This window comes from Emticicia sp. CRIBPO, assembly GCF_009905725.1.
In the GTDB taxonomy this organism is placed as follows: Bacteria; Bacteroidota; Bacteroidia; order Cytophagales; family Spirosomataceae; genus Leadbetterella.
On the sequence record NZ_JAAAKV010000005.1, the window covers coordinates 230,687 to 288,357 of the forward strand.

General features: G+C 43.2%; 44 protein-coding genes and 1 tRNA gene (2 of these 45 running past the window's edge). 21 read left to right on the top strand and 24 right to left on the bottom strand.

The window, feature by feature from the left end:
- Both GVN16_RS12200 and GVN16_RS12205 read right to left on the bottom strand, forming a co-directional pair.
- Nucleotides 1-67: the beginning of a C13 family peptidase gene (locus GVN16_RS12200; protein WP_166564177.1), read on the bottom strand. The gene continues 1,319 nt to the left of window position 1, outside the view; 67 of the gene's 1,386 nt are visible here — the first part of the coding sequence; it begins with the start codon at nucleotides 65-67; its stop codon lies beyond the left edge, outside the window.
- A gap of 24 nt (nucleotides 68-91) precedes the next feature.
- Nucleotides 92-934 carry a hypothetical protein gene (locus GVN16_RS12205; RefSeq protein ID WP_166564178.1) on the bottom strand — a complete coding sequence of 281 codons (843 nt, stop codon included), beginning with the start codon at nucleotides 932-934 and terminating at the stop codon, nucleotides 92-94.
- Nucleotides 935-1,228: 294 nt separating this feature from the next.
- On the opposite strand from GVN16_RS12205, the gene GVN16_RS12210 reads away from it, so the two are divergent.
- Nucleotides 1,229-1,942 (top strand): LytTR family DNA-binding domain-containing protein, encoded by a 714-nt coding sequence (locus GVN16_RS12210; RefSeq protein WP_166564179.1) that lies wholly within the window; start codon nucleotides 1,229-1,231, stop codon nucleotides 1,940-1,942.
- Entirely contained in the window at nucleotides 1,939-3,960 is a 2,022-nt protein-coding gene (locus tag GVN16_RS12215) for a tetratricopeptide repeat-containing sensor histidine kinase (RefSeq protein WP_166564180.1), read from the top strand. Before GVN16_RS12210 ends, GVN16_RS12215 begins: the two co-directional genes overlap by 4 nt.
- A gap of 9 nt (nucleotides 3,961-3,969) precedes the next feature.
- Here GVN16_RS12215 and GVN16_RS12220 read toward each other — a convergent pair whose 3' ends face one another.
- The 12 genes from GVN16_RS12220 to GVN16_RS12275 all read right to left on the bottom strand — a co-directional run bounded on the left by GVN16_RS12220 (nucleotide 3,970) and on the right by GVN16_RS12275 (nucleotide 12,918).
- Nucleotides 3,970-4,224, bottom strand: a complete 255-nt coding sequence (locus tag GVN16_RS12220) for a hypothetical protein (protein WP_166564181.1) — start codon at nucleotides 4,222-4,224, stop codon at nucleotides 3,970-3,972.
- A 198-nt stretch (nucleotides 4,225-4,422) separates the two neighbouring features.
- The gene (locus tag GVN16_RS12225; RefSeq protein ID WP_166564182.1) at nucleotides 4,423-4,971 is read right to left on the bottom strand and encodes a Panacea domain-containing protein; all 549 of its coding nucleotides are present in this window, start codon (nucleotides 4,969-4,971) and stop codon (nucleotides 4,423-4,425) included.
- A 165-nt stretch (nucleotides 4,972-5,136) separates the two neighbouring features.
- Nucleotides 5,137-5,508, bottom strand: a complete 372-nt coding sequence (locus tag GVN16_RS12230; protein WP_166564183.1) for an iron chaperone — start codon at nucleotides 5,506-5,508, stop codon at nucleotides 5,137-5,139.
- Between the two features lie 3 nt (nucleotides 5,509-5,511).
- Nucleotides 5,512-6,240 (bottom strand): carbon-nitrogen hydrolase family protein, encoded by a 729-nt coding sequence (locus GVN16_RS12235; protein WP_166564184.1) that lies wholly within the window; start codon nucleotides 6,238-6,240, stop codon nucleotides 5,512-5,514.
- 9 nt (nucleotides 6,241-6,249) lie between these two features.
- A complete protein-coding gene (locus GVN16_RS26000; protein ID WP_205748847.1) occupies nucleotides 6,250-6,876 on the bottom strand; it encodes a hypothetical protein in 627 nt (208 codons plus the stop codon).
- Nucleotides 6,877-6,885: 9 nt separating this feature from the next.
- Nucleotides 6,886-7,722, bottom strand: a complete 837-nt coding sequence (locus tag GVN16_RS12245) for a hypothetical protein (protein WP_166564185.1) — start codon at nucleotides 7,720-7,722, stop codon at nucleotides 6,886-6,888.
- Between the two features lie 143 nt (nucleotides 7,723-7,865).
- Nucleotides 7,866-9,059, bottom strand: a complete 1,194-nt coding sequence (locus tag GVN16_RS12250) for a serine hydrolase (protein WP_166564186.1) — start codon at nucleotides 9,057-9,059, stop codon at nucleotides 7,866-7,868.
- A 186-nt stretch (nucleotides 9,060-9,245) separates the two neighbouring features.
- Complete coding sequence (locus tag GVN16_RS12255; protein WP_166564187.1) at nucleotides 9,246-10,910, bottom strand: S41 family peptidase; 1,665 nt, start codon at nucleotides 10,908-10,910, stop codon at nucleotides 9,246-9,248.
- Between the two features lie 25 nt (nucleotides 10,911-10,935).
- The gene (locus GVN16_RS12260) at nucleotides 10,936-11,358 is read right to left on the bottom strand and encodes a hypothetical protein (RefSeq protein WP_166564188.1); all 423 of its coding nucleotides are present in this window, start codon (nucleotides 11,356-11,358) and stop codon (nucleotides 10,936-10,938) included.
- Nucleotides 11,359-11,419: 61 nt separating this feature from the next.
- Nucleotides 11,420-11,860 carry a hypothetical protein gene (locus tag GVN16_RS12265; RefSeq protein ID WP_166564189.1) on the bottom strand — a complete coding sequence of 147 codons (441 nt, stop codon included), beginning with the start codon at nucleotides 11,858-11,860 and terminating at the stop codon, nucleotides 11,420-11,422.
- Entirely contained in the window at nucleotides 11,857-12,459 is a 603-nt protein-coding gene (locus GVN16_RS12270) for an RNA polymerase sigma factor (protein ID WP_166564190.1), read from the bottom strand. Before GVN16_RS12270 ends, GVN16_RS12265 begins: the two co-directional genes overlap by 4 nt.
- A 114-nt stretch (nucleotides 12,460-12,573) precedes the next feature.
- Nucleotides 12,574-12,918, bottom strand: coding sequence for a nuclear transport factor 2 family protein (locus GVN16_RS12275; protein WP_166564191.1), 345 nt, complete (start codon nucleotides 12,916-12,918; stop codon nucleotides 12,574-12,576).
- A 172-nt stretch (nucleotides 12,919-13,090) separates the two neighbouring features.
- Here GVN16_RS12275 and GVN16_RS12280 point away from each other — a divergent pair, with 172 nt between their 5' ends.
- On the top strand, nucleotides 13,091-14,002 hold the full coding sequence (locus GVN16_RS12280) for a PLP-dependent cysteine synthase family protein (RefSeq protein ID WP_166564192.1): 912 nt from the start codon (nucleotides 13,091-13,093) through the stop codon (nucleotides 14,000-14,002).
- Between the two features lie 310 nt (nucleotides 14,003-14,312).
- Here GVN16_RS12280 and GVN16_RS12285 read toward each other — a convergent pair whose 3' ends face one another.
- Complete coding sequence (locus GVN16_RS12285) at nucleotides 14,313-15,431, bottom strand: AraC family transcriptional regulator (protein ID WP_166564193.1); 1,119 nt, start codon at nucleotides 15,429-15,431, stop codon at nucleotides 14,313-14,315.
- Between the two features lie 537 nt (nucleotides 15,432-15,968).
- Here GVN16_RS12285 and GVN16_RS12290 point away from each other — a divergent pair.
- From GVN16_RS12290 to GVN16_RS12300, 3 genes are all read left to right on the top strand, one after another.
- Nucleotides 15,969-16,886, top strand: coding sequence for a hypothetical protein (locus GVN16_RS12290; protein ID WP_166564194.1), 918 nt, complete (start codon nucleotides 15,969-15,971; stop codon nucleotides 16,884-16,886).
- A 3-nt stretch (nucleotides 16,887-16,889) separates the two neighbouring features.
- Nucleotides 16,890-17,981, top strand: a complete 1,092-nt coding sequence (locus GVN16_RS12295; protein WP_166564195.1) for a PepSY domain-containing protein — start codon at nucleotides 16,890-16,892, stop codon at nucleotides 17,979-17,981.
- Between the two features lie 125 nt (nucleotides 17,982-18,106).
- Complete coding sequence (locus GVN16_RS12300) at nucleotides 18,107-18,532, top strand: hypothetical protein (RefSeq protein ID WP_166564196.1); 426 nt, start codon at nucleotides 18,107-18,109, stop codon at nucleotides 18,530-18,532.
- A 106-nt stretch (nucleotides 18,533-18,638) separates the two neighbouring features.
- Here GVN16_RS12300 and GVN16_RS12305 read toward each other — a convergent pair whose 3' ends face one another.
- The gene (locus GVN16_RS12305; RefSeq protein ID WP_166564197.1) at nucleotides 18,639-18,842 is read right to left on the bottom strand and encodes a hypothetical protein; all 204 of its coding nucleotides are present in this window, start codon (nucleotides 18,840-18,842) and stop codon (nucleotides 18,639-18,641) included.
- Between the two features lie 555 nt (nucleotides 18,843-19,397).
- Between GVN16_RS12305 and GVN16_RS12310 the strand changes: the two genes are divergently transcribed.
- The 8 genes from GVN16_RS12310 (at nucleotide 19,398) to GVN16_RS12345 (ending at nucleotide 33,273) form a co-directional block, all read left to right on the top strand.
- On the top strand, nucleotides 19,398-19,712 hold the full coding sequence (locus tag GVN16_RS12310) for a potassium transporter KefB (protein ID WP_229244143.1): 315 nt from the start codon (nucleotides 19,398-19,400) through the stop codon (nucleotides 19,710-19,712).
- Between the two features lie 48 nt (nucleotides 19,713-19,760).
- On the top strand, nucleotides 19,761-21,005 hold the full coding sequence (locus GVN16_RS12315) for a hypothetical protein (protein ID WP_166564199.1): 1,245 nt from the start codon (nucleotides 19,761-19,763) through the stop codon (nucleotides 21,003-21,005).
- A gap of 576 nt (nucleotides 21,006-21,581) precedes the next feature.
- Nucleotides 21,582-22,916 carry a sugar porter family MFS transporter gene (locus tag GVN16_RS12320; RefSeq protein WP_166564368.1) on the top strand — a complete coding sequence of 445 codons (1,335 nt, stop codon included), beginning with the start codon at nucleotides 21,582-21,584 and terminating at the stop codon, nucleotides 22,914-22,916.
- Nucleotides 22,917-22,926: 10 nt separating this feature from the next.
- Nucleotides 22,927-23,832, top strand: a complete 906-nt coding sequence (locus GVN16_RS12325; protein WP_166564200.1) for a carbohydrate kinase — start codon at nucleotides 22,927-22,929, stop codon at nucleotides 23,830-23,832.
- A gap of 31 nt (nucleotides 23,833-23,863) precedes the next feature.
- Nucleotides 23,864-27,019 (top strand): TonB-dependent receptor, encoded by a 3,156-nt coding sequence (locus GVN16_RS12330; protein WP_166564201.1) that lies wholly within the window; start codon nucleotides 23,864-23,866, stop codon nucleotides 27,017-27,019.
- Nucleotides 27,020-27,037: 18 nt separating this feature from the next.
- Complete coding sequence (locus GVN16_RS12335) at nucleotides 27,038-28,750, top strand: RagB/SusD family nutrient uptake outer membrane protein (RefSeq protein ID WP_166564202.1); 1,713 nt, start codon at nucleotides 27,038-27,040, stop codon at nucleotides 28,748-28,750.
- Nucleotides 28,751-28,818: 68 nt separating this feature from the next.
- Nucleotides 28,819-30,318 (top strand): glycoside hydrolase family 32 protein, encoded by a 1,500-nt coding sequence (locus GVN16_RS12340; RefSeq protein ID WP_166564203.1) that lies wholly within the window; start codon nucleotides 28,819-28,821, stop codon nucleotides 30,316-30,318.
- Nucleotides 30,319-30,522: 204 nt separating this feature from the next.
- On the top strand, nucleotides 30,523-33,273 hold the full coding sequence (locus tag GVN16_RS12345) for a substrate-binding domain-containing protein (protein ID WP_166564204.1): 2,751 nt from the start codon (nucleotides 30,523-30,525) through the stop codon (nucleotides 33,271-33,273).
- Between the two features lie 245 nt (nucleotides 33,274-33,518).
- Here the strand turns inward: GVN16_RS12345 and GVN16_RS12350 are convergent.
- Nucleotides 33,519-33,591, bottom strand: a tRNA-Met gene (locus GVN16_RS12350).
- 173 nt (nucleotides 33,592-33,764) lie between these two features.
- Between GVN16_RS12350 and era the strand changes: the two genes are divergently transcribed.
- The 7 genes from era (at nucleotide 33,765) to GVN16_RS12385 (ending at nucleotide 40,616) form a co-directional block, all read left to right on the top strand.
- Nucleotides 33,765-34,661, top strand: coding sequence for a GTPase Era (gene era, locus GVN16_RS12355; protein WP_409013168.1), 897 nt, complete (start codon nucleotides 33,765-33,767; stop codon nucleotides 34,659-34,661).
- Nucleotides 34,662-34,846: 185 nt separating this feature from the next.
- Entirely contained in the window at nucleotides 34,847-35,347 is a 501-nt protein-coding gene (locus tag GVN16_RS12360) for a thermonuclease family protein (RefSeq protein WP_166564205.1), read from the top strand.
- 57 nt (nucleotides 35,348-35,404) lie between these two features.
- Nucleotides 35,405-36,496, top strand: coding sequence for a glycoside hydrolase family 26 protein (locus GVN16_RS12365; protein ID WP_166564370.1), 1,092 nt, complete (start codon nucleotides 35,405-35,407; stop codon nucleotides 36,494-36,496).
- Between the two features lie 230 nt (nucleotides 36,497-36,726).
- Nucleotides 36,727-37,245, top strand: coding sequence for a gluconate 2-dehydrogenase subunit 3 family protein (locus GVN16_RS12370; protein ID WP_166564206.1), 519 nt, complete (start codon nucleotides 36,727-36,729; stop codon nucleotides 37,243-37,245).
- 3 nt (nucleotides 37,246-37,248) lie between these two features.
- Entirely contained in the window at nucleotides 37,249-38,952 is a 1,704-nt protein-coding gene (locus GVN16_RS12375; protein WP_166564207.1) for a GMC oxidoreductase, read from the top strand.
- Between the two features lie 25 nt (nucleotides 38,953-38,977).
- Nucleotides 38,978-39,838 carry a sugar phosphate isomerase/epimerase gene (locus GVN16_RS12380; protein WP_166564208.1) on the top strand — a complete coding sequence of 287 codons (861 nt, stop codon included), beginning with the start codon at nucleotides 38,978-38,980 and terminating at the stop codon, nucleotides 39,836-39,838.
- A gap of 34 nt (nucleotides 39,839-39,872) precedes the next feature.
- Entirely contained in the window at nucleotides 39,873-40,616 is a 744-nt protein-coding gene (locus GVN16_RS12385) for a CPBP family intramembrane glutamic endopeptidase (protein ID WP_166564209.1), read from the top strand.
- Between the two features lie 79 nt (nucleotides 40,617-40,695).
- Here the strand turns inward: GVN16_RS12385 and lpdA are convergent, their stop codons facing one another.
- The 7 genes from lpdA to GVN16_RS12420 form a co-directional block, all read right to left on the bottom strand.
- Nucleotides 40,696-42,096 (bottom strand): dihydrolipoyl dehydrogenase, encoded by a 1,401-nt coding sequence (lpdA, locus tag GVN16_RS12390; protein ID WP_166564210.1) that lies wholly within the window; start codon nucleotides 42,094-42,096, stop codon nucleotides 40,696-40,698.
- A 39-nt stretch (nucleotides 42,097-42,135) separates the two neighbouring features.
- Nucleotides 42,136-43,662 (bottom strand): 2-oxoglutarate dehydrogenase complex dihydrolipoyllysine-residue succinyltransferase, encoded by a 1,527-nt coding sequence (gene odhB, locus GVN16_RS12395; protein ID WP_166564211.1) that lies wholly within the window; start codon nucleotides 43,660-43,662, stop codon nucleotides 42,136-42,138.
- 10 nt (nucleotides 43,663-43,672) lie between these two features.
- Nucleotides 43,673-46,456, bottom strand: a complete 2,784-nt coding sequence (locus tag GVN16_RS12400) for a 2-oxoglutarate dehydrogenase E1 component (protein WP_166564212.1) — start codon at nucleotides 46,454-46,456, stop codon at nucleotides 43,673-43,675.
- A 194-nt stretch (nucleotides 46,457-46,650) separates the two neighbouring features.
- A complete protein-coding gene (locus tag GVN16_RS12405) occupies nucleotides 46,651-47,532 on the bottom strand; it encodes a type IX secretion system membrane protein PorP/SprF (RefSeq protein ID WP_166564213.1) in 882 nt (293 codons plus the stop codon).
- 71 nt (nucleotides 47,533-47,603) lie between these two features.
- Nucleotides 47,604-50,069, bottom strand: coding sequence for an OmpA family protein (locus tag GVN16_RS12410; protein WP_166564214.1), 2,466 nt, complete (start codon nucleotides 50,067-50,069; stop codon nucleotides 47,604-47,606).
- Nucleotides 50,070-50,121: 52 nt separating this feature from the next.
- Nucleotides 50,122-51,147 (bottom strand): type IX secretion system membrane protein PorP/SprF, encoded by a 1,026-nt coding sequence (locus GVN16_RS12415; RefSeq protein ID WP_310587431.1) that lies wholly within the window; start codon nucleotides 51,145-51,147, stop codon nucleotides 50,122-50,124.
- A 139-nt stretch (nucleotides 51,148-51,286) separates the two neighbouring features.
- Nucleotides 51,287-57,671 carry the 3' portion of an SdrD B-like domain-containing protein gene (locus GVN16_RS12420; protein WP_166564216.1) on the bottom strand. 2,222 nt of this gene lie beyond the right edge of the window, so only the last 6,385 of its 8,607 coding nucleotides appear in the window; its start codon lies beyond the right edge, outside the window; it ends in the stop codon at nucleotides 51,287-51,289.

Sequence of the window (57,671 nt, forward strand, 5' to 3'; positions counted from 1 at the left end):
CGTTTTCGGATGTCTGGCAAGAAAATACCATGACAGCCAGAAGAAAGGTGATCAATATATTTTTCATGGGGTTTTTCATTTTAGATTTTAGTTATTTACCGGCATTGTAAATGCTCATTAAGAAAGCTTTGCTGATCCTGGTTGCTGCTGCTTCACACAGATGACCCTGGCCCTCGGGGGCGTCAACACCCTGATTTTTACTCGGGCAGCTTGAAGTAGACCTGTTTTCGCTGCAGAGTGTCCATACACTACCTAATTTGCAGGCCCCGTTGTTGGATTCTATTTCTTCCAGTTCGAAAATCACGTCTTTATCCTTGAAATTGTCTTTCATCCATTGAGCCATCTTCATTTTGGCGGCATTGCCTTCGTCTTTGGTGACAATGGTGATCAGGGGAGGGGTGACGTGCACAAACCGGACTCCGGAAATCTGACTGCGGAGGTCGTCGATCATATTTTTGTAAGCAGTCTTGACCTGCTCAAGGTTTCCGTCATTGATGTCTGCATAACCGAATTTGAAAATGGCGATTTGCACGGCAGATTTGTGGGCCAGGGCGTTGTTTTTAAACTCCTGTATCTTTTCGATGGGATTGCCGTTGGAGGCACTGAAGACATTTCCGGATAAACCATTGGGTTTTTCGTTCATGTCAAAATACTCAAACCGGAAACCGTTGTTGGCAGAGCCGTCTTCAAGGTCACCGCCTACAGACTGGTGCATGAATATGGCATTCCAGCCTTTGATCTTGTTTTTCTCAGAGGACGATAAATTGTCCCAGGCACTGATTCCTGAGAGGCCGACCACGCCCGGCTGGCCTTTACCTAAAGCGGATGTTCCCGGTTCTTCGCCCGGATCGGTATCATCAGGGTCCGGGTCGTTTCCTGACGATGAGCAGGCAATGGAGCCGATGATTAATGCGATAAAAAGAAAATGTTTCATGAGTGCGTTTTTATTTATGAGAATCAAATCTATCTAATCACCCAAACCGGCGAAACGGTTAATCGACCAATGACATTTTAAATCGACAGGCAGCAGGTTTTGTGTTTCTGAAGTGTGGCGGAATACCGTTAAATAGAATATTTTCATTTTTTGAATCTGCTTCTTTGAAAAGAAGACCTGAATGTCTAACTTGTACAGAAAGCAGATTAAAAGCGAAAAAACACTGGTTTTAAGCTCTGTTTAAAAGCTATTTCTATTCAATGAAAAGCCACCTGGCAGACTCTGAAATCTGATATGACAACGCCATCCGGATATACCTGCATCATTGTTGATGACAATGAGATTGATCGCCTGACCGCCTTGGTGTTTGCCAAAAAATACCCGTTTTTAGATATTATAGGTGTGTTTTCTTCTGCCACCGAAGCCCTGGCTGCTCTTAAGGATGTTGAAGTGGATGTGCTGATCAGCGACATTGATATGCCTGAACTCAGCGGGTTGGAGTTCCGGTCCAGGATGATGAAAATCCCTGTTTGCATCTTTATTACGGCCTATGTTGATTATGCTGCCGATAGTTTTGACATGGAAGCCCTCGACTTCCTGGTGAAACCCTTTAAGGCGGAGCGGTTTGAGCAATGTATGAACCGTGTGCAGCACTATATGGAGTTAAGGCATAAAGCCCGGCTGTTTGAATACAGCCTGGGGAGTGACAATACGGTCTTTATCAAAGACGGACATGAAAAAATCAAACTCAACCTTCATGACATTGTTTACCTGGAAGCATTAAAGGATTATACCCGGATTATCACGACTTCAAAAAAATACAGCGTGTTGTCGTCTATCGGGCAGTTGCTGCATGAAACGGCGTTCAGTTCCTTTTTAAGGATTCACCGGAGTTATGCAGTGCAGCCTCATTTTATTGACAAGGTCACCTCTCAGCAGGTTTTTGTTCAGCATTATTCTCTTCCAGTGGGTCGCAGTTACAAAGACGCGGTTCTGAACTTGAAATGAAAAAGTTAAGCATCATATTTTTACTCCTCGGCTGCTGCTATCCTGTTTCGGGGCAGAAAGCAGGTCAGGCTTTGATCGACTCTCTCTTGTCTGAAATTCCCAGGGCAAAAAATGATACGGTTAAGGTCAGGCTGCATAAGCGTGTGGCAGATGAATATTTTTTTATAGATGTCAGCAAAGCGATGGAGTATAGCAAAACCGGGCTGAAACTGGCCACAGCCATGAAGTGGGAGAGGGGTATCGGCGTATTTATCACCTACATCGCCCAGGCATACAGTGGCATGGGAGTGTATGATTCCTGCATGCATTATTATAAAAAAGGCTATGTCATTCAGAAGAAGGCAGATGATAAGGCCAATATGACTTCGACATTAAACAACATGGGTGCTGCAGAGCAGAATCTTAATTCTAATTTTACAAAGGCAGTTGAATATTACCTTGCAGCCCTGAAAATGGCGGAGCAGACCGACGACAAATACATGATGGGAAATACCCTTGCCAATATTTCCAATGTATACATCGCACAGAAAAACCCGAAGAAATCCCTGGAGTATGCATTCCGGGCCCTGGCCATAAGGCGGAAACTGGTCAGTTCCGGAGCCGTTAATGCGGACAGGGAAGTGGGGCGGTCTATGAGTAATATCGGGAATATTTACGTAGACCTGAAGGATACGCTTAATGCCGGCAAATATTTCAGAAAGGCTCTGCCGTTATTGCTGAAAACAGAAGATAAGGACGCCCTCGCCAACTTATACACTTATATGTCGCTGATTTATCCCAGGGATTCACCACAGAAAATCAGTTATGCTCTGAAGGCCGAACAAATGTGGGACGAGGTGAATCCTATGCATTCTGATGCGATTAACAACCTGGGAAATATCGGGGTGATTTACCTCGACAAAGTAAGAGAGGGGTCGCCTTCGTTGGGAATATCTTTAAGAAATGAATACCTCAGCAAATCAGAAAAGTATTTAAGAAAGGCCATTTTTCTGAGTAATCAGAAAGGAGAAGTAGGAGCTGAATCTTATTTCAAGGGGCCTTTGGCCGAACTTCAGGCCATCAGGGGAGATTATAAAAATGCATATCTTAATTTCAGGGATTATCAGAATGTCCAGGACTCTTTGTATTCCCAGGAAAACAAAAATAACATTGCCGGGCTGGAGGGAAAGCGGGAAATAGAATTGCGGGATAAGCAGATTGAGATCAATCAACTTGAACTGGATGCCCAGAAACGGCAGCGGATTGGGCTACTGATTGGTTTGGGGCTGATTGTCGCCATTGTGGGTTTGCTGTACTGGCAAAACCAGACGAGAAAAAGGGCTAATATACAGTTGCTCCGTCTCAATTCAGAGCTGGATGAAGCCAATAAAATCAAGGCCCGTTTTTTTGCGATTTTAAGTCATGACCTGCGTAGCCCGGTGGCTAACCTGGTTAATTTCCTGCATTTACAAAAAGAAGCTCCGGACTTATTATCTGCCGAGGCCGTAGTTTCTCATCAGAAGAGAATCACTGAATCAGCTGAAAACCTGCTTGAAAACATGGAGTCGATGCTGCTCTGGAGCAAGAGCCAGATGCAACATTTTAAGCCGCAATCCCGGGAGATTGAAGTGGATAGCTTATTCGGGTACATTCAGAAGTTTTTTGTGAGCGAAACAAGGATAAGTTTCAGTTTTGAGAACCCCGGCTCTCTGAAAGTAGTAACCGACGAGGATTATCTGAAAACCATCATGCAAAACCTGACCAATAATGCGGTGAAAGCTTTAGCTGCCACGCCCGATCCGCAGATCCGCTGGGAAGCCACAAAGAAAGGGAGTCAGGTAATACTGGCCATCATTGATAACGGCCCCGGAACTTCTGCCGGGCAGCTGAACGCCCTGTTCAGTGAAGAGGCAGAAATCGGTATCAAATCAGGACTGGGGTTGCATGTAGTCCGTGACCTCGCCAAAGCCATTGCCTGTAAAATTTCTGTTCAGCCTAATTCTGGGAGAGGGATGGAATTTCGGTTGGTGTTTGGGTGAGGGGTTCTTTTAATCAAATCCTAACTCGCGAAGATGTATCTTACTGATATTGGGAGATCTTTTCATCATTTCCACCACGATATTGAAATCTTCCTGGGTTATCTGTCCTACAACAATAACAGGATTGTGCTTCACCTGATTCAGGACTTCGGAAAAACTATGCTGGTTTAGTTTTGAACAATCGACATAACTGTCGTAACTAAGAAAACTATAGTTGTTTTTCCTGATAAGATGCTGTAAATCGCTTAGTACGGGACTTCTCATTATTATCCCGTTTAAGTTGGAGTTAATATAAAACGAAGCGAGTAATATTCCTTCGTTTATTTTTCCAAGCACGATGTAATATTTTATTTTGGGTGGATTGGTGTCTTTTACAAACGCTTTAATAACACAACCAGGGATAAGCAATTTTTGAGCGAGTGACAGACTTTGATCCTCCGGGAGAAGGTCACCTAAGTTCATTTAAGCAAAGAGTATAGATTTATGTTCTAAATGATCAACAATATAATCGAGCATTTCCTGGTCAGCCCCTTCAGCCCTCGCCATATCGAGGATGTTGATTTCATCGTTTTCGTTGGCATTGTTCCAGGCCAGGTCGTGTGATTTATGAGAAAGCTGAGCAAAATTCAGACGATTATTCTCCCTGATGGAGATATCCAGGCACTCAATATCAGATTGAGTAAGGTAGTCAAGTTCAGCGTTATGTCTGGCCCTGATATTATGATTTCCTATTAATTCAAAAGCTGAAGCGAATCCCTTAGGTAGTTTCTGAAAGGTTTCGTCATCTCTGAAAGCCTTAAATATATCATAGATTTTTGAAGGTACCGGGCCATTTTTCATAGCAATATATCTTTCTTCAATAATCATGTTGCCGAAACGGGCAAGATGTTTTTTTTCGGCAAAGTATAAGATTTTGAATATTTTCAAAAAGCCAGACTCTCCTATACTATTGCTTATATAGAGAAGAGCGTTTTTCGCTTTGTCAAAATCAAAATGGTTATTCTCTGTCATAAATGGAAGGTAATTATTGGCTTGTCAAAAGACTGTAAGCAAGTGTTTATGGATTATTCATTACAAATATACTTCAAATACTACGTAAAAGTATCATAAATAGTTTTTGATCATATTGAAATTCCTGATTTGCTAAAATTATTAACAAGCCGCAATCATCCGGTTTTATTTAACTTTTTTCTCCAGGCTCTTCTTTATTCTGTACTTTACAATCCTTGTGATCAGGTCCAATGGCATAGGTTTGTTCAGCGGAAACTGGATGGCACCTTTTCCTGAAGTCTTGTAAGCCGCAAAATCCTGCTCGAATTCAGGCTCGTTATTAGGCACAGGGTAAACCCCGACATGCTTTTTATACCCCGCAAAATAAACGATGAAGCTTCCGCTGTATTTAAAAGCAGGCATAGCATAGCTGATTCCTTCCTCGATGGACGGGTCTGCTGATAACATGGTTTTTCTTACCAGATTAAGGATCTCCCTGGTTTCCTCAGGAAATCCGGATATGTATTCATCAATACTTTCAGGTTTATTCTCGGCCATAACTTATATTGTTTTTTGAATGAGTTCCTGCGTTTCTGTATCAAAGATAAGAAGACCTTCCTCTGCACTACTTAATTGTCCTGCCAATTCCCCGTTTTTGTGCCATACAGCTGATTTTCCTGCCCCGATGAAGTTGTCGGAAGGACCGATACTGTTTGACATCAGGGTGATCATAGAATAACTTTCAGCTATCTGAGATAAACTTTTTTCTGCTTTTTCGACACCGTCTGCTGTTTTGGCAACGCTGGTGAGGTACACATCAGCACCGTTTTTAAAGGCGTTTTCCGAATGTTCGGGCACCGATAATTCGTAACAGATGACCAGGGCAATTTTTGTATCCCTGATGTTCAGATGAACGGACTTTTCTCCGGGCACAAAATAGGGGAGTTCATCAGCATGTAAATACTGCTTCGCATAAACCAGTCTGTCTTGATCCGGCTGAAAAATAATCATCCCGATCCTGATACCTCCAGAACTTTTTACGGGCATACCAACGCAGACGGTGACCTGATTTTTATCACTTATTTCCTGGAAAACCCGCAGCCGGGCATCATCAACATCTGAGGCCAGTTTACCGGCTAGTTCAGGTTCATAACCCGTTAATGAGAGTTCAGGAAAAACGATAAGGTCGGCACGAAAAGCAATAGCCAACTCAATAAACCTAAGATGATTTTCAATATTTTTCAGAATATCACCTTTTAAAGACCTGGTTTGAGCTACACAAATTTTCATTTTTTTAGATCAGACTTCCGAATAATACAGCACTTCCAGGAATTTTTTGGAAGGGTCTGTTTCTCCTTCTTCGGTAAATATCTCTTTTATTACTCCGGCAGCTTTGATGGCTTTTTCAGGAAGTTTTTCCTCACTCCTGGAATGGGCTATCAGGAAAGCATCAGAACCCGCTTCATCCCGGATTTCGTAAATATCATATTCATCAGTGATGGGTACCGGCATCATTACAGGGACTTTGTTAACCAGAATTGAAATAAGTACAAAACCGGATAAGGCTGATCTGGCATCGGTCAGCCGGGGTATTCCCGTTATAATAGCATTCGAGGACATTCCGGCTCCGGCTACCGCCTCTGAAGGGGTAAACTTGCCTGATTTGTATTTTTGCCAGGCGGATTGCAGGGAGGAGTCCATTTTTTCCAGGATTACATCAATTTCCTTCTGACCCAGATCTGAAATGGAGAGGTCAAGGAAAAGAATGCTCTTCTGGCGGTCAACAACAACTCCGGCGACTTTACCTACTTCAGCAAGACTGATGACTTCATCATCTCCGCTGGTAAACAAATTATAAAATCTTCCGCCGTTGTCAAGGGCTTTCAAAGCTTCTGTGACACTTTTATAGGTCCCGGTTTTCTTCATAAATCTTTTCTATGGTAATTCTACGTCAGTTAATTTAAATGGCAGTTTTTTGACAGAACCGGGGGTTTCAACATTCAGCACCAGCTTAGAGCCCGGTGTCGGGGCCTCGTCAAAAATAAACGTAACCAGTTCATTGGACTGTGCCCTGCCGTTCCAGCTTATCCGTTTACCGCCGGCATCTTCAAAAAACAAATCCACCAGTTTTGAACGGTCTCCGTCAATATAAAAAGTCATCTGATTCGGGTCGTCAAACATGCTTGAGAGGCTCTCAAGTGCCCCCAGCAGACTTTCTGCCAATTTACGCGATACTTCCGGCATTTTTTTAAGTTCCTCCTCTTTTTTTAGTTTTTGCTCTTCCTGGTATTTCAGAAGCGACTCTTTAGTTAAATAAATCAGCTGAAAGCCTGAGATTCTGGGTGTCAGGTTAACGTTTGTTTTTTTCTCATAATTGGCGATTTTGATGACGGAACCGTCGGCTTCTGTCGGAGTATAAAAACTCAGCTCTCCTGCAATTTCCTTGATTACGGTGGCCTTTCTGGCAGGAATTTTCGTTTCGATCTTCACCTTCGCATCTTCATCTATGGCCTCGTATTTGAAATCATCTTTATCCGGTTTCAGCAGATTCAGGCCCTGGTCGTCCGTGACCTTGCTCAGTGCTGAGATCTTTGCAAACTTATGTTTTCTTACCTCATCACCTGAAATTTTCAGTTCAATTTCGCACCTGTTCATAAATGAGCCATCAGAAGTGGAGCGGGATTCGTCGATTTTGCTGATAGATACTTTCTGGGCAAAAACAGAAGTAAAAGCAAAAACAGACAGGGGCAGCAATAACAGTTTATTTTGCATAGCTATGGTAGTTTAAATGTTGCAGACCATTCAAATGTAGGCAAAATAAAAAGCACCAAAAAGCTGATTATGAATATTTTATATAACGGTCAAATGTCGGTTTATTCGGTTGTGTTACCAGGCTCTTAAAAACTGACTTCTCTCTAAAAAGCCTTCTGCAATTCCTTTACCAGACCATCCAAGGTCTTATAGTCAATCCATCTTATGACCATCACGATTTCATGCTCCGGATCGACATATATGATGTTGGCTCCGTTGCCGACATGCATAAAAGCTGTGGCAGGAGCGGAGGGTAATAATTTTTTATCTGTATTGAGAAACCAGTTCATAAATCCGTAATCAGGCTTGGCCGGAGTAGGGGTCAGGGCTTGTTTTACCCAGTTTTCACTGATAAGTTGTTTACCGTTCCATCTACCTCTGTGCAGGTTGAGTAAACCGAAACGGGCCATATCATAGGCATTGATCAACATACCTCCTCCCCAGTGACCACCCCCGCTGACACTCTGCACGGCTTGTCCGTCCAGCACGATCCAGGCATTGCGATAACCCGTCCATCTCCATGTGCCGGATGCTCCGATCGGGTCCATGATTTTTTGTTTGAGGACCTGTGGCAACGGTTTACGCCAGATATTGGTTGCAGCCAACGCCAGGGCATTGACCCGGACGTCGTTGTACTCATACACACTCCCGCTTTTTTTTCTTTCCCTCGTTTTCCAGTCGACTCTTGAGCTGTCCGGGCGATCGGCCCATTCAGGCTTTCCCCATAAGGTTCCTTCCCAGTCGCTGGTCTGGCGTAACAGGTCATTCCAGGTGATGGTTTTGTTATGGGGAGTGCCAAAGAGGTCGATGAGTTGTGACGGCCCTTTCCCTTCCTGCGGATCATACACTTCAGTAGCAGGAATGTAAGGATAAACTACGTCATGTACACTTTTGATAAGGCCGCTGTCTATCGCGACGCCCACCACCGTGCTGAGGAAACTCTTCGTTACGCTGTGGGTCATGTCGCACCTCAATGGCTCTCCCCAGCTCGATACAATATATCCTTTATGAATGATGATCCCCGTAGGCTCGCCTCTGTCAGGCATTGGGCCGACGATATGTCCGAAAGGTTCCCTGCCAAAACTAGTGGCCTGATCGTCTTTCAATATCCTGGAGTTTTTAGACTCATGAGCTATTGCATAAGCCCTGACTGCCTCAATGCCCTCAGATTTTAGCCCGAGTTCCCCCGGCGTTTTTTGTTGCCAGTTTGTTGGGGAGGGGAAATAACTTTTAGGTTTTGCTTTTTGAGCATATAGAAAAGAACAGCTCAGCAGAAAGAACAGTAAGGTGTTTTTCATGAATTGTTTTGATGAAATATGAAGCTAACCAGGCTTGTTTACCAGCTTTTGGCAAATTGGGAAAAGCTGCAAAGTTCATTATAAAAAGTAAGTCTCTTTATAATGAACCATATTGCAAATTACACCAAATTAATATTCAGGCTTCCGATTCTGTCAAAAACATTTTATTCAGAGAAAAGGGAGCGATTATTTCGTATTTGCCAGCTTCAAAGCGTAGTTTAACTGAACATCTTTGTTCAGAATGACGTCTTCAATGGATGGCAGAACTATATAGTCAGGAATGGTTCCCCGGTCCTTGTATTTTGCTTTTTTTACATCATTTACATATTTAAACTGAGGTATCGTGACCTCAATTTGACTATTGTTCAGGGTAATTGTGACGCTTTTTCCGGAGGTATTACCGTAATACCCCCCACCCGTTTCTTCACCGATAAATTTCCCGCGGTTCTGGCTTCTGGCTATTGAACAAAAATCAGCGGTGGTAGAAAAACTGACACCATTGATCAGGAACAGGATATTTCCTGTAAAGTTATTTTTTTGTGGTTGCTGAAAACCCAGAAGCGGATTTTCCTGAAGTGTTACGGCAGAAGTGACGGACGACTTGGAAGCGAAATATTTGAAAGGTTTACCGGTCAGATAAGAATAAAGCAAGGCTCCATAATCGTCAGCCCCTCCTCCGTTGTTTCTTACATCAATGATTAAAGTGCTGATTTTCCTGGTATTGATTTCTTTGAATGAGGTTTCAAGAAATTCTCTGAAATTTAACTGTGCTGCATTGATTCTGTTATCGTCAAAGGATTTCACCGTAAGCAGTGCCACATTATTCTGAAGAAAATCAAGCTGCAGAGGTTTTGTAACCGCCGGTTTATTCCTGAAATCACATTCAATATCTTTCACTGATTTACCTGCCAGATTAATAGTGCCCGTTTCACCATTTTTGTTTTTAAATTCAACCCGGAACGAATGCTTGTCACCGAAAATCCAGTGATACAATATTGGGAATGCTCCGTCATTAAGCTGACTCCTTTTTTTCGTTTCAATGGTCCCGTCTGAAGGCAGGTATCTGAAAAGCTCGCTTTGTATGTCTGCAACCGATTGGCCGTCAATAGTTAGAATTTCTGCCTGAGCGGGCAGTTCCTGCCCACAAAGCACATACGCCTTGTTTTCAATGAAATAAAGAAAAAGAGAGAACACTTTGATGTTGTCGCTGTAGTAACTTCCGAGGAGACGCGGAACATTGCTTCGGGTATGCCCGTCCTGCAGGGCACTGATCACAGATAAGACTGTTTTTCCAAACTCTATCGGAGACACCGGATGGTCCAAAGCCGCGAAATACCTGTCGAATATGGCGTCCATTTCTTTTTTGCTCTTATAGCGATACAATCCGGCATGCTCTTTTTCTAATGCCACTCGGAAGGTTGTAAAATCCTGCTTAAGTTTTTCAGGTGACAGGAGGTCGGTTAAAATAAGTTTTTTTTCAGGTTCTTTAACAGGTTTAATATTGGATATTCTGGTATAGCAGCTATCCCTGTTGTTCAATAAAATGATGAAGTCATAAGTAGCCTGAGGGGCCACTTTAACAGAAATGGAATCAATATCTGTATAAAAAACGATGGTTTTTTCGTGTCGCGGTTCTAAGGTCTGGTAAACATCCGGCCTGATTTCCGGAGAAATGTTCCAGATGCCTTTCTGATATACAGACCCGTCTTTAATGCTTACTTTATTTGAGTTTGCCCTTATTACTGCAAGCTTTTGCTGAGCCAGGATGACCTGACAAAAGAATAAGCTAACGAAGAAAAAAGCAATGAACTTCCTGCCCCATAAGGTGGTGGGGAATTGACCTGGTTTCATATTGATTGATGTTTTAAATCAGCGGTTACTTTTCTGATTGTTTGAGGAAAAAGAAGTAGCCTAAAAAACTGGCTGCTATCGAAAAAGCCATGATGGCCAGAGAATGGATGCCAATGGGAAGCGTGTAATTAATAATGGCGAGACCTGTGCCCAGACCCATCAGAATGGCAAACCATTTAATGTTTAAATTTCTGTCTTCTTTTGGGTTTGTTTTTAAAACAGAAGATACGATTTCATCAGGAACGCCTTTTTCAAGGATCTTGTCTTTGAGCTTATGGTCCATGGTACGCTTCATAATGGCCAGGATGAATATCATGACCAGGCCTAAAGTAAAAATGGAGGCACAGACATTAAAAATTTCCTTGGTGTATTCTGGGTACCTGTTGTCCTGTGCATTGACAAAAAGAGGGAATATCATTCCGGCAAGCAAACAAATGATCTTTTTCATTTTTTATCTTATTATTTATACGTGATTAGACAGGCTAATCTGTTTTATGTTGCAATGATTACTAAAAATTTAAAGCTTTTACCCTGGCCCGGTATTGCCTGCACATATCGGCGGATAAGAAGCCGAAAAGCCCGAGAACGGAAATAATGATCAGGCCGATGGACAGGGGTTTGATCGTAGTGAAAAGATTTAGCAGTTGATTTCCTCCGAAATACAGCAGGGCAGATACTGAAAAAATGACTGAGAAAACTAAAAACCGGGAAGCCGTTTTTTCACGAGCGACTTCAGACTGCGGCAGTTGTTCCATCACAATACCGGCAAGATCGAAATCAAAAACAGGCTTTTCCTGTTGGCTGAACTCTTTAAATAAAAAGGTGTAGTGTTCGGCTTGTGACCTGCATGTTTCACAGGAATGCATATGTGAGATCAGTCCTGAGTCACAATCTTCCTTTTGGAAAACATATTGTTGAATTTCAATATCATTAAGATGTTCTTTTCTCATAAAGCGTCTTTTTTATAAGTGAGCAACAAGTTATCCCTGAGTGTTTTCCTCGCCCGGAACAGATAACTTTTTACGGTTCCTTCCGGAAGTTGTGTTATTTCGGCAATCTCGGTGTAGTTCAGTTCTTCATGATGATAAAGGCTGATCAGGGTTTTATAGACAGGAGGAAGTTTATCTATTTCGGTCCCCAGTATGCCCGACAGCTCCTTTTTATAAAAGAGTATTTCTGTTTCATTATTAAAAATATCAGGTTGGCTGATCAGTTTCTCCAATATTTCTTCATGGGATTGGCCGCTACCCGGGTCCGGGAGCAGCAATTTTCTCTTTTCAAGGTAATTAAGACAGGTATGATAGGCTATTTGTGCAATCCAGGTAGAAAGTTTTGCCTGAAATCTGAAATTTCCAAGTTTTTGGAACACCTTCAGATAAATATCCTGTGCGATATCCTTCCTGTCTTCTTTATTGGCAATCATTTTGAAGACAATCTGTGCCACCAATCCTTCAGTGTTCTTCATGATTGATCTGAAAGCTTTGGTGTCACCACTCAAAACCTTATCAACCAGAAATCGGTCAGCCGGATTGTTTACTTTGTATTCCACTTCAGGATTAGACAGAACAAGCCAGAAAATGTTGCAAGAAAAATCAATCCCTGGCCTGAAGACTTATTCAGGTTCAGGAAAGTATCATAATTTTATCTGACCGGCAGATATTTTTCAGGTGTAATGAGCAAACATCCTGTTTACTTTGCCCTCTTCGTTAAAGAACATGACTTCTACAGATCTCTTGTCCATGACGGATTTATAATACAAGGCAACCGAGCCAACACCCTCTGTCACATCAAGTAACTCAAAATGAAGATCGGGTAACCTCTTCATGGCTTTTTTCCAGTAAGCGGCCACAGCCTCTTTGCCTTTTAATGTACTGGTTTCTCCGCCAGTTGCCATTTTAATCATTGGCGTAGTCACTTCGATGTCATCGGAGTAATGACTTAAGATGTCCTCCATATCATGGGAGTTCCAGGAGGCCACCCATTCTTCTGCAAATTTTTTAGCGTCCATATTTGTGGTTTTGTTTTTAGCAAATGTATTAAATTACTCTAGATACAGTGAGAGTTCCGCGGTTTTTTATAGCGGGGTTTAACCGTTGGATAAATTGTTGAGACAAGATAAAAAGAATTGGATTCTAAATCATTAAATTGAATCCGTTAATTAACCCCTGAAAACCAACCTGATGAAAGGCATAGGAAAAACTCCCTTGATAAAACTGGAACGTATGTCCGAACCTGGTTCGGCTGAGATTTACGTCAAATGTGAAAATGCTAACCGGACAGGCAGTATGAAGGACAGGATGGCTTTGTCGATGATACAGGGAGCTGAAGAGAGAGGGGAGCTGCAACCCGGCGGCACGGTGGTGGAATATACCGGAGGATCAACAGGAAGTTCATTAGCCATGATTTGTGCCATAAAAGGCTATAAAGCTCACTTCGTTTCTTCAGATGCGTTTTCAGAAGAAAAACTCAAGACCATGCGGGCGTTTGGTGCTGAACTCGAGATTTTGCCCGGCGATGGGGGAAAAATAACCGCAGAGCTGTTTACAAGAATGATCGGAAGAGCAAAAGAGCTGAGCTTTCAACCCAACACTTTCTGGACCGATCAGTTTAATAATATTGATAACCGTCAGGCCTATCATGCCATGGCCCGTGAAATCATGGACCTATTGGGTGATACCATTGATGAGTTTATTACAGGGGTAGGAACCGGGGCAAGTTTTTCGGGCAACGCCGAAGTGTTTAAACAGAAAATACCGGGTATCCGTTGTATAGCTGTCGAACCGCTTCATGTGCGTGCACTTTCGGGCGGAGATATTTCCGGGAAGCACAAGCTGGAAGGTATAGGTTCGGGGTTTGTTCCATCTATTTGCAGGATGGATCTGGCAGATGAGGTTATGGCTGTTTCTGATGAAGACGCCTATGAAACGGCGAGGAAACTGGCAAAACTCGAGGGTATTTTCGGAGGAGTGACTTCCGGGGCAAACGTCTGGGCGGCAATTCAAAGAGCGAGAGTTCTTGGGCCAGGCAAAAAAATCGTCACGATCATTGTGGATTCAGGACTCAAATACCTGAAAGGAGATTTATACCGTTGAGTTAAGAATCAGATACAAACGGTGACAAATCCATAAGCATTTGTCACCAGATTATACCCGCCAAATGGTTAAGGTGACGTCGTTGGCCTGTTCCACCATAACAATTCAGTTTTAAAAGCTGCGAGAATTTAGGGGTTGGTACTTTTATAGTATATTTCACTCAATAGCATAGTAAATCTTTCAAGATGTGTATCAGGCCGGTTTTCCATCAGGAAACGGCCCCTCATAACATTACCTGCAAAGATGATTATTGCAAATTTAGAATGGGTCTGAAATCATTTGGAATGAGTCCGGAAATACACTCTCAGATTCATTTTACATTTTCGGACTGTTTTTCGGAAGGCTCATCGCTTTTAAATGAGCCCGGAGATTTGCCCATGTGTTGTTTAAAAACAGCAAAGAAAGTTGCTTTTGAATTGAATCCGGCTTCAGTAGCGATACCCAGCATATTGAGATGGTCGTAGGCCGTGTCTTTCAGCAGCCTTTTGGCTTCCTCTACCCGGTAGGTATTGATAAAAACATTGAAATTCGTGTGAGCGTTTTTGTTTATGAGATTTGAGATTTCATTGCGTGTAAATCCCGTCTGTGCAGCCAGCGAATTCAGCGTGAGCTGCGGGTCTTTGTAAAGTTCTTTCTTTATGATTATTTCTGCCAGGTCGGAAAAACGGGTATCCTCCTGACTGTTTTTTGGGTCGTTTCCGGCCTCTTCAACGTTATCATCAAAGCTGATGTTGGCCTGCCCAAGTCCGGAAATCCCCACCCAATAGATAAAGATTACGTTTACGGACGAGAAAATGCCATGTAAATAATGGTTGCTGAATTTCTCAGCCGCCAATGCAGGGATCATGCAAAGCAGATGATAGAAGATAATGAAAAGGGCCACCCATTTTACCCACCTGAGCCGGCTTTGATGCAGGTTGGAAAAATTGCCCATTATCCTTTTCTGATGTCTGAATATCAGGCTAAGGGAGAGTGAGGCATAAAAGACAGAGAAAAAGATGGCCGTAAGATGATACATCCAGTAATATTTTTCATCATAGACAGACCAGTCCTGTAAAGAAGGATAAAAGAAGGACAGGATAAATAAAGTACTCCAGCCAAGAAATTCAAGGGTTGCGGGTATCAGGGTTTTCCATTCTTTTGATAAATGAAAGGGGCCGATCAGGCTTTTTACATAAAAATAGAAAACGACGGCATTCAGGGCGTAAAACCTGAACGGCAGGAAGTAGAGTGACGGGTAGTATTCATTAACCGAAATGTGTGAGAAAACGGAAAGAATAAGCTCGGCTGAATAAGTCAGCAGGAAAAGGCCTAAATAAACCGTGGGTCTGGATTTTTTGTTTTTCGCAATGAGGATAATTCCGAGTGTAGCACCTTGTACAAAAGCCAGGAAATCAATAAAACTGATCAGGTTATAGTTAATCTTCATGGGGATATTTTGGGTTTTAGAGTGGCGGGTATAGGAGAATAACCGGATGACAAACGTTGTCTCCTGACCGTTTTTTTAGTTAAATTTCACATCTTAATTATCGCTAAAAAAAACTGAATCTCAAATTATTTTTATTAAATATTAAGAAAATATAATTTCGAAATGTATTGCAACCGATTGTTATTAAGTATTTTACACAATGTAACCGGAGTTGATAAAATTTAGTAAGAACTTAAAATGATAAAATTCAGCACGAAGACTACTGTTTTGAGGCACTTATGAGGGGGCAGGTTGAAAATCGTGCCGGGTATTCAAAAGTCCATGCTTTGAATGCTGAGTATATCCACTTGTTTTGTATCTTTAATCAACGGATTGCCCGATGCATACAGCTTGGTTTAAATTTTGTAAAGGGAGTGATTAGAGGCGTTTTTCCGGTTTAGCGTGATATTTCCTGTGGGTTTAGAGTTGGAGATTTGCCATTTAAAGAAGGTCGTTTCAGTAAAAATTATAAAGTATTTTTAGATTTATTAATCAACCATGAGAATTCCCGGATTAAGCATTTTAAATACCAGTGTTCTGCTGACATTCCTGTTCAGTTCGGCCCACTCCGACCCGAAGGCGGTGCCGGGTTATCACTACACCGGAGCCTGGCAACCCAGCCGCATCAGTGCGGGGGAGGGGATAACTGAACTGGATGTCAAGATCGGCAAATTTCTCAATCTGCCGAAGGAGCAGCTGGCCCGTGTCATTTTTAATGTTAACAGTAAGTTTCCCGGTTCTGAACCCTGGGCTTTCTGGGCCGTAGGCGACATGACAGGTTTAACTCCGGCTCATCAGGGCTTGACAGACGAACAGCATGAAGCGTACCTGACTTTCATGGACAAGCAGGGTGTCAGGGTATTTCTTGAGATTTTTCCCTTTAAAGAAAAGAACACAGATGTGTTGAAGGAAATTGATCACTGGCTGGGTAAGTTCAGACACCATCCGTCTGTTGCCGGTTTCGGTATTGACCTGGAATACTACCGGAAAGCTTCTGACGCTGATGCCCAAGCTTGGGATGAAAGAATAAAATCACACAACTCCGGATATCGTATGTTCCTGAGGCATTACAATGCTGATTTTATGCCGCCGACCTATCGCGGAAAAGGAGATCTGATCTTTGTCGACTTTGCTTCAGAGGCTACTGTAGAAGACCTGAGTAAAGGGTTCGCTGCCTGGGCTAACCGCTTTGCTCCGGCAGCCTGTGCATTTCAGATCGGCTACCCGGCAGATGAAGACGGCATGAATGGCAGTAAAGAAATGGGCTGGTGGAAGCTGAAAGACCCTGTCAGGGACTGGGGCAATATGATCCTGTCTCAGATCAATAACCCCGGTCAGGAGCTTGGATTGATATGGGTGACGGCCAGGTCCGGGAAACCATATCATAAGAATTGGGACTTGACCAGGAAGTTTTAAGGTATGAAAAGGGTAGTCATATATCGTCGCTTGTTCAGTATCCACAAATGGCTTGGGTTGGTCACCGGCTTCTTCTTACTTCTGATCGGTTTGAGCGGCTCCGTGTTGGTCTTTAAAGAAGAACTGGAATCGGCTATTTACAGTGATTACACCAAGGTAAATCCCAAGGGAAAGATGATGTCTCTCGACAGCATTTATAAAATGATTACAGATAAATATCCTCACCTGGATGGTCTGGCCTGGGTAAACCCGGCGGCACCTCCCACCCATTCTTATCAGTTCAGGCTTTATCTCAATGACGAGCGGCTTTCTTCCTACGATCTCGGGACCATAAACATCGATCAGTACACAGGAAAGATCATTCGCTCAGGTCGCAGCGACGACCTGGAGGTGGGTTGGATCGAATGGATTTACCAGTTTCATTTTTCCCTTCATCTCGGCACTCCGGGAGCTGCACTGACGGCTGTTTTCGGCCTGGCGATGCTGACTTCTATCCTGACCGGGATCATGGTTTACCGGAAATTCATCTGGAAGGTTCTGTTATTTAAAGTACGGATCAGAACACATAACTGGCGGATATTTTCTTCGCAGCTTCACCGTGTGGTGGGGGTGTGGTCTTTGCTGTTTAACATCCTGATATTTTTTACGGGTTTCTGGATGAACTTATTTGCTTTTGAACCTGAGAGCTGGAAAAAGGAGACGTTACCAACCCCTCAGAATACACTTCTGAAAATTTCTCCGGAGCATATGTATCATGAAGCCCTGAGCAAGTTGCCCGGCCTTGTCCCGGCGTATGTTTATCTGCCTACGCAGCCAGACAAAAAATTCAGTGTAAGAGGCCGCTTCAAAGACCAGAATTCACTGTTCGCAGAAGGAAACAGTATTACGATGGACCCTCAAACCGGAGAAGTATCAGCAGTAACCCGTTTTGAAGACCTGCCGTTTTGGGATAAAGCGGAAGCCCTGGTATTCCCGCTTCATATCGGCAATTACGGAGGAGTGCCCGTGAGGATTCTTTATGTGATCATTGGTTTAACTCCCGGCCTGCTGGGCATTACGGGGTTTTTAATGTGGCGGCGTAGAAAAACCAGATGATTTTTCTTGATATTCAAGTGTAGTCTCTTGAATATCAATTATTTTTAATACAAGCTACCATGTATTGCATAGTAAATTGTAAATGCCTATATTTGTATATGTTCAACATAAAATAATCAATACAAATGAAAAAGCTTCATTTACTTTCAGCCATGTTATTAACTACGGCAATCAGTTATGGTCAATGTGACCAGGCTGTGGTTTTGAAATCTTCCAAAACAGAGTACCTCAATGGCAGCGGTGTTGTGGAACGCTCAGTGGATGAATACAGCACAGTTGAGATCACCAAAACACAGGTGTTTATCTCGCCAGGCAGCGGAGATGCGATGAACGGAACGATTAAATCTGTTTCCAGCTGTCAGTGGACTACACCCTACCAGGAAGGCAAATCAGTAATAAAGGCAGACTTTACTAACCCTGAGGGAGGAATCATGCATGCTACGATGACCATCGAAGGCATAGGTGGAAAGCTTGGATTTACCATGGAAGTTGAAGAAATCCCGAACATGAAAATCAGGATCAGCCTGGTGTCTTTTACGGAAAAGAAATAGCTTTGTACTGAGTCAATTAATATAGCACTGAAAAGCCATCTGAGAAGGTGGCTTTTTTTGAAGTCTTCAAAAATGTTTGAGTTTTTATAGAAACGAGCTACCTGAATTACTGCCCTAGTCTTTTTCCTATATGTCCTATCTGCTCTGCAGTTAAGTTGTCTGAGGTGATGTCACCGGTTTTGCTGTCAATATAAAAATCGGGCTCAATATCCGGATACATTTCTTTTGCAATCCCGTCGATTTTTTTAATCAGTAGTCCTTCTACCTTGGAATGGGGTTTCTTGGACATTTTCCCGATACATGACGTCATAGTTTGTGTTAGTTTAAAGGTGTTTCAATTTAAGGAAAAGATCGTATAATAATGAAAAGAAAATTAAAGAGCGGACTAGTTTTTAATGTCTGAATCTTTAAGTCTTCATTCAAATAGCTTACGTTATCAAATAGAAAAAGGTTGCTAAGCATGTTTTGTTTCCGGCCGGAGCAACGTAGGTTAGACTCAAATCTTTGATCAGGGTTTATTGGTAAAGAAAATAAGCGTCATTTTTTTACTGAAATTTTCTATAAATGGCTGATTATAGCCTGTTCATCTCTTCAAAATTAACATATAAAGAAAAAAATCACGCAATCGCTTTGAAATACAAAGTACTTTTATTTAACTTTGTTGTACAAAGTACTTTTAGTGAACCGGTTGAATATCACTGACTTACGGGTACTATGAAAAAGCTATTTTTTTATAACATTATGATATGGAAAGATCGGTGGGTTATAAGCCGGATGGTCGCTGATAAAAATCTTATTTGAAATATTTAAAAACAATTAATAACTTAAAAGTCAATTTATTATGTCACGAGGTAATCATTTAACAATGCAGTCCATTAATGCAGTTTCACTGACCAAAAATGTGCTGGTAGGAGCCGGAATTGCTCTGGCAGCCATAATTTTTTTTCTGCTTCAGGTTAAACACCCGAACCCGGAATGGGGGCAGTTCTGGATGGTCAGACCAATGATCATTGTTCCTCTGGCCGGAGCAACAGGCGGGGCGTGTTTTTATTTCCTTAATAATGCTTTCAGCGAAAAAGGCTGGAGAAAGACGCTGGCCTTCATTGTAAGTGTAATAGTATACGTGGTCGGTTTCTGGATGGGTTTTGTTTTAGGACTGGCCGGTACTTTGTGGAATTGACCATTTTAGTTATTTAAGAGGTTAAGTTAAAAAAAAATATAAAGACTCATGAAAGACGAAATATTGGCCCATCTGAATGACCCCGGGCAACTTGAAAAGATATACAGGACCAATAAGTTGGCCTTTAAACGGGAGTTCAGAACACTTTATCCGGAGCTTAAAGGTAAAGGAGTTGCTGATTTCTGGAATGAAAGACTCAGCTACGAAAGTGATGAGATCAGCTGGGGCACAGGCACAGACTTATGGTTGCTGGTGCTAGCTTCACTCCTGGCAGGTCTTATCGCAAAAGTGCCGGATATTTTTGGTATAGATCAAGAGTATTTTTATCCCAGGAACATCGGTTTTGTCGTTTTTCCGTTGTTGACGGCTTATTTTGCCTGGAAGAATAAATTATCAACCGGCAAAATTGCCTTTATAGTCGTGGCTACTCTGGCAGGTCTGATCTTTATCAATGTTCTTCCTGATAACAAGAAAAGCGACACCCTGGTTTTGTCCTGTATTCATCTGCCTTTATTTCTGTGGTCGGTCCTGGGTTTTGCTTTTGTCGGTAAGGTAAAGAACAGTGAAGAAAACCGGCTTGGTTTTTTAAAATATAATGGCGATCTCGTGGTCATGACCACCCTTATCCTGATAGCAGGGGGTATCATGACAGGCATAACCATTGGTTTGTTCTCCCTCATCGGGTTTAATATTGAAGAGTTTTATTTTGAGAATATCGGGATTTTCGGGCTCGCCGCAGCCCCTCTTGTGGGTACATATCTTACCCGGACCAATCCGCAGCTGGTAGGCAAGGTTTCTCCGGTCATTGCCAGGCTGTTCAGTCCCCTGGTGCTGGTGATGCTGGTCAGCTATCTTGTGGCAATAGCCTATTCAGGGAAAGACCCTTATAATGACCGGGAGTTCTTAATGCTTTTTAACGCTTTGCTGATCGGGGTTATGGCCATTATCTTCTTTTCTGTGGCCGAAGTTTCAAAAACCTCGAAAAATAGCCTGCAGATATGGGTGCTTTTCCTGTTGTCTGCCGTAACGATCGTTGTGAATAGTGTTGCACTTTCTGCTATCCTGTTCCGGGTTTCCGAATGGGGACTTACACCCAACAGGCTGGCAGTGCTGGGCGGAAACGTATTGTTTCTGATCAACCTCTTCCTGGTAACCTTCCAGTTGTTCCGGGTACTTTCAAAGAAAGCCGACATTACGCGTGTCTGGAAAGCCATTGCCTCTTACCTACCCGTTTATTTTATCTGGACGATCATCGTTGTTTTTATATTTCCGCTGATGTTTGGGTTTAAGTGAGAGGGGGGAATAGTGATACTGATGTACCAAAAAGAAAAAGCCACCTTTTCAGGTGGCTTTTTTACGTAGCGGGAGAAGTGCTACAACCTGCTTAATCTTATCCCTCTCCAAATCTTGTCAAAATGACGTCATCTGTGCAATTTTAATGCTATATCTGGTGATTTTGTACACCCTCACCATTAAGCTAAAGATAATAGGTCGTTTAAAACCTGGATGCAAGATTAAGTTTAACCTCTAAACTTTGTGCCCTTATTTCAACTCATCGAAAAACATGGACTGAAGCAATCTGATCGTACAGCTAATAAAAAATGATTTTGAATTATTTAATGTGTATGTAGTTTCAGTATGTTGTCTAAAATTGGTTTTTAATTTTCTGAAGATTCTTCATATGTAACATTTTTAAAAAAAACACCTCTTTTTTTTAAAAATACAAATTACACTGTAAGTGTAACTGGTTGATTATAAGTGTATTTGTGCTTGATTGAGATTGATCTGAAATTTAATTCTTTTGACACTATTTCGAAAAAAGAACAGTAAATACCGTGATAAGTTTGTTGAAAAATGATTCAATTATTTATGACAAACAAAAAGGTTTTTTTCTGGGCTTTTACTGTAGCTCTTGGTGGTTTTTTATTTGGATTTGATACCGCTGTCATATCCGGTGCTGAGAAATCCATTCAACAACTGTGGAGTTTGAATACCTTCGAGCACGGTCTTACCGTCTCCATTGCATTAATAGGTACAGTAGTAGGATCCTTAACTGGAGCAATACCATCCGATCGTTTTGGCCGAAAGGCCACCTTATTTGCTGTAGCTGTTCTTTATCTGGTTTCTTCAGTCGGTACAGCCATGGCCACTGACTGGGTTACTTTTCTGCTCTTCCGCTTTCTTGGCGGAATAGGAGTTGGTATTTCATCTGTTGCTGCCCCACTTTACATTTCAGAGATTTCCCCTGCCCGTTCAAGAGGGAGGTTAGTGGCCATGTTTCAGTTTAATGTAGTATTCGGGATACTGGTTGCTTATCTGTCCAACTATTTGTTGGTTGGATTTGGGGAGAATGATTGGCGTTGGATGCTTGGTGTTCAGGCATTTCCATCTGTAGTTTTCTTAGTGGCCATATTATTTGTTCCTGAAAGTCCAAGGTGGTTGATCACAAACAAGGGTGAATTTAAAGAAGCACAAAGAATATTGTCAGTAGCCAATGATGAGTCTGAAGCGAAGAAAATCCTGTCTGACATTCTTTTGTCCGCTGAATCTTCCTCAAAAGAAGGTGGAAAACCATCGATATTTTCTACACAATATAAACTTCCGGTCTTACTTGCCTTACTATTTGCATTTTTTAACCAGGTTTCAGGAATCAATGCGATCATTTATTACGCCCCAAGAATTTTTGAGATGGCCGGATTGGGTAAAAGCTCGGCATTGCTTTCTTCTGCAGGCATTGGCTTGATCAATTTCTGCTTCACTTTATTGGCCATTAACCTTATTGATCGTTTTGGTAGAAGAACGCTAATGTTTATCGGATCATTTGGATTAATTATTACTTTAGGTTTGGTGGCTTGGGCTTTTTACTCAGGTAACCTTGGCGGCTATTCTGTACCTATATACTTATTTGTGTATATAGCTTTCTTCGCACTCTCTCAAGGAGCAGTTATCTGGGTGTTCATCTCAGAGATATTTCCTAATCAGGTAAGGGCGGCAGGCCAGTCAATGGGAAGTTTCATGCACTGGTTACTGGCGGCCATTATTGCTTTCACTTTTCCTTACTTCACTGAAACACTCGGAGGGGGTAATACTTTTATGATTTTTTGCGGCATGATGATCCTTCAATTACTCTTCGTCTGGAAAATGATGCCTGAGACCAAGGGTACTTCACTTGAGCAAATTGAAAAAACATTGATTATACATTAAACACATAAAAATGGTAACTAAAATTACGGTTTTTGGAGAGGTCTTATGGGACGTTCTTCCTTCAAGCAAACTAGCGGGGGGAGCTCCCATGAATGTAGCAGCACATTTGAATCGCTATGGTCTGGATGTGGCATTCGTCAGCCGGGTTGGAAGTGATGATCTTGGACGTGATCTGATCGGATATATGGAAAATAATGGCCTTAGTACCCGGTGGGTTCAGATAGGACAAACACATCTTACGGGAGTGGCCAAGGCCAATATATCTGATAATCATGAAGTCACCTACAAAATACTTCATCCCGTTGCCTGGGATTACATCCAATTTGACAAGCACGCTTTAGCGGCTGTAAGCGGCAGTGACTTCTTCATTTATGGAACGCTTGCTTCCCGTGATGAAATGACTCGTAGCACCTTACTTCAATATTTGGCACAAGCTCGTCTGAAAATATTTGATGTCAATCTGAGGCCCCCTCATTACACTTCTGATGGTGTGATTGAACTGCTTAAATATGCCGATGTGGTCAAAATGAATGAAAGTGAGGTGAAAGAAATCTGTAGCTGGTTTGCCACATACCAGGATATACCTCATGCTATGGAATTCATAAAAGAGAGATTTGACCTTAAATCAGTCATAGTAACATGTGGAGGTGATGGAGCTATGGTACTTACTGAACATGGTCAACTGTTCAGGCATCCTGGATTTGAAGTGGAAGTGGAAGATACCATTGGTAGCGGAGATGCTTTCCTGGCTGCATTCCTTTATCGGATAAACCAGGGTGAACAGGTGAACTCTGCTCTTGAATTTGCTTGTGGTGCAGGAGCAATCGTTGCTTCAAAGGCTGGGGCATTGCCCGCCTTTTCGGAGGAAGATATCGCCCTTATGATTAGCTCCAGGAACATTAATGTTTTAAAATGATTAATTAGAATAACGCTAAAACGACTATCAGATGAAAAGAAAATTACTTTGGATAATGCTGATCTTCTCAGTTGTCCAATCCTTACAGGCACAGACCAAATCCGTGATTAACGGTACGGTCAAAGCTTCAGATGGCCAAATACTCCCAGGTGTGAGTATTTCAGAAAAGGGCACCTCTAACGGGGTAATCACCGGTGTATCCGGGACATATTCTATTTCAGTTTCGCCAAAAGCTATTTTGGTTTTTTCCTATATTGGAATGAAAACTGCTGAGGTAGAAACCGGTTCCTCAACGGTCATTAACATGACTTTGCAGGCAGATTCTAAAAGTCTGAATGAGATTGTGGTGGTAGGTTACACTTCTTCAAAGAAAGAGGATTTAACAGGGGCTATTGCTGTTGTGGATTTGGCCCCGGTTCGAAACATCAGTTCTGGTAATCCTATGCAATCTCTTCAGGGAAGAGTTCCGGGTCTGTATATAGAAAAGACCGGATCACCGAATGGTAATAATTCCAGGATATTGATTCGCGGAGCCAATACGCTTGGCAATACAGACCCTCTCTACATTATTGACGGAATGCCTACCAAACGTCCTGAAGTATTGCAGAGCCTTAATCCAAACTCCATTGAAACCATACAGGTTCTCAAAGACGCTTCTGCCTCTTCCATATATGGTTCAAGAGCTTCAAATGGAGTGGTTATCGTAACTACGAAGAATGGTGCTAATGGCAATGGAAAAATCAATGTAGACTTTAATACCAGTATATCCTCTCAATCAGAAAAGTACCAGCGATTTAAGATGCTCAACGCTGTTGACAGAGGAGGGGCTCTCTGGCAAGCGTCTATCAATGATGGGGTCAATCCAGAAGATGGTTATGGGGCACTATATGCTTTTGACTGGAATAAAGACTTTAAGAATCCCGTATTAAATAATGTTTCTGTGAAACCTTTTGTTGGGGGAAATCAGAATATGCCGGCGGGAGATACAGACTGGCAGAGTGTCATGTATAAAACAGGAGTTGTAACCAACAATGACCTGACAATCTCAGGAGGTTCAAAAACCTCATCCCTGCAAATTAATCTCGGGTACTATAAAAATACCGGAATGCTCAGATATTCCGGGTATGAGAAATTCAGTGGCCGGATCAACGCCTTAACAAGCACATTTAACGGTAAGTTAAAGATGGGAGCCAACATACAGTTAGCATCTTCTAATGAAACACTGGCGGCTTCAGATATTGGAGGAGCTCTCACTCCGGGTTTGGCTGTTACCCTTGCTCCAACCATTCCGGTTTATGCTGCTGACGGTAGTTGGGGAGGAGCTATAGGGTCGGGTTATTCAGATCGCAATAATCCGCTTCACATGCAATATATAAATAGATGGGATAATGCCAACAGGCTTACACTTTTCGGAAATGTTTTTGCAGAAGTCGAATTAGCAAAAGACTTAACTTTCAGATCAAGTGTCGGTGCTGATAATGCAGCATTTTACTTTAAAAATATAGAACAAGCATTTGAAGAAGGTTCATTCGGACGAACTAACAATAGTCTGACGATAGATCAGAATAAATTTTTAAGCCTTACCTGGTCGAATACTCTTACTTATGGTTTGACCTTGGGGAACCACCGCCTCAAGTTTTTAGGGGGTGTGGAAGCCATAAAAAATGATCTCCGATTTGAATTGGCAAAGAAAGAGGGCTTCGCTGTCCAAAATGAGGATTATTTTGTGCTAAGTTCAGGCACAGGTAATACCAATGTATCAGGAACGGGTTCAGGAAGCAGGCTTTTATCACAATTTGGAAGAGTCGACTACGGATTTTCAGACAAATACCTGCTTGCCCTGACCGTAAGAAGGGACGGTTCTTCGCGATTTGGATCAGAAAACAGGTTTGGGATTTTTCCGGCAGCATCGGCCGGTTGGAGAATAGACAAGGAAAACTTCTTCAAAAAGACCAAGCTGGTCAGTAACCTTAAAATAAGAGCTGGGGTCGGCCGGGTTGGAAACCAGGAAATAGGCGACCTCGCCCGTTTTGGTCTGTATGATACCAGGTATGGTGCAAGACAGTCCCAATATCCAAATGGGCATGATGGTTTTTTTGACCAGTTTTATAATATAGGAACAGCTTACGATCTGAATGGCGTTAATACAGGAATCTTACCTTCAGGATTTGTCTCAACGCAAGGTGAAAACCCTAATCTCAAATGGGAAACGACAGATGAGATAAATACCGGTGTTGATTTCGGCTTTTTCGATGGCATTATACAGGGAGCTTTTGATTTCTTTACCAGGAAAACAAGCGATATCCTCATCACCCCTCCTGTAGCTTCAGCAGTAGGCGAAGGTCAACTGAAAGTAGTGAATGGAGCTACAAAAACCAATAAAGGGTTTGAGTTCTCATTGGGATATTATTCCAAGCCCAAAGGAGATTTTACTTATAGCATCTTAACCGGAATAAGCCGTTTCAGGGATAAAATAACTGTTTTGCCTGAAGAAGTTCGTTCTGCTTATGCCGGCAATGCTATTACGACTATCATCGGTCATTCCCAGTTTGATATATTCGGTTACAAAACGTCCGGTCTTTTCCAAAGCCAGACAGAGGTAGATGCCGCTGCAGATCAGGTAGGTGCAGGTCCTGGCAGAATAAGGTATGTGGACACCAATGAGGATGGTAAAATTGACGCCCTGGATCAGGTATTTTTCGGAACTACTTTACCGGCATTTGAGTATAACCTGAGGATAGATGCGGGTTATAGAAATTTCGATCTGTCAGTTTTTGGGTCAGGCATTGCCGGTAGAAAAGGATTTGATATTTATACCTTCTACAATAATTTCATCAGGGGACGAGATAATGTCGGACCCGGAGTATTTGATGCCTGGTCGGCAAAGAATACCGGGTCGTCAATTCCTACTTTGTCACTTTCAGATGTAAATGGGGAAACCAGAACCTCTGATTATTTCATGGTAAATACCTCCTATTTTAAATTAAGGAATGTTCAGTTGGGTTATACGCTTAATCCGGACCTGGTGAAAAAAGCAGGATTAAAAAGACTCAGAGTTTACGCCATGGCAGAAAACCTGTTTCTGATTAAATCCCCGAGTTTCTCGGGCCCCGATCCGGAAAGAACAGATATTAATGCTATTCCAATACCAAGGACATTTACTGCCGGAGTTAATGTGTCATTCTAAATCTTAAAGCTAAAAAAAATGAAAAACAGATATATAAATATTGCTGCAATTGCCGGAGTTTTATTGATAACGTCGTCATGTAAAGATTTTCTGGAATATCAGCCCAAAGGGCTTTTATCCTCTGAAAGTATAAAGTCAGCTGCCGGAGCTGAAGCCTTATCTACTGCGGCCTATGCCGGGATAGGAAATGATGATATGATAGGCCCCATGACGAGTATGTGGGTATATGGCAGTGTACGTTCAGACGACAGCTACAAAGGAGGAGGTGGTGTTTCTGATGTAGCCGATATAGATTTTTATGAACACTATAACCTTACTCGCCCTGATCAGGGACTAATGCACCGTTTTACCTGGGAAAACTTTTACAAGGCCATTTCAAGAACTAATACGGCAATAAGAAGTCTGAATGCTCTCAATGACACTGAATTCCCGTTAAAAAAGACCCGTCTGGCAGAAATGAGGTTTTTGAGAGGACATTCCCATTTTATGCTGAAGATGCTATTTAAGAATATTCCGTACATTGACGAAACCCTTTCTTCTGAAGACATTCTCAAAGAGTCTAATGTGAAATACAAAACTGACGAATTGTGGAATGTAATTGCTAAGGACTTCCAATTTGCTATCGACAACCTGCCTGTTTCACAGCCACAAATCGGGCGTGCCAATAAATTATCAGCATCGGCTTATTTGGCAAAGTTGAGGTTATTTCAGGCTTATGAGCAAAATGAAAGCCATAAAGTGATCAATATCAATAAAGCCAGGTTGCAGGAAGTTGTCAACCTTACTCAGGAGGTCATTAAATCAGGAAAATATAAACTTCAGCCTGATTTTGCTGAAAACTTCATTGCTGAAACTGAAAACGGGCCTGAATCAGTTTTTGCCATTCAGTATTCCATCAACGACGGAACTTCGGTTGGACGCTTAAGTTATGTTACCGGCCTCAATTATCCGCACGGAGCACCGCAATACGGATGTTGTGGTTTTCATCAGCCAAGTCAGACCTTAGTAAATGCCTTCAAAACTGATAGTAATGGATTTCCTGCATTTAACAATTTCAATGATAAAAATGTAGATTTTAATGTTGATACAGTTGATCCAAGAGTTGACCATACTGTAGGGATTGATGGCCATGTTTATAAATATGATGCGTCAAAACCTTTCAGTAATAGTTGGGTACGTGACCCGGGGGTTTACGGCTTCTTTCACTCCATGAAAGAGCAGCAACTGGCCACCAGTTCTTCATATCACAAAGAAGGACCGTTCATTGGCTCATCAAAAAACATAGATATTATCAGGTATGATGATGTATTACTGATGCAGGCAGAAGCCTATATTGAATTAGGTCAACAGGAAATGGCCAGGCCCTTGATCAATCAGATAAGGAAACGAGCTGCAGAGAGTACGGGCAGGCTCAAGAAAACGGACGGCACATTTGCTTCTAAATATAACATTCGTGAATATGAAGCCACCGGATGGACACAAGAGTTCGCCAGGAAAGCCTTACAATGGGAAAGAAGGCTGGAGTTCGCGACCGAAAGCCCTCGTTTCTTCGATCTTGTGAGATGGGGTATCGCAGAACAAACCCTCAATCAATATCTCGAAAAGGAAAAAACAAGAAGGCCCTATCTTTCAACAGCCAAATTTAGTGCCGGAAGGGATGAGTATCTGCCGATTCCTCAACGTGAAATCAGTTTCACTAAAGGATTATATCAACAGAATCCAGGTTATTAATAATTGACTTCTGATCCCGGTAAGTTTTGTAACTCTACCGGGATCAAATACCATTTAATCTTAATATTATGAACAATAAACTATTTGCTCTCATCTTTTTGTCAGGAATTATCTTTTTCAATACAATAATGGCACAAGATAGGAACGAACAATACAGACCGGAGTTTCATTTTTCGCCAAAATCAAACTGGATGAATGATCCTAATGGGATGGTATATTTTAATGGTAAATATCACCTTTTTTTTCAACATAATCCCAATAGCTCAAAATGGGGACCCATGCATTGGGGGCATGCGATAAGTAAAGATCTTGTAAGCTGGGAAGAACAAAAAATTGCTTTAGCCCCGGACAGCCTTGGTGCTATTTTTTCAGGCAGTGCTGTAGTGGATAAAAATAATTCAGCCGGTTTTGGGGAAAATGCTCTGGTCGCCATTTTTACACACCATAACAGTGCAATTGAAAAAGAAGGAACCGGACTTCATCAGTATCAAAGCATTGCTTACAGTAATGATGAAGGGAAAACATGGACCAAGTATAAGGGAAACCCGGTGCTTCCCAATCCGGGAATTGAAGATTTCAGAGATCCCAAAGTAATGTGGCATGAGCCCTCTCAGCAATGGGTTATGACGCTCGCTACAAAACAGACGATTACTTTTTATGGCTCAACTAATTTGAAATCATGGAATAAGCTGAGTGAGTTTGGTGAAGGGTATGGAGCTCATGGCGGGGTTTGGGAATGTCCTGACCTGATTAGTTTTGATCATGACGGAGAAAAGTTTTGGGTACTTCTTGTAAGTATTAATCCGGGCGGGCCGAGTGGAGGATCAGCTACTCAATATTTTGTTGGGCATTTCGATGGAAAGACTTTCAAGCCATTAGAAAATAAAACCAAATGGGTTGACTATGGAGCGGATAATTATGCCGGGGTCACCTGGTCAAATACAGGTAATAAAAGATTGTTCATCGGTTGGATGAACAACTGGAACTATGCCAATATCATTCCCACTCAGAATTGGCGGGGTGCAGCAACCGTAGCCCGAGAACTTCAGCTTCAAAAAATTGACGGGGAATTTTTCCTCTCTTCAAACCCGGTCCCGGAATTCGAGAAATTAGTCTCCCCTCTTGCCACATTCAGCAATCATAAGTTGAAAGGGCAACTTGATTTATCAAAAAATATCCAAAAAACGGATGGAGTTTTTAAGCTTGAATTGGTTCTAAAGGAAACACGTGACTTTTCTATCGTACTGGCAAATGAAGCAGGCAATGAGCTTTTAGTCGGGTATGATAAGAAATCGGATAACTATTACATTGATAGGACAAAATCCGGCAAAGTAAATTTTGAGCCGGGATTTGCTGCACGCCATAGTGGGCCGAGAATAGCTAAGACCAGGGAGATTTCATTAACACTCCTGGTTGATGCCGGATCTGTCGAACTCTTTGCTGATGACGGACTCACTGTTATGACCGATCTGTTCTTTTCTGAAAAGAAAATGAATAAATTATATATCAGATCAGTGTCTGGTATAACGATAACCCAATTAAAGTACTCTGATGTGCAAAAGAAGTGAAATGAGTAAATAACCTTTTCTATCTATGAGCTCCTGGGTTAGATGATATTACTAATAATCAGTAGTTGACTTAAACCGACTTTAATTAGTGGGATAGCGAAAAAATGCAGGTACAATACCTGCTTTTTTTCCGTTTAAACTCAAAAATAGAATTATATTTATAATAAAAATAAAAAAGTTGATAAGGTTAGTGGCATGATGGATATGCGTAAATTTTACTACCTGCAAATTGAAAAAATTCTATCCGTTTTATGGATGGTAGTTTTGCTTTGTGGATGCTCTCAGAATAATAAAGAAAGATATACTATCGGATTTTCGCAATGTACTGGTGACGATGAGTGGAGGAAAGCCATGCTTGATGATATGAAACGAGAATTGGCATTCTATTCTGATACCAGGTTGATTTTTAAAGACGCAAACGCCAATAGCAATACGCAGATTAAGCAAATACGAGAATTGCTTAATAATGGTATAGATTTGCTTATCGTTTCACCTAATGAAGCTGAACCTGTTACACCAGTAATTGAGGAAGCATTCAAAAAAGGAATCCCGGTGGTAGTTGTTGACAGGCGAACTTCATCATCTTATTACACAGCCTATGTCGGAGGAGATAATTATCAGGTAGGAAAAGCTGCCGGTCAGTATATTGCTGCTTTGCTTAACAAAAAAGGAAAAATAATTGAAATAACCGGGCTTCCTAAATCTTCCCCGGCCAATGACCGTCACCGGGGTCTCAAAGAAGCTATTAAACCCTATCCTGAAATTACCTTGGTGGAAACCCTGAATGGTGAATGGGAGAAAAAACAAGCCAAGGAACAATTGTCAAAAGTAATTCATTTATACCCTGACCTTGATCTTATTTTTGCACAAAATGAGGTAATGGCTCTGGGAGCTCATGAGGTATGTATGCAGCAATTTCCCGGACGCCAGATTAAAATTGTTGGGGTTGACGGACTGCCCGGAGCGTTTGGGGACATCCAAATGGTTTATGATAAATTGATCACGGCAACAGCATTATATCCTACAGGTGGAGAAGAAGCTGTCCGGGTAGCCATGAACATTCTCAGGAAACAACCCTTTCAAAGAGAGAATTTGTTGCAAACTGCTATTATAGATTCTTCTAATGTCAGAATGATCAAAATGCAGACAGACAAGCTTCTGGACCAGCAAAAAGATATTGAAAGACAACAAAGCAGAATTGATGAACAGCTGAGGATTTACAAAACCCAGAAAGTTCTTCTCTATTTAATGACTGGCTTACTTGTGGCTGCAATCATTTTAGGGTCGATTGCTTTGTACTCACTTGTTGAGAACAAAAAGATAAACAAAGAATTGAAAGCCCAAAGTGATGAAATTCTAAGACAAAGGAATCAGATACAGGAGATTGCGGAAAAGGCACAAGAAGCTACAGAATCTAAGTTCAGGTTTTTTACCAATATCTCGCATGAATTCAGGACCCCTCTTACCCTTATTATTGGTCCGGTCGAAGACCTTCTGAATCAGAGGAAAGATGAAAATCAGGTTAGAAAAAACCTGGTCCTCATTCAACGAAATGCTCAAAGGCTCCTTAGGCTGGTCAATCAATTGATGGATTTCAGAAAAGTGGAAAGCGGAAAAATAAGAATCCAGGCCAGGTTGATAGATCTGAACAGTTTTTTGAAAGACATCATGGAGCCTTTTGAATTTACTGCTAAGAGGAGAAAGATAGATTTCAGGCTTATTTCCAGGTTTTCTGCTCTGGAGGTTTGGTTTGACGAAGATATGTTGGACAAAGTATTGTTTAATTTACTTTCCAATGCTTTTAAATATACAGAGGATCATGGAAGGATTTATTTGTTTCTGGAGCAAACACCTGGGTTTGTTTTGATTAAAGTGGAAGATAATGGCTCGGGAATGAGTGAAAGCGACGCCCTCAGAGCATTTGAGATGTTCTATCAAGGTGGTAATGCTGTAAGAGGTACAGGGCTTGGATTACCTTTGTCAAGGGAACTTGTAGAGCTGCATCAAGGAACCATTGATGTTAAAAGCAAGCTAAATGAGGGTACAATTTTCACCGTGAGCATTCCATCGGGTAAGGATCATTTAAATCCGGAAGATATCGTGATAGAAGATCGCGGATTAAGGCTTGGTTACATTAATAAACCCATCATTGATACAGAAGATAATGCAGGTGTGAGCTTCGGAAAGCTGGCTGGAGCTGAAGCTCCATCGGTTTTGATCATCGAAGATGACGATGATCTCAGAGGGTTCCTTTATGAGCTGTTGAAAGGGAAGTTTCAGATAATAATGGCATCAGATGGAAGATCGGGACTTGAGAAGTGTTTTGATACAGCTCCGGATCTTGTGGTATGTGACATTATGTTACCGGAAATGGATGGATTAAAAATCACCTCAACTTTGAAAGGTGATTTGAGAACCTCTCATATCCCAGTTATGCTTTTAACCGCCAAAAACAGTGTCGAGCAACAGGTGGAAGGTATGCACACAGGGGCAGATTTATATTTAACCAAGCCTTTCAGTTCGCAACTCCTGATAGAAAGTATTTCCAGCTTATTGATCAATCGTAAAATTCTCAGGTCCTGGAATGTGAGTAATGCCCCCTCCGAAACCCCCGGTAATTTATCGCGTCTGGATAAAAAATTTCTGAATGATTTAAAGGCAGCAATTCTTTCAGGTATTTCTGATCCTGATTTAAGTGTTGAGGCCTTAGGACGTGAATTAGGTCTGTCCAGGGTCCAGTTATTCAGAAAAGCAAAAGCATTATTAGGGTGTGGCATAAATGATATGATTCTTAATATGAGACTTGAAAAGGCGTGTGTCTTACTTAATGATTCAGAACTCTCTATTGCAGAAGTAGCTGATAGGGTTGGATTTGCTACCCAAAGCTATTTTTCCACGGTTTTCAAAGCAAAGTACGGGACATCCCCGAAAGATTTCAAAGGGTCTGTGCGTTAATTGCTTAAGACATTGGTTATGGGGGGAGTTATTAAATAATCTGTTAAGCCAGATGGTAAGAGTATTTTGATAAGTTCTGATTCTGCTGTCGATTTAATCCCTCGTTTTTCGCACAAGGAAATCAAATTTTTATGCGTCCCACAAGTTTTTGGCTTGATCCTCCTTGATCCCTTGTTGCAATGAATTTGTTGTACCAAACAAAAAAGCAGCTACGTTTTTTATTCGTAACTGCTTAATAATATGTGTAGCGGGAGCAGGACTCGAACCTGCGACCTTTGGGTTATGAGCCCAACGAGCTGCCAACTGCTCCATCCCGCGATATTGGACTGCAAAGGTAGTGCATTTTTTTTGAAAAACAAGTACCTTTGTAAAAAAAGATAGGATCGGCACTGTCAGAGATGTTTTAAATGATTGCAAATGAGAGATAAGTTGTTCATAGTCATTGGATTATATCTCGTGTTTGGTCTTGTCGGCATAAAAAAAATAAAATCGTGGAAATTACAGAAAATCATAAAGCGGGGTTCATCAGTATTGTGGGCAAGCCGAATGTAGGGAAATCGACCCTGATGAATGAACTCGTAGGAGAAAAACTTTCAATCATTACTTCCAAAGCACAGACCACCCGTCACCGGATCATGGGGATTGTGAACGGGGTGATGGAAGACGTGCCATTTCAGCTGGTGTACTCAGATACACCGGGTATCATCAAACCGATGTACGAATTGCACAACGCCATGATGGAGTTTGTGCACGGCTCGTTGGAGGATGGAGATGTGATCCTGTTTGTGACCGATATCTTTGAAAAGTATGACGAAGAAGATGCGATCGATCGTCTGAAAAAAACTGACTCTCCGATTATCCTGATCATCAACAAAACCGACCTGGCTACGCCGGAACAGATAGAGGAGAAAATTGCCCATTGGAAATCAGTATTCAACCCGGCGGAAATCAGGACCATTTCGGCCCTGAAAAAAGAAGGGGTAGAGGAGCTTTTGCCGCTGATAGTGAAGTACCTGCCGCAGCATCCGCCGTATTTTCCGAAAGATGAGCTGACCGATAAACCGGAGCGTTTTTTTGCAGCGGAGATCATCCGGGAACGTATCCTGATGAATTACAAAAAGGAGATTCCTTACAGCTGCGAAGTGGTGATTACGTCATTTAAGGAGAGTGATGATATAATACGAATATCCTCAGAAATTTATGTGGAAAGGGCTACACAAAGAGCCATTTTGCTGGGCCATAAAGGTGAAAGGATGAAGAAGGTCGGCACCGAGGCCAGGCTGGAAATGGAGAAGTTTTTTGCCAAGAAAATCTTCCTCGAACAATACATCAAAGTAGAACCCGACTGGCGTCAGAAAAAAGCCAAAGTGGAAGGATTCGGGTATTGATCAGTCAGTTAACTTAATAAGTAAAAAGACGGTAAAGGGTGGTTAACCTTTTGGGAAGATATTTCCTTTCACCGTCTTTGCATATATGAATACTTGTTATTGATCAAACCGATCTCTAAATCAATAATTCAGAAATCGCAAATACCATCTTGTGCCTTGAAAACGTGCTTATATCCTAAAAATTAATGAAGTCTGTCTATTCTTTTTTCTTCTTTTTTCTTTTTTCTTTTTTTTCGCATTCCATTTGCAGTCAGGGGGCTGTAAGCCGGATTACGTTCATTCCGAAAGTCCTGAAAGCCGAGGTGGTTGGAATTCAGGATGGAGATACCATTGAGCTGAAAGTGGTTTATGACGGTAAAGGAGCCAGAAATCGTCAGGGAAAAAACCTGAGGATCAGGTTGCTTCATGTCGATTGCCCCGAAAGAGGTTTTCCGCTTTGGAAACAGGCCAAGCAAACTACATCGGACCTTTGCTTCAGAAAAGTGGTGAAGGTGATGAATACCGGCTCGTTTGACCGCTACGGAAGATTGCTGGGAGAGGTACACTTGCCGGACGGCAAAGTACTGAACAAAGAACTGGTCAAAACCGGAATGGCCGTACATTTTAAGAAATATTCGGGCGACAGGGAATATGCGGCTTTGGAAGTCAAAGCGAGGCAGCAGAAGCTCGGTGTCTGGAAACTGTAATCATTTATTCAAAAATATAATTGTATGTCTAAGAAACTGATCCTCGTAACTGGTCTGATGTTAGGTGCATGGCATCTGGTATCGGCTCAAGAAAATGCCCCGGTTGATAAAAAAGCAACTGCAGAAACCAGGGCTCTCTACAAAAACCTGAAGAAACTTTCAGAAAAACATATCATTTTTGGGCATCAGCATGCTACCGAGTACGGGCATGGATGGTCCGGTGACCAGGACCGTTCTGATGTCAAATCGGTAACAGGATCTCATCCGGGTGTGATCGGGGTTGATCTCAGTGGTTTTTCGGGAATCAGCCCGGAGGCCATTGAAGCGAATAAGAAGAACCTCAGAAAAAATGTGGCCGATACTTATAACCGGGGAGGCATTACAACAGTGGCCTGGCACTTTTCCAATCCTGTTTCAAAAGGAGGTTTTTACTGGAAAGATTCGGTTTCTTTACCTGCTGTGAAATATCTTATTCCTGGTGGTGAGGCCCATGAAAAATACAAGGAAATATTGAAAGGAATAGGAGAGTGGGCTAAGTCGGTCAAAGGAGCGGATGGAAAACTCGTACCGATGATTTTCAGGCCCTATCATGAGTTCGATGGTGACTGGTTCTGGTGGGGCAAGTCGCATTGTACGAAGGAAGAATTTATATTGCTCTGGAAATTTACCGTTTCTTATCTCAGGGATGAACTGGGCGTTCACAATTTCATTTATGCCTTTTCACCGGACAATAAATTCAAAACAGAAGAGCAGTTTCTGGACAGATACCCTGGTGACGAATGGGTAGATATGGTCGGAATGGACAATTACGGAGACTTTGGCCGTGACAACCGCTATAACCTGGAAGCCGGTGTGTTGAAACTGAAGATCGTTTCAGATTATGCTAAAAAAGCAGGTAAGCTGGCTGCATTTACCGAAACAGGGCTGGAGTCTATTCCCAACAACACCTGGTGGACAGAAACCCTGCTCAAAACCCTTAAAAATAATGATCTTCAGCTGTCTTATGTACTGGTCTGGAGAAATGACGTTCGCAGCCCGACTCACTTTTATGCCCCCTATCCGGGCCACACGAGCGTGCCGGATTTCCTGAAGTTCTATGACGATGAGTTTACCTTGTTCGAAAAAGACCTTAAAAAGGTATACAAATAAGCAGCCCGGCTTTACATAAATAGAAGCCTTCAGGCCTATGCCCCTCATTAATCTGCCCTGGCCTTTAGGTCGGGGCTCATGGCATTTTTAATAGTACATTTTAATCTTCTTATTGATCTGACAGAACTTTCCGGCCTCAAAAGCCCCTTCTACTCTAAATTTATCGGACACAGACTATCATTATTCGTAGAATAAATTCTATTTTTACTTTTATTCAACCATAAAAAATCATGAACAGGCGAAATCTGTTAAAAAGCTTCCTTACTGCCTCGGGCGGTCTGGTAGTACTCCCTTCCTGGGCTAATCTGTGGGATCAGTCCGGAATACATGCCGATCTTTTTTCAACCGGCGAAAAAGAGCTTCTGAAGGCCATTGTCGAAACCATTATTCCTGATTCTCAGGACATCCCCGGAGCCAAGGCTTTGGGCGTGGATGTTTTCCTGGAGAAACAGATCCAGGATTGTTTCGAAAAAGAGGTGCAGGACTCAGTCACTTCAAATCTGAAGTCTCTCGAAAAGTATGCCCAGGCTGGCTACGGAAAGAGCTTCGTGGCCTGCAATGCATATCAGCGGGAAAATCTACTTGAAAAATTCGAAAAGTCGGCGGATAAATCAGAAGCTGAATTTTTCAAGCTGATCAAGGCAGAAACGATCAGAGGCTATACTACCTCTGAATATGTGATGGTTAATCATTTTAACTACAAAGTGGCTCCGGGACATTATCATGGTTGTGTATCTGTAAATGCTTAAGCGATGACCTATTTAAATACCAAAGCCGTCAAAGCCATGACCTATGATGCCATCGTTATAGGCTCAGGGATCAGCGGGGGCTGGTCAGCCAAAGAATTGTGCGACAGAGGCCTTAAAACCCTGGTGCTTGAGCGTGGCCGGGATGTCAACCACATTACGGATTATCCGACAGCCTCCAAGGCTCCCTGGGAGTTTGAATACCGGGGATCGGTACCGCTGGAGAAAAAGAAAGACTTCCAGTTTGCCCGGTTTATGAGAGAAGAAACCATGCACTGGTCAATAACGGATGACGAGCAGCCGATTGTCCAGGAAAAACCTTTCAGATGGGTGAGGGGATACCATACAGGTGGAAAATCGCTGTTGTGGGCAAGGCAAACCCAGCGTTGGAGTGATTTTGACTTTGAAGGCCCTGACCGTGACGGTTTTGCGGTCGACTGGCCGATAAGGTACAAAGACATTGCCCCATGGTACAGTCACGTGGAGAAATTTGCAGGAGTAGCCGGGAACAACGACGGCCTGGATGTTTTGCCGGACGGTGAGCATATGCCGGGATTTGAAATGAGTTGTATTGAAACCCATCTCAAAGAAAGCATGAAGCAACATTATAAAGACAGGCACCTGATCCAGGCCAGGTGTGCCCACCTGACAGACCCGCAGCAGATTCATCTGGACCAGGGCAGGACGCAGTGCCAGAATCAGAAGATGTGTAACAGAGGCTGTATTTACGGGGGTTACTTCAGCAGCAATGCTTCTACGCTGCCCTGGGCTAAAAAGACCGGCAAGATGACGCTCAGGCCTCATTCTGTTGTGCACTCGCTCATTTATGATGAGAAAAAGGGCAGGGCAACGGGGGTGATCGTCATTGATGCTATTACCAGACAGCAGTTGGAATTTCATGCGAAAGTCATTTTTGTGAACGGATCAGCCATGAATTCTGCAGCTATTTTATTGAATTCAACGTCGAACCGCTTTCAGAACGGACTGGGAAATGACAGCGGGATGATGGGAAAATTCATTTCATGGCATAATTACCGGGGTAAATTGTCGGCCCGTTATGAAGGCTTTAAAGACAAGAAAACTTCGGGCGGAAACCCCAGCAATGCCTATATTCCGAGATTCAGGAATGTGTATAAGCAAGAGATGGATTTTCTAAGGGGATATGCTACGGGTATTGGTGGAGGCCGTGGGCTGGCGACGGATACAAAGGGGATTGGTAACAGTCTCAAAGATCATCTTTTAAATCCAAAACTGGGCGACTGGTACATCAGCAGCTGGATGATGGGCGAATGTGTACCCAGGGAAGAAAACCATATCAGGCTTCACAAGGAACTGAAAGATAAATATGGGATTCCACAGCTGGTCTTTTCCTGTGACTGGGACAGCAATGACGACAAAATGGTGAAGGATTATCTCGAACAGATGACGGAGATGTTTACCCTGGCCGGGTTTGTGGATATCAACGGCTCTGATTCGCATTCGGCACCGGGTTCGGATATTCATGAAATGGGAGGGGTGAGAATGGGAAAAGATCCCAGGACTTCCTTGCTGAATGAGTGGAATCAGTTGCATCTTTGTAAAAATGTTTTTGTAACAGACGGAGCTTGTATGACTTCTACAAGCACCCAAAACCCGTCGCTGACTTATATGGCCCTGTCGGCCAGGGCGGCTAATTATGCTGCAGATGAGCTGAAGAAAAAGAATTTGTAAACTATTTTACCTTAATATAATGAATATGAAAAAAAATGTATGGTTCGTATTGATCACGCTTCTCTTTTCAATACAGATTTCAGAATTATCGGCACAAGCAAAGAAAGGATTGTATACCGCTGAGCTGGGTATACAGGCTTACACTTTCAGAAAGAGTTTTCCCCAGGGAGTGGAGGCTACACTGGATTCTATCAAAGCGATGGGTTTTAAAGAAGTAGAAGGAACGGGCGGAAAAGTGACTCCTGAAGAATTCAGAAAAATGTGTGACGCCAGGGGCCTTGTGATTCCATCTACCGGGGCGGGTTACGATGAACTGGTTAAAAATCCGATGGAAGTAGTCAGAAAAGCCAAGGTGCTGGGAGCTAAATATGTCATGTGTGCCTGGATACCTCACAAGAGCGGTGCTTTTAACCTGGATAATGCTAAAAAAGCCGTGGAGGATTTCAACACTGCCGGTAAAATACTGAAAGAAAACGGACTCACTTTTTGCTATCACATCCATGGATATGAATTCTGGCCGTATGAAGATGGTACTTTATTTGATTATATCGCCAAAAATACCAATCCTGAATATGTTTCTTTTGAACTGGACGTGCTTTGGGCCATTCATGGCGGGGCAGATCCCGTATCACTGATCAAAAAATACGGCAGCCGCTGGAAACTTGTTCACCTGAAAGACCTTAAAAAAGGCGTGAAAGGTGACAGAACAGGGAACACTCCCCAGGAAAATGACGTGATTTTAGGTACAGGTCAGGCGGATATTGCGGGTATCATCAGGGAAGGAAATAAAGTGGGCATCAAACACTTCTTTATTGAGGATGAAAGCAACCAGGTGAACTACCAGGTGCCAAGAAGCATTGCCTATATTAAAAGCCTGAAGAAATAATAGACAGGCCTTTTAAGGCTGATTTTACAAGGATATGGATAAGGAATTAAGACCTTTTTGGGGTAGGTTCTTTGGTTTTAACTGGAAATTCGGACTTTTTTTAATTCTTATCATTTGTGTTCCGCGGTTTTTCCTGGTGCTGAATGCCAATGCTTCGGGAAATTACGGATCGATAGGCCTGATCATGCTTATGTCGGCCATTACCCCTTTTATTTTTCTGAGCAGAGCCGGGCAAAAGAAGATAGGAATAACCAGACCAAAAAACTATAGCTGGCTTTTGATCGCATTTATATGTGGATTGATCGCCAGTGTTTTGCTCTATCTTACCGGGCACATACTGTATGGAAATTCGTATGAAAACTGGTATAGTTATATCGGGAAGTCATACAATATTCCGGCAGGGATCAATGAAGGGGATAAAAAGATACTGTTCGTGGTCATGGCTGTTACCGGTATGACCTTCAGCCCGGTTGGCGAAGAATTATTTTTCAGAGGAATTGTACATTCCGCTTTTGAAAAATCGCTGGGAAGGAAGAAGGCCTCGATTATTGACAGTTCGGCCTTTGCTTTGACCCATATCTCGCATTTCGGGCTGGTGTTTATCAACGGAATCTGGCGTTTTTTCTTTATGCCCGCCCTGATCTGGGTACTGAGTATGTTTTTAGTGAGTATCCTGTTTTTTGTTTTCAGAAAACACTCAGGCTCTATCCTGGGATCAATCCTTTGTCATTCGGCCTTTAACCTGGGAATGATCTATTGTATTTTTTATTTGATGTAACCGTGGTACGATGTTCATAAAAGAAAAGAGCGAAGCCTTACGACTTCGCTCTTTTTTATAAGTAATCCTGAGAAATATATCAGGAATGAATAGATCTGTTTTCTGTGGCTGCCAAAGCTGCTTCTTTCACGGCTTCCATATAAGTCGGGTGAGCATGTGAAATACGGGCAATGTCTTCTGCACTGGCTCTGAACTCCATGGCCGTTACAGCTTCTGCAATCATGTCAGCGGCTCTTGCACCGATGATATGAACTCCGAGTACTTCATCCGTGGCTTTGTCCGCCAGGATCTTCACCAGGCCGTCTACATCACCGCTGGCGGTAGCTCTTCCCAAAGCTTTGAACGGGAACGAACCTGTTTTGTAGGAAACACCAGCTGTTTTCAGTTCTTCTTCTGTTTTACCCACAGAAGCCACTTCAGGCCAGGTGTACACCACACCCGGAATCAGGTTATAATTGATATGCGGCTTCTGACCTACGATGGTCTCAGCTACAAATACACCTTCTTCTTCCGCTTTGTGGGCTAACATCGCACCCCTGATCACGTCACCGATGGCATAAATACCCGGCACGTTGGTTTGCAGAGTATGTTCATCTACCAGTACCTTACCTCTTTCGGTGCTTACGCCAACCGCTTCGAGGTTAAGGTTATCAGTATAAGGTCTTCTTCCTATAGATACAAGGCAATAATCTCCTTTTATTTCAACAGGCTTGCCGTCTTTGTCTTCAGCTGTCACCAATACTTCTTTGCCCAGGTTTTCAATTTTGGTCACTTTCGTGTTGAAATGGAATTCAGCACCCAGTTTTTTAACTGATTTCTGAAGCTCCTTACCCATGGTTTTATCCATGGTTGCAATCATGCTGTCCGCAAATTCCACAAAAGTTACTTTGGCTCCGAGTCTTGCATAAACAGAACCGAGCTCAGCTCCGATCACACCGGCACCGATGACGATCAGGTGTTTCGGAACTTCCTGAAGGTTAAGGGCTTCTGTTGAAGTGATGATACGGGTTCTGTCATAATTCATGAACGGAAGAATGACAGGCTTCGAACCGGTAGCAATGATGATATTTTTAGAAGTCAGTTGTTGTTCAGAACCGTCTTCCTTGGCTACTTTGACCGTGTTTTTGTCTATGAAGGAACCGAAACCATTCACGACGGTGATCTTGTTTTTCTTCATCAGAAAATTCACACCGTTGTTCATTTTTTTAACGACTTCGCTTTTCCTTTCGATCATTTTCTTGATATCGGCTTTCACTTTACCTACGGTGATGCCGTGTTCTTCAAAATGATTCACAGCATTGTAGTAATGCTCTGTAGAATCAAGAAGGGCTTTTGAAGGAATACAGCCTACATTCAGACATGTACCTCCAAGAGCATTGTATTTTTCAATAATGGCTGTTTTTAAACCCAGTTGAGCACTGCGTATCGCAGCTACATATCCTCCGGGGCCTGAACCTATTACAATAACGTCGTATTCCATTTCAAAAGATTTAAAAAGCGTTGGCTTTTAAATTAAAAATTAAACCTGAAGCAACATTCTCATCGGATCTTCAAGCAGTTGTTTTACCCTCACCAGGAAGCTTACCGAATCTTTACCGTCGATCGTTCTGTGGTCATAAGACAAGGCAATGTACATGATCGGTCTTATCTCCACCTGACCGTTGATGGCCACTGGCCTTTCCACGATATTGTGCATACCCAGAATCGCAGATTGAGGGGCATTGATGATCGGAGTAGAAAGCATCGATCCGAAAATACCACCATTGGTGATGGTGAAGGTACCTCCGGTCATTTCTTCCAGGGTCAGTTTATTATCTCTTGCTTTGGTAGCCAGTTTAACTACCTCGGCTTCAATTTCAGCGAATGACATTTTTTCGGCATTTCTGATCACAGGAACGACAAGTCCTCTTGGTGCAGAAACAGCGATGGAGATATCAGCGAAGTCGTTGAAAACCACTTCGTCTCCATCGATATAGGCATTTACCACAGGGAATTCCTTCAGGGCTACTGCACAGGCTTTGGTGAAGAATGACATAAAGCCAAGTCCGACACCATGTATATCTTTGAATTTGTCTTTGTACTGCTTACGAAGATCCATGATAGGTTTCATATCCACCTCATTGAAAGTCGTCAGCATGGCTGTTTCGTTTTTAACCGCTACCAGTCTTCTGGCGATGGTTTTACGAAGCGAAGACATTTTTTCTCTTCTCGAACCTCTCGGGCCTGCAGCTACAGTAGCGGCCGGAGCAGAGGCAGCAGCCGGAGCGGCTTTTTCTGCAGGTTTTTCAGCTTTGATGGCATCTTCTTTAGTGATTCTTCCACCTACGCCTGTTCCGCTTACTGCGGTTACTTCGATGCCTTTTTCTGCCAGCACTTTAGAAGCGGCAGGAGAAGGGTGGCCGGTTGCGTAACTTCCGTCTTTTGAAGGAGCTGCGGTCTGGGCCGGGGCAGAAGGAGCTGCAACAGGAGCCGCTGATGCTACTGCACCACCCACTTCTATTTTAGCGATGACTCCGCCGATAGGTATAGTTGATCCTTCAGGAGCTACGATCTTCAATACACCGGCTTGCGGAGAAGGAAGTTCAAAAGTAGCCTTGTCAGATTCGAGTTCACAGATAATTTCGTCCATGGCCACAGCATCTCCGTCTTTTTTAGACCATGAAGCTATGGTAACTTCAGTGATTGATTCACCTACAGTAGGCACTGTTACATCAATGATGCTGGTTGCAGCGGCAGGTTTGCTTTCAGCGGCCGGTGCGGCAGCGGGTGCAGCAGCTTCTGCAGCTTTAGGGGCTTCAGGTGCGGCAGCTCCGCCGGTCTCTATGGTGCAAATCGGAGCTCCTATTGCAAGGGTTTCTCCTTCTTTTGCTAAAATTCTAAGAATACCGTCTCCTTCAGCAGGTAGTTCGAAGGTAGCTTTATCGGACTCAAGTTCACAAATAACTTCATCCATTTTTACGAAATCGCCATCTTTTTTTACCCACGAGGCTATCGTTACTTCGGTTACTGACTCACCTACCGAGGGTACTTTCATTTCTATTGCCATGATCTACAATTTAATTCAATTCAAATGCTTTTTCTAATATTGCTTCCTGTATTTCGTTATGGTTCTTGGTATAACCGGTCGCAGGAGAGGCACTTAATTTCCTTGCAATGACATCTTCATGTCCCAGTTCAGGGAATTCTCTATGCACAAATGACCAGGCTCCCATGTTCAGAGGCTCTTCCTGTACCCAGATCACCTCAGCGTTTTTGTATTTGCTAAGATGGTCAATCACCTGATTTTTAGGGAACGGATGCAATTGCTCTAATCTGATGATTGCAATGTCCTTTCTTTCTGTTTCCTGTTGTCTCTTAAGAAGGTCCCAGTACACTTTACCAGAGCAAAGTAATACCCTTTTCACTTTTTTAGGATCTGAGTAATCATCACCGATAGTTTCTTTGAATGAATTATTCTCAAGGAATTCTTCAATTGGTGAAACAGCTCCGGGATGTCTCAACATAGACTTCGGAGACATGTGAATACAAGGCTTACGGAATGGCAAAGTCAGTTGTCTTCTCAGCATATGGAAGAAGTTGGCCGGCGTAGTACAGTTGCAAACGAACATGTTATATTCAGCAGACAACTGCAGGAATCTTTCAGGACGGGCGTTAGAGTGCTCAGGCCCTTGTCCTTCATAACCGTGAGGTAAAAGAAGTACCAGACCGTTCATGGTATTCCATTTCGATTCAGTAGCTGAAATGAACTGGTCAATCATGATCTGTGCACCGTTGGCAAAGTCACCGAACTGTGCTTCCCAGATGACGAGGGCATTAGGGTTAGCCATGGCGTAGCCATATTCATAACCCATTACCGCGTATTCTGAAAGGAATGAATTATAGATCTCAAATTTACCCTGACCTTCTCTGATAGCCGTCAGGTTGTTGAAAATCTGGTTGTTATTGATATCGTGCAAAACAGCATGACGGTGAGAGAAGGTACCTCTCTGCACATCCTGCCCGGTCATTCTTACCCATTTGCCGTCGTTCAGGATAGAACCATAAGCCAGAAGCTCTGCAGCAGCCCAGTTAAGCGGCTTATTCCCTGCAAAAATCTCTTTACGTTCTTCCAGAACTTTTTCGATCTGCTTGATAGGCTTGAATCCTTCAGGAATAGAATAAAGGGCTTTCCCGATCAGGTCAATGTCTTTTTTAGAGATACCGGTTTTAGGAGAATATTCAAAATCCGTAGGATCAGATCTTCTCAACAGACCCCATTCTTTTTCAAGCTTAGGTAACTGATAAGGCAGCTGATTTTGTTTCACTTTGGTCAGGATGCCCTGAAGGTTGTCATCAAAATCGCTTTTCAGTTGTTTTGTTAATTTCTCGTCGATATCACCACCTGCTTTGAGTTTCTCAATGTAAATCTCACGCGGGTTCGGGTGATTGTTGATGATCTGGTACATTGTCGGCTGGGTAAACCTCGGCTCATCCGCTTCGTTGTGTCCGTGTTTACGGTAACAGATCATATCTACGAATACGTCCCTGTTAAACTCCTGGCGGAATTCGATGGCCAGTTGCATGGCATAAACCACAGCCTCCGGATCGTCTCCGTTGACGTGGAAAATAGGCGTATCTAATATTTTGGCAACATCCGAACAGTAAACACTTGAACGGGCGTCATTATTATCTGTCGTGAAACCGATCTGGTTATTGATGATAAAGTGGATAGAACCACCAACATAATAGCCCGGAAGGTTTGACATCTGTGTTACTTCATATACAATACCCTGTCCGGCCAGTGAGGCGTCACCATGGATGATGATCGGAAGGATTTTGTCATAGATATCATCGAAGTTGTTAGACTTCATCCCTGCACTTTCAAAGTGAGCATCGGCTCTGGCACGGGCATAACCCAAAACGACAGGATCAACGGCTTCAAGGTGGGAAGGGTTGGCCATCAGCTTCATCGAAACCCTCTTTCCTGACGGTGTTTCGATCTGGCTTGAATAACCCATGTGATATTTAACGTCACCATCGCTGTACTCAAGCGTCGGAACGTTTTCTACGAATTCATTAAATACCTGATCATAAGGCTTTTGAAGAATGTTAGTCAGTACATTCAGACGACCCCTGTGAGCCATACCGATCAATACTTCTTCCACACCCATTTCAGCCCCTTTGAGGATAGCGGCGTCAAGACCCGGAATGGTTGATTCGCCCCCTTCAAGAGAGAAACGTTTTTTTCCTAAAAATTTGGTATGCAGGAAGTTTTCAAAAGCAACAGCCTGGTTCAGTTTTTTCAGGATCCTCTTTTTCTCATCAAGACTCGGTTTGAAATTAAGGTATTCAGTTTCCAGTTTTCTTCGGAACCAGCCCTTTATCTTACGGTCTCTGATGTATTGGTATTCAAAACCGATATTGCCTGTATACACTTTTCTGAGGGCGGTATCGATTTCTCTGAGGGTGGCTGGTCGGCCGAACACCTCAATACCTGCTTCAAAAACAGTGTCAAGGTCACTATCTGAGAGATTAAAATCCTTTAATTCAAGATTCGGATTAAACTTTCTGACAGGATAAAGCGGGTCGATGGTGGCCATCATGTGGCCCCTGGCACGCATACCTCTGACGAAGTGCACCACTTCAATTTCTTTTAAAACATGTCCGTCGGGTTTGGTGCTTGCGGAACTGGTTGCTGCGGCTGCGGTATGGCCGTTGGTATTCCAGGCTTTTGAAAACTCAAAGCCTTTGAAGAAATTTTGCCAACTGACGTCGACCGACTCCGGATTACCCAGATATTGTTGGTAAAGAGAGTCTATTGCTGCTACATCGGCATTGGCAATATATGAAAACTGATCCATTATTAATTATTACTAATCGTTGGCTGAAATTTTATGCAAAGTTATTATTTGACATTGAATATGTTAACAAATATCTAATGTAATTTATCTTAAACTGATTATAATTATTTTACAAGGGTGATAATCTTGTGTTTTTCTTATAATTAAGGCCCCTTTTAATTAAAATCATTGAATTTTTTAAAGACCTCCTTATTTTAAAATATTTCTGACTGACCTTTTTCCTGTTCCGCTCCGCTGCTGTTATATCTGAATAAAAGCTGAAATACACCATTCTGGTTTTGAGCAACCGGACTGTTCAGTTCATTTCTTCCATAATTGGAATCATATGACAATCCCAGATTAATAGTACGGGACACTTTAACTTCAACGAAAGGAATCAGGTTTTCGTTTGAAGTAGTCAAACCAATATCTCTCATCCGGTAAGAAGCCCCCAGGCACAGCCTTTCAAACAGCCAGGCTTTGACATTGACGTCAAACATTTTCTGGTTGGTAGCTACGCCCCCGAGAACATTGGCATGAAGGTCCAGACCGTCGACAGCATTGTATAAATAACCCAGGTTGATGAACAAGGGTCTTGATTCGGTGATTCTTTTTGAATAGAAAGCCACGGGGTTGGATACCCCCAGCCAGGCATTCTGATATTTAAAGAGGATGCCAAGTCCGGCATATGGAGAAACGCGTTGTTTTCCGGCTACGGTGATGACATTGGGTTGAACAAAAATACCGGTGTTGACCCCGAATTTAATGGTGGCATCGCCCAGTTCGAAACCTTTGGCATATCCGAGGGTAATGCCCGTGCTGATGAGGTTGCCGACATTGGAGCGGAAGCCCTGGAACGAAAGTCCGGAATTATTGTACAGCTGGCCGTCGATGGCCACGATCTGCGAAACCTGGTTGGGTCTGATGGTTCCGTTGAATTGGTTGCCCAGGATACCTTTTAAACCGAATGAGCCGTTTTCTCCCGCTAGGGCAGGATTAAGGGATAAATAATTGAACTGATACTGGCGTGTCAGGCCTGATTGGGAGTAGCTAAGTTCAGTTATAAATAACAGGAATATTAAGAAAAGCCATTTCATTCAAATAATGTTTTTATAAAAATAAAGCCGCTCACAAAGGTAAGCGGCTTTATCAGAAAATGTGATTTTTTTTATTCCATTTGTAAAATTTTAATCTCGGTACGACGGTTTTTCTGATGCTCAGCTTCAGAACATGGTACCCCGTCGGAACAGTTGTTAACCAGCATAGATTCGCCATATCCTACGATACCGGCAATCCTTGTTTTGCTGATGCCTCTTTTAAACAGGTACTCGGCAGTGGCTTTGGCCCTGTTTTCAGAAAGGGTCTGGTTAAAGTCGGCCGGGCTGCGGCTATCTGTATGAGCCCTCAGTTCAACCCTCATTTTAGGATATTGTCTCATGATGCGTACGAGCTTGTCAAGACCGGCTCTGGCGTCAGACCTGATATTGTATCGGCCATAGTCAAAGTAAATGTTCTCGATTTCGACCACATCGCCGGTTACAAACATCAGCAGATCGGTATTTACAGGGCCGTTGTTACAGTTAAGCTTGGCCAGTTTGGTGCTTTTTGAGCCCATGTTGTCCTTTTTACCGTCGATCACGTAGTCACAACCTTCAACCGCAGTAAATTCGAAGAAACCGTTTTTGTCGGTCATCACTTTCTGAATGCTGTTGTCGCATTGGTTGACCAGGGTCACTTCCACACCCGAAAGCCCGTTTTTAGAGTTTTGGGTCAGCACCTTTCCTCTGATGATACAGGTTTTTCCTCCCAAAGGATTTGGTCCGGCTGTAAATTTCGATCTGTCAACAGACGACATCAGCGAATCTACTGCCTGCTTCGGAATTGACATCGGAATTTCAAGTCTTGAGGCCTCGTTATCACATTCGTCGATAGAGAAACTGACGGTGTTAGGACTGTAGCCTTCTCTTACGGCTTTGAATGCATAATCATGATTAGTGTCAATGTTGTCAATCTTGACATTACCTTCAGCATCAGTTACGGCTTCCAGGTTGTTCCCATCCGGGTCTGTGTAAGTGATTTTGGTATTGTCAAGCGGCATTTTGCTTTCGGCATCGTATACAGCGATCAGAAGCTCACAACCTTCTTTCAGCTCACAATCTCTTTCAAATTTGTAAATATCGTCATCATTTCCGCCTCTTTTTCTGTTGGAACTGAAATATCCTTTTTGTCTTACGCCGTCTGTCACGATACCGAAATCATCTTTGCTTGAGTTAAGCGGAGCACCGATGTTGATCACACGGCCTTTTTGTGTTACGCCGTCCAGGTGGGTAAAGAAAATATCCAGTTCACCTAAACCCGGATGTCCGTCAGAAGCGAAATAAAGGTTTGATTTTTCATCTATGAAAGGAAACATCTCGTTGCCTTTGGTATTGACGTCTTTTCCTAAGTTGATCGGCTGCGACCAGTTGGTGCCATCATATCTTGACACATAAATGTCGGTTCCGCCGAATCCGCCCGGCATATCTGAAGCAAAGAACAATAATTTCTCGTCAGGTGAAAGAGCCGGGTGTCCGGTAGAGTATTCGTTAGAGTTAAACGGAAGCTCGGCAATGCCGCTCCAGCTGTCTTTATTGGCTGTGGCAATATAAAGTTTCAGTTTGTTGATACCATCAGAACTTTTCCTGGCTACGCCGTTCATGAAGTTGTTCCTGGTGAAAATCACCTTTGACCCGTCTTTAAAGAAAGCTGCAGGACCTTCATGATATTTGGAGTTAACGCCGTTCAGTTTCTCACTAGCTGTGATAGGCTTGTCAGAAAATCCTCCGCCCCCGATACCAGAGTTAGAGCCTCCTGCGAAACTTCCCAGGGTTCTGGAGTCGTTGGCAGTTGGTTCGGTATATTCGTCGCTACCGACCACGCCGCCGCTGCTTCTTGATTTTTTAGAGCTTTTGGAAGAAGACCCGCCACCTAATCCGGCGTCGGAGCCGCTCAGCATTGCGACGTCTTCAAGATGATAGAGGTCAAGAAACGGGGTGTTGTTCCAGGTAAAAACCCTTTTGATGCCACCGGCATTCTGACGGTTTGAAACAAAAACAAGACCACTGCGGTAATTGGCCGGACTAAAATCAGCAGCGTTGGTATTGATCGACAAATAATCGACTTTGTAACAACTTGCATTTTTAGACAAGACGCTAACGTCGCTGTATAGTTTTGAAAAGCCCTTTCCTCTCGGATCGCTGTCCATTTTAGCGGTATACTTTTCGTATTGTTCCTGTGATTCCTTGTATTTGCCGTTGCTGGCAAGGGCCTGTGCATATTTCAGATATATGCCTGCATTTTCAGCTGAAAGTTCGGTACCTGAATTAGCGATCTCTGCATAAACACGTTCGGCATTCTGGGCATCTTTTACTTTTGAGTAGCTGTCTGCAAGTTTTATTTTGGCAGAGGTCTTCTCAGCGTCGGTTAAGCCTTTCTTTTTTAAAGCCTGCTCGTAAGCATCGATGGCCTTCATATAGCTAAGGTTTTCGTAATGGTGATCGGCGGTCTTCAGCAAGCCGCTTTGTGCGAAACTGCTGAAAGAAAACAGCCCGCAAAACACCATAAATATCCATTGTTTTTTTATCCTGACAGTCATAGTAATATTCTAGAAAGATGGGAGACAAATTTGTTATAGGTTGATATCTGGTTTAGAAATATCTCGGTGTGAGTATCTTGTTTTTGCCGTAGCCGAATTCGTATCTCAGCAACCACTCATGGGTAGGTGTACCTGTAAGTTTGTTGTAAGTAGAGTTGGCATTCGATTTGTCGTTAAGCCTGTTCATGTTGTAATCATAGGCATATCCCACCCTCAGTTGTGGTGTAAGCTGAAGTTCGAACATTCCGACTACAGCGTCAATGGCATCTTGTCCGGATAGCACTGTTTGTGATTTTCTTCCGGAGAAACCGATCGCGATTTTGTCTTTGAACCAGAAGTTGATGTTACCGTCAAATCCCGCCCCGACACCCTGGGTATAACGGATCATGGTCGAAGGCTTCATTTTGATGTTACCTTTTCCGACAACAAAACCCATCATGAGGAAGTAGTGTCTCTGTACTTTACCTGAGACGGTACCCGGAAGTTTCTGCTCAATGATCTGAGGTACAGAAAAGCCCAGGTAGCTTTTGTCATTGCTGATAAAAAGCCCGCCACCTACGTTCGGAATAAGCTTATTGATATTGGCATTGTTGTTAAATGCCGGGTCATTATTGATATCGTTGATCTCCTTGATTTTTGAGAAAGCAAGACTCACGTTGGTTACCCCACCCTGAACACCCAGTGAGAGCGTGGTTCTGTCACCCACTTTTACGCGGTAAGCATAGGCTAGGTTGATACCTGTGTTATTGGCAATTCCGATGGCATCGTTAAATGCGGTCAGACCGATTCCCATTTTTTCGTTTTTGATGGGCATGTCCAGTGAGAAAGAGTGTGTGTTGGGAGATCCCGGAACACCGATCCACTGATAACGGCCAAGGGCGGTTAAACTCAGTACGTCTCTGCTGCCCGCATAGGAAGGATTTATAGCCAGGGTGTTAAACATGTATTGGGAATACATAACCTCTTGTTGGGCGTTAGCCTGAAAGCCAATAGATAAACCCCAAGCAAGCATTACTGCAAGCTTACTTTTTAGTAAACGTGAACTTTTCATTTTTGTAATTTTTAGTAAAGATTCCATACCCTGGTTTTTTTATTTTTCCTGATTTGCCCAAGGTATTGACGCTCAATAGCTTAGCAAAATTAGTATAAGTTTTTTAAAATGCAATATTTAATTAATTTTCCTTCAGAATTTTACAATAATTCATCCTGATCCGGAGTTACCGGGCAATCGTAATAAAGTTCACATAACGTTTTCCTCCAAATACCCTGACGTTCGGGCTCTGCATAACGTAGTAGTATGTGCCATCAGGAACGGCGTCTTTTCTGCCGATTTTAATACCCTGATTTACAACGCCATCCCATCCGTTGTCATCATCCGGATAATCAAGTTTGTAGTTCTCGGATTTGAACACCATCTGACCCCAGCGGTTATAGATGATTACCGAAATACTGTCTGAAGCCGTCAGTCCGTTCGGCACATTCAGGTCTTTGATGATCAGTTTTTCGTTGAGACCGTCATTGTTCGGCGTCAAACCTTCAGAGATAAACAGGAGTACCGTTGAAGTATCTGCTCCCGCAGGCTCAAGCGTGATTTCCGTAGGGGTATTGTCGTCTCCAGGGTTGTTGTTGCCGTTTTCATCCGGATCAAAACCACTGTGCGAAATATCACTGACAAGAACAGTGCTGTCAAGGGCGGTTCCTACTACAGTATTGAAGTAAGTCTGGCTCTCTGTGGCATTGTTTCTTACCTTGATCCTGAATGTCAGGGTATCAGACGCTCCGGCGGCCAGTGAACTGCTGTCGGCGATGAGCAACCTGAAATCCATAGAATCTTTATTGGCAAAATAAGGATTAAGAACCAGCTGGCTTCCCGGATTCAGGGTAACAGAATCAATCAGTGCGAAAATCGTTTGGTTTTCAAAAACAATGTTCAGCGAATCGACGAGCTGAACACTGTCCAGCCTGCTTGTTCCGTAGTTCTTGACAATAACGGTATAGGTCAAGGCATAGCTTCCGTCAGAGTTTTTAACCGTATCACTCACAGCCTTGGCTATTCCCAGCGGAGTAAGCACCGGCGGGTTCACCACATCTCCGAAATCAATGACTGTAGGGTCCGAATCATTCGAAGGTGTACCGTTCAGGTCTTTATCAGGATTATCACCATCAGTCGACAAATCGTCTGTTGAGCTGTCAGGATAGTATCCGATGGCAAAGCCCCAGTTGTCGAACTTGGAGGTGTCGGCAAATGTCAAATCTACCCTGGCAAACAGACTGAAAGTAAACTCAGCTTTAGAGGCAAGTTTTGGTCCCAGGCTATCGTTCAGCAGATTAATGAGGTCACCTTTTCCGGTGTAAAGCGGGTTGGCTACAAAACCATTGGTGACATCAAACACTTTTACACTGTCAATGATGACATTGTCACCGAAAGTAGCGGCCAGGTTATCCTGAACCTGCACTTTGTCAAAATCAACCACCCCATAGTTTTTCACCCTGAATTTGAACACGAGGTCAAACGATTTGGGTTTGTTGTCTACCGGAACACCGCTGTAAAGTTTTTTGGCGATACCAATCAGCTGTTTAGGCAGATCATTGAAGTTAAGAATGGTTGGATCTGAACCATCAGGATCAGGGTTGGTGCCATCATTCGACACATCAAATATTTCGTCATTTTCAGGAGTATCGGCAAATGCGGTCACATTATTGAGGAACGGACCGTTGTTACCGTTAAGGATAACATTGATGGTCCATTTCAGTGTATCTGTCTTGCCCGGAGCCAGTGTGCTCAAGGCAGGATTAAGCAGACAGTAATTGTTATTTTTGCCTGAGAACGACGGATCGATAGTCAGGGTGCTTCCTATGCCCAATGAAGGCTGACCAACCACCGCAACAGACAGGTTACCAAAGGTATTGGCCAGTGTATCACAGATGGATATGTTTTTCAGAGGAATCGTTCCGCAGTTTTTGACAATGGCATGATAGGTCACGTTGTAGGAAACCACCACTCCGTTGATCTGTTTGGTTGTATCTGCCACATAAAGGGCCAGGCCGATACAAGCTCCCGGATTCAGCACTGAATCATCAATAAGCAATACAGTAGGGGCATTGCCGGGAGCATCCGGGTTGGTGCCGTCATTTGACAATTCCTGAGCTGTTTTGCTGCCTGTTGATTTAGCCAGAGCCTGGTTTTCAAACCTGGTCACAGTATCAGGCCGTACTTTGACAGTAAACCAGATCGTGTCTGCTTTTCCTATAGCCAGAGGTCCTTTGGCGATAACAAAGCTGGCGGCTCCGTCAAAAAGATTATTGGAGACAAGTTGGCTGGCCGTATTCACAATAGGCTTGCCGACCATGGTGTAGGTGGCAGGGGCTTTGAAGGCTTTAGCCAGCGAATCGTAGACCACGACGCTGTCAAGATTGACCAGGCCGTTGTTTTTAACAATCAGCTGGTATTTGACATCATAACTTCCGTCATTGTTTTTAACCGTATCGACGATCGCTTTGGCCAGACCTATGCTGGCGGTGTTTTTCAACCTGATAATGGTAGGGTCTGAACTGGCTTTGACAATCACCAGGCCGTCGTTCGAAATATCTGAGACCGAATCGGCAACGGATACTTTTCCTACGGCTTTGGTATTGGTATAGAATGGTCCGGTCTCTCCGTTCGGAATCAGGTTAATGATATAGGTAACGGTATCGGTTTTACCCGGATCCAGTTTACTTGTCGCAGGATTAAGCAAGCCTGTGTTGCTGTTTCCGTTGAAGTTGTTGTTGGCAACCAGCTTACTTCCCGCGTTAACCACAGGTTTCTGAACAAAAGTAAATACAGATGGTGTCACAAAGACAGTATCCAGCACATGGGTAAGGTTCACGCTTCTCAGGGTGTCGCTTCCGCAGTTTTGTACAAGGCTCCTGAATCTGATATTATAGCTGCCATTAACTTGTCTTATCGTATCTGCTTTAAGAGAGGTGGCGATACAGAGTTCGCCCGCACACGGTGTTATTGATACATTAACCAATGCCGGCTGGCTGTAGCAGCCCGCAGTGCTCTTCTCAAAAATGATGTAGCTTCCTGCTCCCACAGCAGTCGGATTAGCCACCAGCGGGGAAGCCGGGCTGATACCGGTGTGGAATTCAAAGATCCCACCCGGGGTAGACGGCAGGCTGAGAATTTTGGTAGACAAGTCTACTTTGTTGACAGGACAAACATTGCTGGCCAGCGGTGTAACCGTCGGTGCAACAATAGAAGGTTTAACCGTGATGGCTGTTGTATCAGAATTCACTGAAGTACAGCTGGTATTGTTTCTCAGTTTAACCCAATAATTACCCGCTACTTTCACCTTGATGGTTTTAGTGGTATCGCCGGTGCTCCACAGGTATTTAAGACCCGGAGCATCAGAGGCAGTCAGGTTCAGTGAATCACCGAAACAAAGTGCCGCCGGTTTACTAAGTGTAATGGTTGGTTTCTGAGCAATACCGTTGATCGTCAGCTTCATAGTGTCTCTTGCAGCTACGCAAGTACCTGTTCCGTCAGGGTCATTGGTAGTCAGAATGAACACCACGTTACCACGGGTGATGTCCTGAGAACTGTATTTGTATTTGGCGTTCAGTTTGGTGTTGCTGTCAAATGTTCCGGTTCCGTTGCTGGTTGTCCAGGTTCCGGAAGTGGCAGCACCGCCAGTGACTCCGTTAAGAGCAAATGTATTTACTCCTGTCAGACAGACAGTGGAATCAACACCTGCAAATGCTGTCGCAGGGCTGGTCACACAATTCGGAGGAGTGCCACAATTCGAAATCGTTACATTGATTCTTGCCCCGGTGCTGATACAACCGCTTGCGGTAGAATCAAACACATAATATGCTCCTGAGGCGGTTACCACAGCCGGGTTCAGAACGGCAGGGGAGGTTGGAGAATTTCCTGTTCTGTAAAGGAATTTACCACCTGCAGATACCGGGCTTGTTACGGCTGTTACCAGGTTAACACTCAGAGCAGGACAAGCATTTACGAGCGTGGCTGTTACTACCGGAGGAGTGGCAGAGCCAACCTTGATTTGTTTACTGGCAGTGCCCACACAACCACTTACCGAGCAGGTCGCTGTATAAGTAGTCGTAACCGAAGGTTTTACTTTGATGCTGGCTGTTGATACTCCTGTACTCCATAACAGTGCACCTGTGCAATTGCTCACGGTCAGGGTTACAGACGAAGTATCACATATAGATTCTTTTGAAGCTACGATAACCGGTGCTATGCCCCTGGTTATGATAGAAACAGGCAGTGAGTTGACGCTTGAACAGCCGCTTACTGTACAAGTAGCCGTGTATGTAGTATTGGTTTCAGGATTCACCACGGTAGTAGTTCCGGCGGCACCGTTAGACCAGGTCACTGTGCCGGTGCAATTGCTGGCTGTCAGTGTCACACTTTCTTTTACACAAACGGTATCTTTTCCTGCAGTAACAATAGGTGCCTGAGGTTTTGGTGTCACAGTAATGGTGGCTGTAGCATATCCCTGGCAGCTGACTCCTGTTGAGCAGGTGGCGGTATAAGATCTTGTTGAATCAGGACTGACGGTAATGCTGTTGCCGGTGCCGCCATTGCTCCAGGTAATGCTTCCTGTACAATTGCTGGCTGTAAGGGTGGTACTTGCCCCTCTGCATATCGATGCATTGCTGATCTGGATAACCGGGGTTTGACCCAGACCTCCCACAGTAATGGTTTTTGTAGCTGTTTTAGTACATGCTCCGCTACCGCAAGTCAGGGTATAAGTCGTTGTTGCGTTAGGCGTGACCGTGATTGAGGCGGTCGTCTGGCCTGTACTCCAACTGATGCCCGAGGTACAGTTTTCAGCCGTCAGTGTTACTGCCTGGCCTCCGCAGGTGGCGTTAACCGAGGCTACAATGTTCGGCGTGCCCTGTCCCGAGCCTACATTTATGGTAATGGTATTGGAGTTTGGACTTACACAGGTTCCTGATCCGCAGGTGGCGGTATAATTGGTATTTACTACAGGTTTTACAGTAATCGAGCTTCCTGTCTGACCGGTTGACCAGGTGATGACCGAGGTGCAGTTGGTAGCTGATAACGTAACTGAATCGCCCACACAAATGCCGGTTTTGTTAGCTGTAATTACCGGAGCAGAAACGGATGGTGTCGTAGTAATAGAAACCGGGGCCGAGGCGATGCTCACACAGGTATTTACTGTACAAACAGCTGTGAATGTTGTATTCTGAGTGATTACCACTTGTATAGAGGCTCCCAAAACATTGTTAGACCATCTCACGGTTCCGGTACATCCGGTCGCAGTCAGGGTAACGGCTGTTCCTGCACATACACTGGTGGCCGAAGCAGAAATCAGCGGAGGAGTAATGGTATTCACTACTATGTTGACGCTGTTTGAATTCGGGCTGATACAGGTTCCAACAGTACATTTTGCTGTGTAGGTCGTATTAGTTAAAGGACTTACACTGATGCTGTTCCCGGTTTGACCGGTTGACCAGGTGATGGTGCCGTTACAGCCGATAGCGGTCAGGGTGGTACTTTCTCCGAGACAGATATAAGAATTTAAAGTAGCAATGATCGGCGTTGTAGGGTTACAAGGCTGTATCGGGTTGATCGTGCTGGTATCGTCGTCATCCTCGTCAGCACCGGTGCCCGGAGTTGAATCAGGATCAGGCTGATCTGAAGTCATTACTTCCGCACGATTCGTGATAACACCAGTATTCAAGACTTTGGCGACGATGGTAAATTCAACTTCTTCATTGACCAGGATCGTGTCAAACTGAGCAGTTACAGTGTTAAGGCTGCTGGTGATCAGGTCTGCTCCGGTGGTCGAAACCAGCTGGAGTCCGGCAGGAAGAATGTCTTTTACCTGTACGTTGGTTGCTCTATCAGGCCCGCTGTTTTTTACAGAAATAAAGTAAGTTACATTACTATTGACATTCGGTGTATTGTTGCTGACAATTTTCTTCAGACTCAGGTCGGCAGATTGCACGGTCGAATTGACCTGGATAATTTCATCGTCGTCGTCGTCCTCGTTAATAGTACTCCCATTGCCCGGAGTTGAGTCGCTGTCAAACTGATCTACACTTTTTACTTCGGCAATATTGATGATCGTACCTGTTCTTGTGACTTTGGTTTTATAAGTAAAGGTTTTGCTTTGTCCTGCCAGTAGTTTAGGAAGATTTAAAGTAAGTCTTCCGCTCGTATTGATAAACTCAGGGCTCGAAACAAATAACAGTCCTGCGGGCAGAACATCTTCTACCACAATGTTGGTCGCAGAGTCAGGACCGGCATTGCTCAGCAGGATAGTGTAGGTAATGGTATCGTTCAATGCTGCTATCCTTTTATCGGCTGTTTTCAGCAAGCTCAGGTCTATGATCTGAGTACAGGCTTTTTCCATCACTTTAACCATGGTCGGGTTGCTGTAACATCCCGCACCTGATTTTTCGAAAAGATAATAGGAGCCTGGCCCTGCAGAGGTAACATTGCTTACTAACGGAGAGTTGGATTTGGGGCCTGTGTGCCATTCAAATGTTCCTCCGGGCGTTGTAATACCATTGATGATGTGGGAATTAAGGTTGGTTTTCGTGCCGGTACATATCTCAATGACA

What these genes read in the sequence shown, in the direction of transcription:
- GVN16_RS12235 (WP_166564184.1), bottom strand. Translation starts at nt 6,240, where the DNA reads ATGAAAATTTGTGTAGCTCAAACCAGGTCTTTAAAAGGTGATATTCTG.
- GVN16_RS26000 (WP_205748847.1), bottom strand. Translation starts at nt 6,876, where the DNA reads ATGAAGAAAACCGGGACCTATAAAAGTGTCACAGAAGCTTTGAAAGCC.
- GVN16_RS12325 (WP_166564200.1), top strand. Translation starts at nt 22,927, where the DNA reads ATGGTAACTAAAATTACGGTTTTTGGAGAGGTCTTATGGGACGTTCTT.
- GVN16_RS12285 (WP_166564193.1), bottom strand. Translation starts at nt 15,431, where the DNA reads ATGAAGATTAACTATAACCTGATCAGTTTTATTGATTTCCTGGCTTTT.
- odhB (WP_166564211.1), bottom strand. Translation starts at nt 43,662, where the DNA reads ATGGCAATAGAAATGAAAGTACCCTCGGTAGGTGAGTCAGTAACCGAA.
- GVN16_RS12360 (WP_166564205.1), top strand. Translation starts at nt 34,847, where the DNA reads ATGAAGTCTGTCTATTCTTTTTTCTTCTTTTTTCTTTTTTCTTTTTTT.
- GVN16_RS12385 (WP_166564209.1), top strand. Translation starts at nt 39,873, where the DNA reads ATGGATAAGGAATTAAGACCTTTTTGGGGTAGGTTCTTTGGTTTTAAC.
- GVN16_RS12210 (WP_166564179.1), top strand. Translation starts at nt 1,229, where the DNA reads ATGACAACGCCATCCGGATATACCTGCATCATTGTTGATGACAATGAG.
- GVN16_RS12415 (WP_310587431.1), bottom strand. Translation starts at nt 51,147, where the DNA reads ATGGAATCTTTACTAAAAATTACAAAAATGAAAAGTTCACGTTTACTA.
- GVN16_RS12255 (WP_166564187.1), bottom strand. Translation starts at nt 10,910, where the DNA reads ATGAAACCAGGTCAATTCCCCACCACCTTATGGGGCAGGAAGTTCATT.
- GVN16_RS12305 (WP_166564197.1), bottom strand. Translation starts at nt 18,842, where the DNA reads ATGACGTCATGTATCGGGAAAATGTCCAAGAAACCCCATTCCAAGGTA.
- GVN16_RS12220 (WP_166564181.1), bottom strand. Translation starts at nt 4,224, where the DNA reads ATGAGAAGTCCCGTACTAAGCGATTTACAGCATCTTATCAGGAAAAAC.
- GVN16_RS12330 (WP_166564201.1), top strand. Translation starts at nt 23,864, where the DNA reads ATGAAAAGAAAATTACTTTGGATAATGCTGATCTTCTCAGTTGTCCAA.
- GVN16_RS12410 (WP_166564214.1), bottom strand. Translation starts at nt 50,069, where the DNA reads ATGACTGTCAGGATAAAAAAACAATGGATATTTATGGTGTTTTGCGGG.
- GVN16_RS12275 (WP_166564191.1), bottom strand. Translation starts at nt 12,918, where the DNA reads ATGGACGCTAAAAAATTTGCAGAAGAATGGGTGGCCTCCTGGAACTCC.
- GVN16_RS12345 (WP_166564204.1), top strand. Translation starts at nt 30,523, where the DNA reads ATGCGTAAATTTTACTACCTGCAAATTGAAAAAATTCTATCCGTTTTA.
- GVN16_RS12265 (WP_166564189.1), bottom strand. Translation starts at nt 11,860, where the DNA reads ATGAGAAAAGAACATCTTAATGATATTGAAATTCAACAATATGTTTTC.
- GVN16_RS12380 (WP_166564208.1), top strand. Translation starts at nt 38,978, where the DNA reads ATGAAAAAAAATGTATGGTTCGTATTGATCACGCTTCTCTTTTCAATA.
- GVN16_RS12295 (WP_166564195.1), top strand. Translation starts at nt 16,890, where the DNA reads ATGAAAAGGGTAGTCATATATCGTCGCTTGTTCAGTATCCACAAATGG.
- GVN16_RS12400 (WP_166564212.1), bottom strand. Translation starts at nt 46,456, where the DNA reads ATGGATCAGTTTTCATATATTGCCAATGCCGATGTAGCAGCAATAGAC.
- GVN16_RS12245 (WP_166564185.1), bottom strand. Translation starts at nt 7,722, where the DNA reads ATGCAAAATAAACTGTTATTGCTGCCCCTGTCTGTTTTTGCTTTTACT.
- lpdA (WP_166564210.1), bottom strand. Translation starts at nt 42,096, where the DNA reads ATGGAATACGACGTTATTGTAATAGGTTCAGGCCCCGGAGGATATGTA.
- GVN16_RS12335 (WP_166564202.1), top strand. Translation starts at nt 27,038, where the DNA reads ATGAAAAACAGATATATAAATATTGCTGCAATTGCCGGAGTTTTATTG.
- GVN16_RS12370 (WP_166564206.1), top strand. Translation starts at nt 36,727, where the DNA reads ATGAACAGGCGAAATCTGTTAAAAAGCTTCCTTACTGCCTCGGGCGGT.
- GVN16_RS12405 (WP_166564213.1), bottom strand. Translation starts at nt 47,532, where the DNA reads ATGAAATGGCTTTTCTTAATATTCCTGTTATTTATAACTGAACTTAGC.
- GVN16_RS12260 (WP_166564188.1), bottom strand. Translation starts at nt 11,358, where the DNA reads ATGAAAAAGATCATTTGTTTGCTTGCCGGAATGATATTCCCTCTTTTT.
- GVN16_RS12215 (WP_166564180.1), top strand. Translation starts at nt 1,939, where the DNA reads ATGAAAAAGTTAAGCATCATATTTTTACTCCTCGGCTGCTGCTATCCT.
- GVN16_RS12300 (WP_166564196.1), top strand. Translation starts at nt 18,107, where the DNA reads ATGAAAAAGCTTCATTTACTTTCAGCCATGTTATTAACTACGGCAATC.
- GVN16_RS12225 (WP_166564182.1), bottom strand. Translation starts at nt 4,971, where the DNA reads ATGACAGAGAATAACCATTTTGATTTTGACAAAGCGAAAAACGCTCTT.
- GVN16_RS12365 (WP_166564370.1), top strand. Translation starts at nt 35,405, where the DNA reads ATGTTAGGTGCATGGCATCTGGTATCGGCTCAAGAAAATGCCCCGGTT.
- GVN16_RS12320 (WP_166564368.1), top strand. Translation starts at nt 21,582, where the DNA reads ATGACAAACAAAAAGGTTTTTTTCTGGGCTTTTACTGTAGCTCTTGGT.
- GVN16_RS12290 (WP_166564194.1), top strand. Translation starts at nt 15,969, where the DNA reads ATGAGAATTCCCGGATTAAGCATTTTAAATACCAGTGTTCTGCTGACA.
- GVN16_RS12280 (WP_166564192.1), top strand. Translation starts at nt 13,091, where the DNA reads ATGAAAGGCATAGGAAAAACTCCCTTGATAAAACTGGAACGTATGTCC.
- GVN16_RS12340 (WP_166564203.1), top strand. Translation starts at nt 28,819, where the DNA reads ATGAACAATAAACTATTTGCTCTCATCTTTTTGTCAGGAATTATCTTT.
- GVN16_RS12205 (WP_166564178.1), bottom strand. Translation starts at nt 934, where the DNA reads ATGAAACATTTTCTTTTTATCGCATTAATCATCGGCTCCATTGCCTGC.
- GVN16_RS12230 (WP_166564183.1), bottom strand. Translation starts at nt 5,508, where the DNA reads ATGGCCGAGAATAAACCTGAAAGTATTGATGAATACATATCCGGATTT.
- GVN16_RS12375 (WP_166564207.1), top strand. Translation starts at nt 37,249, where the DNA reads ATGACCTATTTAAATACCAAAGCCGTCAAAGCCATGACCTATGATGCC.
- GVN16_RS12310 (WP_229244143.1), top strand. Translation starts at nt 19,398, where the DNA reads ATGCAGTCCATTAATGCAGTTTCACTGACCAAAAATGTGCTGGTAGGA.
- GVN16_RS12315 (WP_166564199.1), top strand. Translation starts at nt 19,761, where the DNA reads ATGAAAGACGAAATATTGGCCCATCTGAATGACCCCGGGCAACTTGAA.
- GVN16_RS12250 (WP_166564186.1), bottom strand. Translation starts at nt 9,059, where the DNA reads ATGAAAAACACCTTACTGTTCTTTCTGCTGAGCTGTTCTTTTCTATAT.